Origin of the sequence: Lunatimonas sp. (assembly GCF_020832325.1) — a bacterium.
Taxonomy (GTDB): domain Bacteria; phylum Bacteroidota; class Bacteroidia; order Cytophagales; family Cyclobacteriaceae; genus Lunatimonas.
In genome coordinates this window covers 57,672-115,342 of the sequence record NZ_JAFIEU010000047.1, presented here as the reverse complement: position 1 = coordinate 115,342, position 57,671 = coordinate 57,672, and the positions used below count along the sequence as shown (strand labels likewise).

The following is a 57,671-nucleotide window of genomic DNA, read 5'->3' as shown; positions in this document are numbered from 1 at the left end:
AGCTTTCCAGACATGCAGACAGACCTTATGCGTTGGACTATATCTATGAGATTACCAACGATTTTATCGAATTGCATGGTGATCGTAGTGTCAAGGATGACAAAGCGATGATCGGGGGCTTGGGAGATATTGATGGACGCTCCGTCATGTTTATCGGACAGCAAAAGGGTAGAAATACGAAACAGCGCCAAGAACGCAATTTTGGCATGGCTAACCCAGAAGGCTACCGCAAGGCTTTACGCTTAATGAAAATGGCGGAGAAATTTAACAAGCCAATCGTAACACTGATAGACACTCCAGGCGCATTTCCAGGGCTGGAAGCCGAGGAGCGTGGTCAGGGCGAGGCAATCGCACGAAACCTTCGGGAAATGTTCAAACTCAAGGTGCCCGTAATCTGTCTGATTATCGGAGAGGGTGCGTCGGGCGGAGCACTTGGGATCGCCATCGGTGATCGGGTGTTTATGCTTGAAAATACCTGGTATTCGGTGATTTCACCAGAATCTTGTTCTTCCATTCTTTGGAGAAGTTGGGATTATAAGGAGCAGGCTGCCGAAGCCCTAAAGCTGACCGCATCTGATATGTTTAGCAATAAATTGATCGATGGCATCATTGAGGAGCCACTGGGAGGTGCGCACCGGGATATGAAGGTGATGGCCGCCAAGATCAAAGACACCATCAAACTGGCACTGGCGGAGCTTGATAAGATGAAGCCGGAAAAGCGGATCGAAAAGCGGATCGAGAAATTCTGCTCAATGGGTGTCGTAAACGAATAATTGGAATCCGGACCACGGTACCGACGGACCTTCAATGCGTATTGGAGGTTTTTTATTTGCCGCTGATTGGTCTGTAAAAAAAAAATACATTTGGACAAAAAACCGAGTCTTGCAGTTACTTTGTCAGGCGGGGGAGTTCGTGGAATCGCCCACCTGGGCGTGCTGAAGGCGCTGAATGAGCAGGGGATCTACCCTGACCGGCTGTCTGGCAGCAGCGCGGGCGCCATCGTGGCAGTCATGTATGCGAAGGGGTTTTCCCCCGAGGAAATATTAGACATCATTATCAAAACAAACTACTTTCGTTTTTTGCGACCGGCGATTAGTTGGCGCGGACTGCTAAAGATGGAGTCAGTTTATTCTTTGTATAAGGAATACTTGAGGGAGGATGATTTCGGATCACTCGAAGTTCCGGTAACCATCGCTGCCACCGATGTGCATTTGGCAAAGACGGTTTTCTTTTCGGAGGGGGAAATCATCCGCCCACTAATGGCATCTTCCTGTATACCTGGGATGTTTGACCCGATTTTAATCGAAGGGCACCATTACGTAGATGGCGGCGTCTTAAATAACCTGCCGATTGAGCCACTTTTAGGCAAATGCGATCGGCTGATGGGTGTAAACTGCAATCATCTGCCAGATCAGCACAATATCAGTAACATCAAAAGTTTGATCGAGCGAACGGTAATTATGTCTATGAATTACAACGTCTACAGTCGTATGGATAAATGTGATTACTTTGTGGAACCCAAGGGGCTGGCATCCTATGGGGTGCTTGAGATAAAAAAAGCGGAGGAAATATTTAAGCGAGGATACGAATACATGATGGCTTTTTACGAACAGCATCCGAAATTATCGATGTTTCAAACCAAGACAAATTACCAAGATGATGAAGTTATTGGCTAGATTGGTCTTTTGGATTACTGGCTGGAAAGTTTCCGGCGGCATGCCTCCAGGGGTTCGAAAAGCCGTGTTGATTGCGATTCCGCACACCAGTAATTGGGATTTGCTGTATGCTCGGGCAGCTTTTTATCTGATGGATGTGCCAGTGCGCTTCACGATAAAAAAGGAAATTATGGTGGGTCCTTTAGGCTGGCTGATCAAATCTTTGGGCGGCATTGCGATTGACCGCAAAAAAGTTTCGGGTAAGCGCAAGCAAACCTACACGGAGGCCATGGTGCAGATGTTAAAAGAACGGGATGAATTGGTCGTAATGGTCACACCGGAAGGAACTAGAAGCTACGCGCCCAAATGGAAGTCGGGTTTTTATCACGTAGCCTTGGGAGCGGAAGTACCTATTTTGGTAGGGTTTTTGGACTATAAGACTAAAACCGCCGGCATAGGCCCCATGATCATGCCTAATGGGCAAATGGACGAACAGATTGAGGAATTAAAAGCTTTTGGTCGCACGATTACCGGCAAGCATCCCAAACAGGGTATACGTTGAGTCCTCACAAACGGTGGGTTTTACGACAATCGCAATCACTAACGAAAACACGCCATGATTAAACGGAAACTGAATCAGTTAAGGAAACTCACTTTTTTTCAAATTTTAAAGGATAGTGTGAAGGATTTTGCGAGTAGTGACTCCATGACTTTTGCGGCGTCTACTGCCTTTTATACGATATTCAGTTTGCCTGCCCTGCTTATCATCGTCCTGCATATTGCGTCGACTTTTTACAGCAAGACAGAGGTACGGGAAGAGTTGCTGGATCAAATGGGAAACTTGATCGGCGAGGACAGCATACAAACCCTGGATCAGATCATGCAAAATGTAACGATTGAAAACCAAGTGTTTTGGTCTCAGGTGATAGGTATCGGTATTTTGCTATTCAGTGCCACCACGGTATTTGTAAGTTTACAAAATAGTATCAATCATATTTGGCATATTAAGCCCAAGCCCGAAAAAGGGTTGTTGAAATTTCTTATCAACCGGGTTTTGAGCTTCTCGATGGTTGCTACTATCGGCTTCCTATTATTGGTTTCCTTGGTGATGGATGCGATTATCGTCGTGGTGTTCAATTATTTCTCGTACCTGATCGAAGGCAATATGCTCCTGTTTGCCAGCATTGCCAACTTTGTCCTAGCCCAAGCCTTGATGGTGTTGATTTTTGGCTTGATGTATAAGATACTGCCCGACGCTAAGGTACGCTGGCGGGATGTATGGCTAGGAGCCTTTGTAACCATGGTGCTATTTGCGTTGGGTAAGTACCTCATCGGTGTGTATTTGGGGAATGCCGAGGTGGGTAGCTATTACGGGACAGCAGGATCCCTGGTTGTGATCCTAGTTTGGGTGTATTACTCGGTGGTGATTTTTCTGTTTGGAGCACAGATCACCTATTACATTGCCGAAAATGTGGGTGGAAGTGTAATTCCACTGTCTCAAGCGGTCAAAGTAGAACTGGTCGAACTGGACGATAATGGAAAATACGTTAAGGGCGAAAACTAAAGGACAAATACCTGAAAAACCTCTAAATGGAGTACCCTCCATCGGAGGTAAAAACGGCTCCTGTAGTATATGAGGAGGCTTCTGAAGCCAAGAAAAGAGCCATTGCGGCAATTTCTTCTTCGTTTCCCAAGCGTTGAAGAGGCAGGTTTTTCATGATATGCTCGTGAATTTTTTCATCGGACCACAATCCTTTACTGAATTCGGTTTTAATTACCCCAGGGCAAATAGCATTCACACGGATGTTAAAATCACCCCATTCCTTGGCAAATACCTTGGTCATAGAAATTAATGCTGCTTTGCTGATGCTGTATAATCCGAGGCCTCTCTCCGGCGAAATGGCTCCTATGGAACTGATATTGATAATCGCAGAGGTAGTGGATTTTTTTAGGTGAGGGAAGCAAAGCTGGGACAGCTCGTAGGGTGCCTTTAAATTTACATCGATAATTTTATCCATCACACCCATCTCATATTCGTGTATAGGGGCAAAGATCGGGCTTACAGCTGCATTGTTTACCAGGATATCAATCTGACCATACTTCTTCACAGTCCCCTCTATCAAAAGCTTACGCTGCTCTTGGTATCCAATATGATGGGCAAAGCCCGTCACCTCGTAACCTCTGTTTCGGAGTGTCGCAACTGCTTCATTCAAGTGTTCTTGGTTCCTACTATTTAAGACAACCTTTGCGCCCGCGGCTGCAAAAAAATGTGCGATGGAAAAACCGATCCCTTTGCTGCTACCTGTGATAATGGCTACCTTATCCTGGAGGGAAAACAACGTATTTAAATCCATAATTGATTCTTTTGATACGCTTCTCAACCAAAAATCTGATTGGCAAAAACGCGATTAAATATACCGCCAAAATAATGTATTTCACGGAAAAATGTCCCAAAAGATACCCACATGTGAATTTTTTTTCCCACGAAGGCTAGTGGGCCGCGACACCCTTACTCATGCCTCCTTTTTTTCTTCTCCAGTTTTTGGGTCAAATTCTGAAACCTCTTTTTTGATCACTTCCTTGGAGGAAATCTCTTGTCGTGTGGATACTTCATCTGAGTTTCGGTTGAATACCTTCTTGAAAATCAATACCAATGCGACAACAATCGCCAAAATAATCAATGCACCGATGTATAAAGACATACCTTATATTTGTTAAGTGAAACTACTAATTACGGGGTAATAAATGCAAGAATAATGCCTTTTTTCAAATGGGTAGTGTTTTGGTTCGTGCGCAAAGCCTACCATCAAAGCGGGAGTGATCAAAAAAGCCTACCCTGAACAGCCGCTTGCTTGGGCGTGTATTGGGGGCCTTTCAGGATTTCAATAAGCACTTTCACAAAGCTATTTTTCCAGACCTCTGCATGTATCTTTAGGTCCTTGGGTTCGTACTCGATGGAACCTTTGAGGCGCTCGTAGCCAGTAAGCATGGACCATACCAAATAAAAGGTGGTTTCTGGATGGAGCTCTGGCCGTATACTGTTATCCCGTATGCCTTTGGAGATGATTTTTACGCCTATGGTCGGGATGTCATGCTGCATGATCAGCAACTTGTGGAAATACTGGCTTTCCAAGATGGAGGAATGGATTAGCTTGCGGGTTTCGGGATCATTGTACATGTTTACCAATCCCATTAGGTGAAGCACCGACTCATAAAAAAACCGCTTTTCTACCGAAAATTCCAAAACATTATCCACCAAATAAATCACATTATCAAATCCGGTTTGATCTTTCCCTTTGCTGAGTGTTTTATTAAACACATCCCGGAATTCTTCGAAGGCCTTTTTTACCACAGCCATGTAAAGATCTTCCTTGCTCTTGAAGTAAAAATAGGTGAGACCTTTGCTCATCTTGGCCTGTGTAGCCACCTCGTCTATGCGGGTGTATTGCATGCCTTTTTCGGAAAAGATCTTAATCGCAGCTTCCAGAATCTTTTTCTCCCTTTGTTGCCTTTCGTATACGCCCATAAGCCGTTCGTGCTGTTTTTTAAGACGGGGTTACTTTAACAATGAAGTAGTTCTTTTTTCCTTTTTGGATCAGGAGGTATTTGCCCTGCAATAGCGAAAAGGAAACCGATGCAGAGGGATCGCTGAGTTTTTCTTTGTTGATACTTAATCCTCCTCCCTGTATCATTTTCCGTGCTTCGCCTTTGGAGGGTAATACGAATTTATCAAACGCCAATAGGTCGGTTACCTGATCCAGTCCGTCGTAGGTTTCCTGGCTGATTTCGAGGACTGGGACCCCTTCAAATACCTGAAGGAAAGTGCGTTCGTCTAGCCCGGATAAGTCTTCCAAGGATGTCTTGCCAAACAATATGTCAGAGGCTTTCACCGCAGTTTCCAATTCCTTCTCTCCATGCACCAGCAGGGTAACCTGTTTGGCAAGTTCCTTTTGCAGTGCCCGTAGGTGAGGGGCGGCACGGTGCTCCTCCTCCAAGGCTAAGATGCTTTCCCTGTCCAAGGTGGTAAAGATGCGTAGGTATTTGGCTGCATCGTCGTCCGAAACGTTTAGCCAAAACTGGTAAAAGGCGTAGGGCGAAGTTTTTTCCGGATCCAACCACACGTTTCCTCCCTCGGTTTTACCGAATTTACTGCCGTCCGCTTTGGTGATCAATGGAACAGTAAGTGCAAAGGCCTCACCACCGGCCATCTTTCGGATGAGTTCGGTGCCTGTTACAATATTTCCCCACTGATCCGATCCGCCTAGCTGAATGCTACAGTTTCGGTTTTTCCATAGGTGAAAAAAGTCATAGCCTTGGATCAGCTGATACGAAAACTCCGTAAAGGAGAGCCCGCTCCCTTCTTCCAGTCTTCGCTTCACACTATCCTTGGCCATCATGTAATTGACCGTGATGTATTTGCCTACATCCCGGATAAAGTCCAGAAATGAAAAACCGGACATCCAGTCGAAATTGTTTACCAGTTCGGCTTTATTGGGGCTTTCTGCCCCGAAGTTCAGGAATTTAGCCAATTGATTTTGAATGGAGGCTACGTTGTGGTCCAGGGTCTCCTTATCCAGCAGGTTTCTTTCGGCAGACTTGAACGAGGGATCACCTATCATTCCCGTAGCTCCTCCTACCAACGCAAAGGGTTTGTGGCCGGCCCGCTGAAAATGCACCAAGGTCATCACGCCCACCATGTGTCCTATATGAAGAGAATCTGCCGTGGGATCAAATCCCAGATAGGCTGCTGCCATTCCTTTTTTGAGGTGCTCTTCCAGTCCGGGGGTCATGTCTTGTAACATGCCCCGCCATTTCAATTCTTCAATGAAGTCCGCCATGGTATCTTACGCGCTTTTTTGCCTGCAAATATAGGGTTTGTCGCTTAGTTGTGGAAGGTTTACGGCGTTTTCGCTCGTATGATGCCAAAATAGACATAATCCTCCCTGTTTTAAGGTTTCTTCTTTATCTTGTGGCCAAAACGGACCTATGAAGAAGCTTGTATTGGCCTTGGCAGCTTTCTTGCCGCTAGCTCCATCGCTAGCCCAAAATTTTATTCCGAACTACGACGAGGAGAAGGTGCCGGATTATGTTCTACCTGATCCGCTTCGGTTTGCCAATGGACAGCGGGTAGAGTCCGCTGCAGATTGGGAAAACCGGAAACTAGAGACCCTTCGCCTATTTGAAGAGGAAATGTTTGGGATCAGTCCGGCATGGGACGGTCAGATGCGTGTTCAGGAACTTTCTCGCAACGAAGAGGCCCTGGGAGGCAAGGCCGTACAGCGGGAAGTGAAACTTACTCTGGAGCGAAAAGGGCAGACCGTAGATTTGGTACTTTTGACCTTCCTGCCAAAAGGAGTTGACAAAGCACCCATGTTTGTAGGACTGAATTTTTACGGCAATCACACGATTTCAATGGACGAAGCAATTCAGGTCACAAAGAGCTGGATCAGAAACAATGCCGACATGGGATATACCAATAATCAGGCCTCAGACAGGAATCGTGGCAGCAGGGTTACCAATTGGCCCGTACAGGACATGGTAGATCGTGGATATGGATTGGCGACTCTGTATTATGGAGACATAGACCCGGACTTTGATGATGGCTTTGCCAACGGCGTGCATGCGCTATTTCTAGATGAGGTGCGAAACGAGAATTCTTGGGGCAGCGTGGCAGCTTGGGCTTGGGGGATTTCACGGGTAGTGGATTATTTGGAAGATGTGCCCGGCGTAGATCGAGGTCGCTTGGCAGTTGTGGGTCATTCGAGGCTGGGAAAAGCTGCGTTATGGGCCGCTGCCGTAGACCCCCGTTTTTCGATGGCGATCTCCAATAACTCCGGCTGTGGGGGAGCGGCCCTGTCCCGGAGAAGGTTTGGAGAAACGGTGGAGCGCATCAATACTTCCTTTCCGCATTGGTTTAATCAGCGTTTTCGGTATTACAACAAGGAAGAAGATTCACTCCCCATGGATCAGCACCAGCTCATCGCCCTTTTGGCACCTAATCCGGTGTATATCGCAAGTGCAGCAGATGACCTATGGGCAGATCCGAAGGGAGAGTTTCTATCTGCAGTGGCGGCTACTCCGGTTTACCAATTTTTAGGAAAAGAGGGTATGCCGGTGTCTGAATGGCCCAGTATAGAGGTGCCGGTGATGGGCACCTTGGGGTATCATGTCCGAACGGGTGGCCACGGCATGTTATACTATGATTGGATGCAGTATTTGGATTTCGCAGACAAGCATTGGAAATAGGTGGTTTAGTTTTCCGCTTCATTCAGCATGTGTCGGATGGCGGTCATCAATACCTTCTCCGCATGTTCATCAAATGGACTGACCCGCACTTCATAGCCGCCCTGACTGTAGCTTTCCGCAGTGCCGATGTATCCCAGTCCATAGTCGGCATAGGCTGCCATGGTCACTTTCCGGGTTGGCTGCATCTGTATGGCAGCCAGCTGGTATTCAACAAACAACTCCGCAGGCATGTGGAGGATTCGGATATCGTTGATCGCTAAGCAGCTTAATAGCGTGCGGTGGCCTGCTTTGTACCTGTTTAACCAGGCTAATTTGGAGGCATTTTCTGCCAGCCAAACTGCGTTGTTTTCAGGGTTTTCCAGCTTGAGGCGTATTTCGCTATTGGGGGCCAATCTTACGGACTCGGTGATCCACCGGATACTGTTTGGGTACAGGCGTGATTTTTCGGTTTTTTCGTAAGCCCGTTGCATGCCATCTGCCAGACGCTGCGCGAGAGCCAGTCGGTTTTCCGGCGATCCGTCATTGTACTTTCCAGCGGTGACATTGCCCGCTGCACCTGTAAAATGGATATGCAAAGCCGAAGGAACCTCCGCTTGACGTATAAAACGTGCTAATCCCGGGAAATCGGGATTGGCGATTCCGGTTCGGTAATAACTTTGCGGATGGACGGCGTAGTAGCTGAGCACTGCGATCGGATTGTCCTCTTGCCAAAAACTCAGCACTGCCACCTTGGGGTCGATGGTTCCTTCTGGGGCTGCGATGGCTGTCGGATCTTTGGTGGCTGAATACCGGACAAACTGAACCATGCCATCCTCGCCCAGCACCCTCCGATTGCTGGCTACCTGATGGACTTCTGCTTCTCCAAACCCCACATGGGTTACTGCTACGCTCCGTGCTGCAGCTTTGGATACTTCAAGTGAAAGCCTTTCCAGAAGTTCCCGTTGGTAGGTTCCTTCAAAGTTGCCCGGATCAAACCCCGCATCCAGCAGGAGTTTTTCCGCTCCAAAATCGGATCGGGGGGCATCGTGCTGATGCACCGCGTGGACGGTTACACGCTCGGAACTGGTTCCTGCGGCTTTTGCCAGCTTTTCCCGGAAGAGGTCGTGGCTTTCATTGGCAATGCCTATCCAGTCTACGGCGCAAAGCACTATCGGGTCCCCTTGGCCAAGGATCACAATCCCCTTTGCTCGGAGCCCCAAGTCCCATGCTCCTGCCATGGTATCATAGGCCAGTAGGCTGCCTACAGGTGGAGTCGCATCCACGTCAAATACACCTACCCGAACGCTGGAGGGATTTGTAGGCTGTTGGGCGTGGGTCGAGAATAGACTAAAAACGAAAATGATACCAATACCAGCAGTTAGACAAAGTTTGGAAAGATAAATGGAACGTGTGTTCATAGAATAAGTGGATGGAGGTCATTCAAGTTGCTTAAGATAACGAATTCATGGTAAATAGTCGACATTTGACTTTTAGAATTCACGCCAAATGCCTATATTTCCTTACTATTTTTATCTTTATTCAAACCTATGCCACATCATGTTCCAAAAATAAAAACAGCCCCGCCGCCTGATATTGAGCGGGAACTTGAGGAATTGGAAGGCCTGCTGGACGAGTTGTTGCCGTTTAAGAAACTCGATCACAACGTGCTCATTGCTACTTGGAATATACGCGCGTTCGGGGGCCTGACAGAGAGGTGGGAGGCCAGGGATCAGGATTCCCCCAAAAGGGATTTACACTCACTACTTTGCATTGCGAAGATCATCTCTCGATTTGATATCATTGCCGTACAGGAGATCAAAGGCAACCTAAAGGCTTTTCGTCACATGCTAAAGGTCTTGGGTCCACACTGGAGTTTTATTCTGACGGATGTAAGTGGGGGAAATGAGGGAAACGACGAGCGGCTGGGTTTTCTGTTTGATTCCCGCAAAGTCAAATTGTCCGGCCTGGCCTGTGAACTGGTGGTGCCAAACGAAAAAATAGAGCGCATACAGGATGGGGCTTTTTCCCGGCAATTTGCCCGTACTCCTTACGCCGTCGGGTTCAAAGTAGAAGATAAGACCTTCGTGTTGGTGACCCTGCACGTAATTTACGGAAAACGTGCCTCTGACAGGACCGGTGAACTGGAAGGAATCGCCCAATGGCTGAGGCGCTGGGCAATGAACATGCATTCATTTGATCAAAGCCTGATTGTATTGGGGGATTTTAACATAGACAGAAGGGGAGACCCCCGCTACCAAGCCTTTGTATCTACGGGATTACGGGTACCAGATGACCTAACCGAGGTGGGTAGAACTGTGTATGACCACCGAACCAGTTACTATACCCAGATAGCCTGGTTTCACGATCAGCAAAATATCCCGCAACTATCGATCAAGTACCTGAGAGGAGGGGTGTTTAATTTTGGCCCCCACGTCTTGAAAAACAGGAATTTGACACCTTTTCAATTATCTTGGAGAATCTCTGACCATTTACCTCTTTGGGCGGAGTTTTCTACCAAGTGCTAGATTTCGTGAAAGATTGCCTATTTTAGGAGGTGTAGACTACGAGAAACTGCACTTGAGTGGTTTGTAGGTAATTTAAGAAGCTATTTTGTACTTCAAAAAGTAACTTTTGTGAAAGACGACAATTATTTAGCCATAATAAAGGAAGATCCTTGGTTGGTATCCTACAAGGAGGAGATACTACAGCGTTATGTCCGGTTTCAACGGGCGCTGTTGGAAATTGAACTTGCAGAGGGAAGCTTAACGGAATTTGCCCAAGGATATACCTTCTTTGGAATTAATTTTGATGAGGAGCGGGACGGTTGGTATTACCGCGAATGGGCACCAAAAGCTCAGGCACTGTTTTTAATTGGTGATTTCAACGGGTGGAATAGGGAAAGCCACCCTTTGCAACGAAAGGAATGGGGGAGTTGGGAGATTTTTCTGCCTAGGGATCACTATGAAGAGACCTTTGTGCACGGGGGGCTTGTGAAGGTGCACGTAGTCTCCGAAAAGGGGGCGATAGACCGGATTCCTGCCTATATCAAACGGGTGGTTCAGGACGAAGACTCCAAGGATTTCGCCGGGCAGCTATGGTTTCCCGAAAAAGACTTTGTATGGACTGATGTCAACTTTTCTGCTAAGAAATCCTTTACAGGGCCGTTGATTTACGAAAGCCATGTGGGCATGGGGCAGGAAAAAGAGGGGGTGGGAACTTACAGGGAGTTTGCGGACAAGATTCTTCCAAAAGTAAAGGCAAACGGCTACACCGTGGTGCAGCTGATGGCCGTAATGGAACACCCCTATTACGGGTCATTCGGTTATCACGTGTCCAATTTCTATGCTCCTTCCTCCCGTTTTGGTACGCCGGAGGATCTGAAATACTTGGTGAATAAGGCCCATGAACTAGGGCTCGCTGTGGTCATGGACATTGTGCACTCCCACGCGGTTCAAAATGTGGCAGAAGGTTTGAACGAGTTTGATGGATCCGATCATCAGTACTTTCATCCGGGTCCTAGAGGGTATCACGAGGTTTGGGATTCCAAGTTGTTCGATTACGGAAAGTATGAAGTGAAGCGCTTCCTTCTTTCCAATATACGCTATTGGATGGAGGAGTTTCACTTTGACGGGTTCCGATTTGATGGGGTCACCTCCATGCTGTACTTCCATCATGGGTTAATTACCTTTGGCCATTACGACAATTATTTTTTAAAGGATGTGGACTGGGATGCGATCATTTACATGCAACTGGCAAACCGCCTGATCCATGAACTGAATCCCGATGCCATTTCCATTGCTGAGGAAGTTAGTGGTATGCCAGGGCTTTGCCGTGAACCCCTGGAGGGCGGTATTGGATTTGACTATCGCATGGCAATGGGTATTCCCGATTTCTTTATCCGCATCCTCAAGGAACAACGGGATGAGGAATGGGATATGTTTGAGTTTTGGAAGGCCCTGAGTGACCGAAGGTATAAGGAGAAAACCATCGCCTACGCCGAATCGCACGATCAGGCCTTGGTCGGTGACAAATCCATCGCTTTTTGGCTGATGGATAAGGAGATGTACTTTCACATGGGTGTAGACGATAGTCACTTGGTAGTGGATAGGGGCATTGCTTACCACAAGCTATTCCGCATGTTTACCATTGCCTTGGGCGGTGAGGGTTATTTAAACTTTATGGGTAATGAGTTTGGGCATCCGGAATGGATAGATTTTCCGAGGGAAGGAAACGATTGGAGTTATCAGTACGCCCGTCGTCAGTGGAGTTTGGCAGAAGATGAATCCCTGAAATACCAGTATTTATTAAAATGGGACCGCGCCATGGTGCAGTTGATCAAGCGGCATAAGGTGTTGTTGGCTCCCTTTGCAGAACAGATCCATCTGGATCCGGGAAATAAGGTCATTGTGTTTCAGCGAGCCGAGCTGCTTTTTGTTTTTAACTTCAATACCAGTCGCTCGATCTTCGACTATCAATTCAGGGCCCCCACGATGGGCAAATACCGGCTGCTTCTAAACTCCGATAACAAGAAATTCGGTGGGTTTCACCGAATCGATGAGAAACTGGATTACTACACCGATCAAAATCAGCGGGTGAGCGTATACCTGACAAACCGAACGGTCTTGATATTGTCTCGGGTAGATGGATGAGGCAGAGGGCAATGCGCATGGCTACCTGTTCTGAGTAATAGGTAGCCATGACCTCAATTTTGGAGAGTTTCGTGCCACCCCTGTCGGGGTTTACAATGGTTTATTCGATGACTTTTTGAGTCTGCAAGTAGGCGACTAAGTCTACCACTTCCTGTTGGGAAAGGTTTTCAAAGAGACCGGAGGGCATCATGGATACTTCGGTCGTTTCCTTGGACTGAATGCTGGATTTGTTGATGATCACAGGGTCTTGACCCACTACTCGCAGGGTCAGTTGACGCTGGTTTTCCCCAATCACGTTGCCCGTGTAGGTCCTTCCATCCCTGGTGGTGATGACTACCATCTTATAGGCATCCTGGATTTCCGCAGAGGGCTCCAGCACATTTAGTAAAATGTAATTCACATCGGTACGGTTGGATCCGGTGAGGTCAGGTCCCAGTTCACCTCCCTGCCCAAACATTTTGTGGCAGGCCCCACAGCTTTCTTGAAAAAGCGTCTTCCCTGTTTTCAGGTCAGCTTGCCCCAAGGCCTCTGCCGTCAGTATGTTGCGGTACTTGGCATAGGCGGCTTCGTCGTAGGGTACCTCCTCTATGGGACCCCATACTTCGATAAAGCCGCTGCCTACCACCCTGAGCATTTGCCTGGCCACGGTAGCAGGTATTTCCCGTTTGGCGACCCGGCCGGATTGGATTTCCCGCAGGAGCATGTTTCCGTACCGTGGCCTGGATGAAAGCGTCTGAAGGGCCAGGGCTTTTTCATCGGAATCCATTTGGGGATATTCCCGGATCAGGTGCCTGCCAAATGCCTCCTGGTCAAAGGCGGCCATGGATCGTATAACTTCTTGCCGCAGTGTCGCGTCTGCATACAGCCTAACCAACCGGTTTGCCAGTGCAGGATTTTGTTGTGCGGTAAGGGATTTTAGGGATTGTATCCGGTTTCCCGCTGCTGCGTTGGGATTTTCCAAGGTGGCCAATGCACGCTGGGTGGCTTCGGCATCTCCAAAGAGCTCGGAAATATACGCCGCCATTTCTCGGGATTTTTCGTCATCCTGTAGCTTTCGGGCCAGGTCGGGCCACTTTTTGGGCATGACCAGATCGGTTCGGCCTTCTATACCTGACAGCATGCCCTCCAGCATCCAAACCCGGTGTTTCGGGTTTTTGTCCATGGCAGCCACTAGCTTATCGGTCAGGTCGGCATCTACCGTGCGCCTGGCCATAAACCTAGTGACCATCGAAAGCTCGGATTGGGCAGCCAATGCGAGAAATCGGTCAGCATCCTCTTCGATCAAATGGGCCGTACCATACCAAATCATCTTAGGCAGGTTGTGGTCCTTTTCGTCCTCGTGGTGCCGGATGAGTTCGGCTGCGATATCCCATTGGGCAGCCACTGGGATTCGCTGTAGGCTTTGGGCCAGGTACAGGCGAACTACTGGAGAAGGATCCGATTTTGCCAAACGCTTGAATACCTCCAAGGCGGCTTTTGGTGGGTTTTTGTCCTCACAAAGTAACTGGATGGCCCAGCTACGTATATGAGCATCCTTGTCGCTTAATGCGCTGATGAGGTCTTTATCGGCAAACCCACCGATTAGGTGAAGCGACCACATGGCCTTTAGGCGGTGATCCGGCTCCGTTGATTTTTCGAACAGTTCCTTCAACACTATCCGCGTTTTCGGATCTAGTTTTCCCTGAGATGCACGTTTTTGTAGGATGCCGCGCGCACGTCGCGTATGCCAATCGCTGGGACTGGATTGCAGCTTAACTAACTCGGAGTCCGAAAGCAGGTTGAGGTCGGAGTACCGCTTGTCCCAGTTGGTAGAGGCAGGCTTTTCCGGCATGATCCGAAAAATTCTGCCCGTTTCGCCCAGCAGGACCTCTTGTCCGCAAATATCGGCATCGTGCCAGTCCAATACATACATGCCTCCTTCAGGTCCGATCTCCAGACTGAACCCAACCCATTGTGCGTTATTTGCGGCTAACAAGTCATCACCGTCTTGCCCGATAAATCCGGACCCGTTGGGAACCAGGATGTCTGAAAGGACTGCATGCTCGTGAATATTGGCCATGAAAATACGACCCCGGTCTTCCTCCGGAAAGGCATCCGACTGATAAATACGGGCACCCCCGTGGGCGGAACGGTGGCGGTGGTCGGCGATTGTCTGTATGTCCTCGTATACGTAGGGGTTAAAATGCTGCCCTCCCTGCCTATGGTAAATGCCCCCTTGAATCACATGCCACAGATGGGGTATCACGCAGGCTGTGATGAAAAGATTCCCTTTGGTGTCGTAATCGATGCCCCAAGGATTGCTGAACCCGTGCGCGACCACTTCAAATACATCCTTCGTGGGGTGGTACCTCCATACCCCGCCGTTGATATCCACTCCGTCTGCTTCCAACAGGTCTTCGGGAAAGGGGTCCTTGTGATAGTATAGTTTCGTATTACCATTCGGCTTGCGGATCTTCGAGGGAGTGGCAAATCCCTGCAGTCCGTATAGCCAGCCGTCGGGGCCCCAATGCAGACTGTTAAGCGTCTCGTGTCTATCCCGAATGCCCCAGCCAGTCAGCAGGATTTCAATATCCTCTAGGTCTGCTTGGTCATCGCCATCTTTATCAGGCACAAAGAGCAGGTTAGGTGGTGCGCCTAGGTAAAGGCCGTCAAACCCCACCGCAATAGCCGCAGGAAAGGCAATGCCTTCCATAAATACCTTTCGGGAATCTGCCTGCCCATCCCCATTGGTGTCTTCCAATATCAGAATGCGGCTATCTCCTGCATTGGAAAATCCATGGCCTCTCGACTCGTAATCCCGGTTTTCCGCCACCCATAGCCTGCCCTTATCGTCCCAGCAAAAGGCCATGGGTTGGGTGATCATTGGTTCTGCGGCGTAGACGTTTGCTACATAGCCCTTTTTCAGGCTCATTTCTGCAACGGCTTCTTCGGGGTTCAGAAATTTTGCCGCTCGGCCCTCTGCCTGCGCAATTTCCCAAAGCTCGGTGGTGCTGTACATACCTGATTTGCCCGAAAATGCCGACCAGGACTCTCCGATTTCCATGTCGCTTTTCTCCCCCGTAAATACCAACAGGCGGTGTTTTAGCGTCAAACTTTCGCCCGCGGGAATCAGCCAATCATCTGTGCGGGTATAGGAGGGCCCTATACCCAGTTGGCCATCTACCCGCCATCGCTGAGGGTATCCCTTGTTACTGGGGTGGTCAAATACCGCGATCTGGGCATAGTCTTCTCGGCCCTCTAGCTTCATGCCTACCTTTACCCACATCGCGGGCTGTCCTTCTGCGCGCTCATTACGTTGCCTCGCTGCATTGATGACCTCCCCGTCAATACCCTCTTTCCAGGGCATTCGGATAAACAATCCCCCATAGTCGTATTTGCCGAGGGTGGTGGTTGCTATTGCCTCTCCTTTCCATTCCAGATCCATCAGATACTCCCCGTTTTCCTCCCGCATGGTCCAGGTTTGGGTCTCTCGCATTACCGGTGCTCCACCTTCGTCCAATAGCTCGTATACGGTCTGCCAAGATACGGCTTCCCCTTCCCGTTCGATGGGGTTTAATGCGACACGTCGCCAGTAATCACCCTGGGGATTGTGGAAGTAATCTCTTCCATTCACCCTGGTAAATCCCCAATAGATTCCGGTTTGGTGTTTATGGTGTCCGGGACTGAACTCCGTCAGTTCACTCTTTCCGTCCGGCGATACCATGGGGTGGAGGTAGGGACGGAAATCTTCCAAAGCGACCTGGGTTACCAGTGGATCTGATTCGTTGCTACGAAATACCTGCAACCTATCGCCGGTGTCGTCCAGGCGGAGAATAAGTTGGGAAGTGTCAGATCGAGACTCCGCTTCGGATCCTGCCTGTCTGCCACAGGCAAAGAAAACAGCGCAGATACAAAGTGTTGCAAAAAATGAATTCATGGTGAATTTTGGGTTTATTGGATTTTGATGGACGTTTGTTGGTGATTTTTGTAAAGTGAAGGCGATAGCGGGTCGTGAAAACATCGGTTGAATAGGCGGTATCAGTAATTACTTTTTGGTGTAAGGACGCCGTATTGGATCTTGATTCGCTTGAGGCGATCCTTCATCGATGCCACGAGCTCTGTATATTCCACCTGGCCATATAGGTTATTCATTTCTAGGGGGTCCGTTTCCAAGTCATAAAACTCCCATTCGTCGAGTTCGTAGAAATGCATCAACTTATACCGCTGGGAGGTGACGCCCTCATGCTTCTGCACGCTGTGTACGCCGGGGAATTCGTAGTAATGGTAGTATAGGTAACTTCGCCAATCCGCTGGAGTGTTTCCTAACATTACGGGCACCAAGCTTCTTCCTTGCATGACATCCGGTGCGTCTACTCCTGCTACCTCTAGAAAGGTTTGGGCGAAGTCCAAGTTGGACACCAGATCTTTATTGACCGTTCCTGGCGTGATTTTTCCTTTCCAGCTCATCAGCAATGGGGTTCGGAAGGATTCTTCGTACATAAACCGTTTGTCAAACCAACCATGTTCTCCAAGGTAAAACCCCTGATCCGAGGCATACACAATCAGCGTATTTTCATCCAAACCGGACTGCTCTAGGTAGTCTAATACCCTCCCTACGTTGTCGTCTACGGAGCGAATGACGGCGAGGTAGTCACGCATATACCGCTGGTATTTCCATCTTACGAGGTCATCACCTTGTAGGTTTGCCTGCTGAAACTCCTCGATGATGGGGTTGTACACAGCATCCCAGGCGGCTCGTTGTTCAGGGTTCATGCGTCCGTAGGTGCGACGGTACGGGCCGGATCCAATGGTTTCTGCGGTCCAGATTTTTAGGTCCGACGCCAATTGCATGGTTTCGGAAATGGTCATATCCTGCTCTTTCGCGGCAGTACCCCTAGTCCTGTAATCGTCGAACAGGTTGGGAGGCTCGGGGAAGACCACATCTTCGTAAAGGCTTAAATGGTCGGGCCCTTTTTCCCATTCCCGGTGAGGTGCTTTGTGCTGTAGCATCAGCATAAAGGGTTTCCCCGATTTTTCTTGTTGCTTTAGCCAGGCTAGGGATTTGTCGGTAATGATGTCTGTAACATAACCTTCTTCGATGAGCGTATCCCCCGGAACGATAAATGTCGGGTTGTAGTAATGGCCCTGATCCGGTAGGATTTCCCAGTGGTCAAACCCCGTGGGTTCGGATCGAAGGTGCCACTTTCCGATAAGCGCTGTGGCGTATCCTTCTTGCCGTAATAGCTTGGGAAAAGTAGGTTGTGTTCCGTCAAAGGTATCCGCGTTGGTACGGTGTCCGTTTACATGGCTGTGTGCGCCGGTTAGGATGGATGCACGGGAGGGTGCGCAGATGGAGTTTGTAACGTAGCATTTGTCAAACCGAATGCCTCGTTGGGCTATGCGGTCCAAGTTGGGGGTAGGGGCCAATTCGGCCAATCGGTCCTGGTAGGCACTCAATGCCTGAAAAGCGTGGTCATCTGTGAAAATAAAGAGGATATTGGGTTGCTTGGGAGGCTGCTTGGATGCTTCCTCTTTCCCGCATCCAAAAAGCGAGAGCGTACCAATTGCCAGAAAAATGGAGGAATGTAAAGCAAGCTGGGTTAGGCCAGCTGTAGAGAAATAACGAGATGCCTTCATGGAAAAGATTTTGCTTGTTTTTGTAACTGTCTAAAATATTCAATCCCAATGACTATTCAAATAAATATTTAAAAGTAATTTTTTCATTAAGAATGGACTCCAAGTCCTATATTTGGTTTATCAAATCCTCACTTCCTTAAAAAAAGGGCTGTTGTTATCCCTTAGAAGATTGGCAGGCACTTGATATGCAGCCTATTCGTCTTTTAAGACTATAGCCCGGTTAACCTAACGGATGAAATGAACATGTATCGCATACCTTTGATTGCATTATTAGCCCTTCAACTTAGTTCCTGCAATAGTGATAGGCAACCGGCTCCTGAACCCGTGTATCCCATACCTTCCGAACGGCAACTGGCTTGGCAGGACCTGGAATATTACGGGTTTGTGCATTTTAACATGAATACATTTACGAACATGGAGTGGGGTACCGGTGCAGAGGACCCGTCCCTGTTTAATCCTACCGAGTTTGATGCCGGGCAATGGGCACGTGTGGTTAAAGATGCGGGGATGAAAGGTATCATCATCACCGCAAAACACCACGATGGGTTCTGTCTTTGGCCCACCACTACCACTGAGCATTCTATTAAGGCTTCTCCCTACAAAGGAGGGAAGGGTGATATCATCCAAGAGATTGCCGAGGCCTGCAGGGCAGCCGGCCTAAAGTTTGGCGTGTACCTGTCTCCTTGGGACCGGAATAACGAGCATTATGGCACGGCCGCATATATAGACGTTTTTCGGGAGCAGCTTCGGGAATTGCTGACCAACTATGGAGAGGTATTTGAAGTATGGTTTGACGGAGCAAATGGCGGCACAGGCTACTATGGCGGCGCCAATGAGGAGAGAAGGGTTGACAAGAAGTCCTATTACGACTGGGAAAACACTTTTAAAATTATTCGCGAGCTGCAGCCAAACGCCGTGATTTTTGGAGATGCAGGACCGGATGTCCGCTGGGTGGGCAACGAACACGGTTTTGCCTACGAGACTACCTGGTCCAATCTAATGCGGGATTCGGTTTACGGCGGGATGCCGGAGTATTCCGAAATGTATTCCCCAGGACAGGAGAATGGCACCCACTGGGTACCGGCAGAAGCAGATGTATCCATCCGGCCGGGATGGTATTACCACGAATACGAGGACCACAAAGTCAAAACCCTGCCACAGCTTTTGGATATCTACTACAACAGTATTGGCCGCAATGCCTCCTTGTTGTTGAATTTTCCGGTGGATAAGCGAGGGCTGATCCACGAAAACGATGTGGCGCAGCTTCAGAAATTAACCGCTAAAATCAACGAGGACTTTGCCAATAACCTCGTCGGTAAGCAGGTCTTGGTGAGTACGTCGGTTGATCGGGGTAGATCCTATTCGGGAAGCAAAGCCATCGATGGGAAATCTGATACTTTTTGGTCCACACCTGACGGGGAGGTCTCTGGATCCCTCACGTTGGAGTTTAAGGAAGAGATCAGTTTCAACCGCTTTATGGCACAAGAGTATATTCCTTTGGGCCAGCGGGTGAAGGCCTTTGTGCTGGAGGCGCAGGTGGATGGCGAATGGCAAGAAGTAGCGCGGGGTACCACGGTGGGGTATAAGCGTATTTTAAGATTGCCCTCGGTAAAAACCAAAGCGTTACGTTTTACCGTGTTGGATGCCAAGGCCAGCCCTACGATTTCAAACCTTGCCCTTTTTGACGCACCCAAGCTGTTGATTGAACCCGTAATGCAGCGTGAAAAATCGGGTCTTGTGAGTTTTTCCTCACCTGACGACGAGGTAGTGATTTACTATACCCTGGACGGAAGTCAGCCCACCGCCGAAAGCCTTAAGTATCAAGAGCCCATTATGGTATCAGAGCCAAGTGAACTGCGGGTAGTCAGCTTAGATCCTCAGAGTGGGCAATCCAGCGAGGTAGCGGTGTTTGCACTGGACATCCCCAAAGCAAATTGGAAGGTGGTGGGAGGCAGTGAAAATGCCATCCAGGCAATTGACGAAAACGATCGGACAAACTACACAGCCGATTCGAATCGGTTGATGGTGGATATGGGAAGTACCTATCCCCTTAGCGGATTCACGTATATGCCGGTACAAAACCGATACATGTCCGGTGTGATCAAAACCTTTGTGTTTGAAGTCAGTCGGGATGGGGTTTCTTGGCAACAGGTAGCTGAAGGGGAGTTCGGGAACATCGCCAACAGTCCCATCTTGCAGCGAGTTTCCTTTAGTCCCACCGATGCGAGGTTTTTCAGGTTTTCAGCTACTGAAACGCTTGATGGAAATCCGGCAAGCTTTGCGGAGGTCGGTGTGATTACGGTTAAATAGAATAGAATCTTACCGATTAGGGGTTGGTTGACCTTGACATCCTGGACCCCAAAAAATAACTTGAGACGTTCTTCCGCATTAGGACGTTCATTGTCTTTATTTGGTTCTCGGTTCGATGATTTCGTTAACTAGGACTTGGATTTATTATATTTTCCAATTCGTGGTTAAAACCGAGATCGGGAAACTTAAGATAGCATTGTCAAGAATTACCGTAATTTAGAGTGATTTCAAACGGCATCTGAAAGTGAAACTTGTTCCAACCCTAGTTTTGACCGTTAGTTTTGCAGACACTAAATTAGAATGGTAGGACAGAAGGTCAACTACTGGAAGCTAGAAAAATAGCGATAAACTATTCAAACGCGGGAAGGTTGTAGGTTTGTACAGTCCTTGGTATGGGAAGTCTTGCACTTTAAAGTATCTTGTGAGACTCGTACTTTACCAATACACTGCCTTCCACATCTATGAAGACCATACAATACAGCATCCAACACCTTCGTTTTCACTTTTCAGTTTTTCTGCTGCCTGTTTTTCTATTTGCAATGTCTCGAGCTGCAGACCCTTTTCATTGGAAAACGGCCATCCTGTTTGTGTTACTTCATTTGCTGGTTTACCCGTCTAGCAATGCGTATAATAGTATTCAAGATCGAGACACGGGCAGCATTGGCGGATTGAAACATCCCCCCCCAATTCCTACTACACTCTCGGGTGTAACCATTTTTTTGGACAGCCTGGCACTTGTTAGTAGTGCATGGTTTTTTGGATTGGAGGTATTCCTGCTTCTCGGAAGCTATATTCTAGCTTCTCGCGCATATAGCTACCGGGGTATTCGTATCAAGAGATTTCCCCTTGGAGGCTTTGCGTTGGTTGCATCTCTCCAAGGTGGGCTTATTTATTTTATCACGAGCATGGTAGCGTCACAGCAAAGCTTTTTCGAGCTTGGAACCGATACGTTTTTGGGTGCGCTGGCAGCAACGGTGATGATAGGTGCGGGCTACCCTATCACGCAAATATACCAGCATGAACAAGATAGACTGGATGGAGTAAACACGTTGAGTATGAGGCTGGGGGAAAAAGGAACACTGCTATTTTCCGCATCCTTGTTCGCACTGTTTACTGCGTTTATTTTTCTTTTACGATGGGAAACGAGCTTTGTTGGGTTGCTTTTTCTTTTGGTTACCACTCCGACCGTCTTTTTCTTCTTATATTGGATGAGGCTGATTAGCCGCGATCTGAGAGCTGCAAATTACGATAACACGATGCGGATGAATGTCATTTCAACCATTACATTGAATGTTTTTTTTACCACCCTATTAATCATCCAAAAATGGAGCCAATGAGTAGCGCTATAACCGCCATCGGTACGGCAATCCCGGAAAACCGGTATCCGCTGAGTGATTTTGTCGCTTGGGCGGGCCAAACGCACGACTCTCCGGCTGCTCGTCGAAAGTTGCAGTTTATCGCCAAAGATGCAGGAATAGCCGTCAAGCATATGGCTATCAATGACTTTTCCTCTAATGGAAATGGCGTGCTTTATCGGTGGAATGGTGCCGGTTACCAGGACCCCGACACTGCCCAGCGCCTAGGCCATTTTTTGCCTTTGGCTACCGAACTTGGAACCGCCGCTGCTACTACGTGCTTAAAACGAAGAGGGGTAGTTCCCGAACAGATCACCCATCTTATTGCCGTTAGTTGTACGGGGGTTCAGGCGCCAGGTCTTGAAATTGCCCTATACCGAGCACTTCACCTATCGGCATCGTCAGAACGAAGCGCAATCAACTTCATGGGCTGTTATGCAGTTTTTCATGCCTTGAAGCAAGCGGATTATATATGCCGAGCCAATCCCAGTAGCAAGGTATTGATTGTTAGTGTGGAGCTCTGTTCATTGCATTTTCGAAATAGTGAAGAACACGACAACCTGTTGTCTACGGTACTATTCTCAGATGGTGCCGCAGCAGCGCTGATAGAAAGAGGATCTAGGGATCAAGGTTCTCAGTTACACTTGAACGCGTTCGCATCTACTCTGATTTCAGACGGAGAGGATGCCATGGGTTGGCATATCGGTAGTAGGGGCTTTGAGATGATCCTAAGCAGCGCAGTACCGAAATACATCGGCTCCCACATGCGGGAAGCCTATCGGCAGTTACTGATCAAGTGCGGGTTGACGCCCGATGATATCGTTGGTTTTGCCATTCATCCGGGGGGAAAAAACATATTGATGGCATTTGCTGACGCCATCGGCTGTGAGGTATCCGATCTTCAGAAATCCTTCGATGTAATGCGTGAACATGGCAACATGTCATCCGCCACAATCCTTTTTGTACTGGAACGTATCTTATACGGACCCGCGAAACAGGGGCCGATTTACGCGGCAGCTTTTGGCCCAGGGCTCACTGTGGAGAGTGGTTTATTTTCGCGCTTATGAATTTCCAGCACCGCTCTTACGAAAAAGAACTGATGGATGCTCCCTATCTGAGCAAGGAGGATTTTCATACCAACCTGAGAGAAATCGTTCTGATCAACCGGTATTTGGGGGGTGCATCGGTTACCTTCAAGGGTGTTAGCCAGCTCGTTCGACTTGTAGGACTCAGCCGGGTGCATGTTACCGATATCGGGTCGGGGGCCGGAGATTTGTTTGACTACCTCAGCAGGCGATTTGGGGAGTTTCCCGTGGAGTTTACCGCGGTGGATATTCAGCCCGAGGCACAGGCCTTCGCCTTGGAGGCTTTTCCTGATGTACAGTCAAAGGTTGCGTGGAATATTTCAGACTACCGGCATGTATTCGCAGAAGAAAATGGCACAGACATCGTTTCGGCTAGTTTGTTTTGCCATCACCTAGATGATTCGGCGGTGGTAGAATTTTTGCAGGGCGCCCTTCGGCATGCCCGAGTGGGGGTAGTGATCAATGACTTGCATCGCCATCCCTTTGCTTTTCACAGCATTCGTTTACTCACGAGGTGGTTTTCGCGCTCTCATTTTACCCGCCACGATGCCCCGCTTTCGGTGCTTCGAGGGTTTTCCAGATCTGAGTGGCAGGATTACCTTCGGTCTGCAGGTATTTCGACCTATTCCCTTAGCTGGTGCTGGGCGTTTCGGCATTTGTTGGTAATTCCAAAAAATCAATAGTTATGAAGCAACCGGTGGTCATTGTAGGGGCAGGTTTGGCTGGTTTAAGCCTATCCATCGAGCTGGCTAGACTGGGGGTTCCAGTGATAGTTTTGGAAAAAGATCAGTTTCCTAGGCAAAAGGTGTGTGGAGAATATATTTCTCGGGAATCTGAATCTTACCTCAATTGGCTTGGAGTGGAAACGCAGTCACTTCCACATATTGACACACTAGTACTTACCTCAATGGGAGGAAGGCAAGCCCGCCTATCCCTTCCCCGAGGAGGTTTCGGCCTAAGTCGATGGACGATGGACCATCGTTTGGCCCAGATTGCTCAAGAGAAGGGAGTAGACATACGATTTGGGACAACCGTTCGTGCGATTGAAGGGAATGTGGTGCATACGCTTCGGTCGGGAGCCGTACAGGCTTCGTTTGTGATAGCTGCCTATGGCAGAAGCAATCGACTGAGCGGAATACGGATACCTACGGGTTCTGGAGCATTTGTCGGCGTCAAATATCACGTATCAAGTGCTGCGCCATCTGACACCATTGAAATGCATGTGTTCCGTGGTGGGTATTGTGGGTTTTCCAAAGTGGAGGGAGAAAAGTACTGTCTTTGTTACCTAGCCAATGCGGCCCCATTAAAAGCTCTTGGTGGCAACTTGGACGACTTTGAGCGGATGCATTTGTTTCAAAACCCCCATTTAAAGGAGCGTTTCTCCGAAGTGAAGTTGTTGGGTGATCGGGTGACAACGTCTCAGTTTCACTTTTCCACCTATGGAGGTGTATACCAAGATCAATTGTTATTGGGGGATGCATCCGGGTTTATTCCCCCGATCACCGGAAATGGTATGAGTCTGGCGTTACGTTCCGGAGCACAGCTAGCGCCGATATTGGCCGAAGCTTGGTTGGGGAAACGAAGCCGGGAATCACTGTACCGTGCTCAGGGCGAGTACGTAAATCTGTACCTTCGTAGCAGAATTCGCAAAGGTGTTTTTTTGCAAAAGCTTCTTCTTCGTCAAAACGTTTTCAGCGATGCCCTGCTGTTTGGTGCCTTGCGTCTCATTCCGGCGGTAGGGCGCCACCTGGCGATGTCCGCAGTGGGAGATGATATTTCTGCCAAAAATTAGCATCAATGCAGAACGCATGAGTTCCCATGCAGTCTGAGTATTTACCCGCGATGGCATTCGTCTGCAATGACGATTTTTTAGTAGAGAGATTTTGACGATATTGACCGCTGAAACCAGTTAACGGTTCCAAGGAGTTACGTCGTTTATTCCATTGGAAAGAATTCTAGGCTGGAATAATCCCCTTTTTATGCAAAAAATAATTTATTTGGTTGGGCTTGTGACCATTTGTTGGAACACTGCATATTCCCAGCAGGAGATCCTTTACAAGCAGGTCGACACGACTTCTCTGTATCTAAAAGTGTATCAATCGGTGCAGACTGAGGGAAGTGAAAAAAAACCTGCGATGGTATTTTTTTTCGGTGGGGGATGGACCAGTGGTAGCATCGATCAGTTCGAGCCGCATGCCAAGTATTTTTCAAAACGCGGGATAACTTGTTTTCTGGCCGACTACAGGGTAAGCTCTAGGCAGCAGACGACGCCTTTTGAGTCCCTGAAGGATGCAAAATCAGCCATTCGGTACATTAGGGCCCATGCAGAAGAATGGGGAATCGATACCGCCCGATTGGTTGCAGCGGGTGGATCGGCTGGCGGTCAATTGGCCGCTGCGGCAGCAATGGTAGATGCCTATCAGGAGGATACGGATGATAGGGAAATTAGCTGTAGACCGAATGCGTTGGTACTTTTTAATCCGGTCATAGACAATGGACCTGGAGGTTATGGGTACGAGCGGATCGGAGAAGCTTTTCCGGATTTTTCTCCGCTTCATAATATCAGGTCGGGGGCACCTCCCGCAGTGATGTTTCTAGGGACGAATGACCGACTTATTCCGGTGGAAACTGCCCGGTATTATCAGAAAGTGATGGAGCGGGTGGGCAGCCGATGTGAATTGTTTTTATACGAGGGTGCGGACCATGGGTTTTTCAACTACCGGAACTTTGACTACTATACACAGACCGTCTTGGAAAGCGACCGTTTTTTGCAGTCCATCGGCTATTTGGGAGCAGAGCCCATTGTGGCGATCGAATAAATTTTTGTGGTCCTTGTAGCGTTTTTAACAAAGATTCCGTCCTAACTGTAGTACTGCTTCAATCCAACAATATGGTGGCATTCCGCTGCAACCTTGTAGGATCCATTTGAAGTGCCCTCCACGTTAACTGAAATGACTATGAAGAGCTACATCGTTTTTCTTTTGATTGCAATTATTAGTAATAGCCTATTTTCCTGTGTTCCGAAAGAAGATATGCTGGTCGGTCCTGTTACTGCCAATATCAGGGAGCTAGCGATAAAGGAACAGCAATTGTCTGATGCAAATACCAGGTTTGCGCTGAAGCTTTTCGAACAAATTATCAAAGACAATGCAGGTAAAAACCTGTTTATTAGTCCTTATAGCATACATCAGGCACTTTCTATGACCATGAACGGAAACGAAGGCGCAGTTTTGGAGCAATTTCAAAATTTGTTGGAAGTAGAGCATCTTACCTTGGAGGAAGCCAATCAGGCGGCTAGGGACCTAACGGCTTTTCTTTTGCAATTGGATCCAAAAGTCAAGCTCGCGATTGCCAATGCGATCTGGTATCGGGAAGGGTACCAAGTCCAGCCTCCGCTAAGGCAGACAGCGCAGGAATACTACAAAGCGGAAATCGCTTCCTTAGATATGCTTAACCCGAACTCTGTCAATATCATCAATAATTGGATTGCGAAGCAGACAAATAATCTGATTAAGGACATGCTAGATCATATTCCTGCCAATGCGGTCATGTATTTGGTAAACGCGATTTATTTTAAAGGAGACTGGACCTATAACTTCCCCAGAGCGAATACAAAAAAAGAAAAATTCTTTCCCAAGGCAGGTCAGGAAGTGGTGGTAGATATGATGGATTTGGGTGAGCCGGCCGCCTTTAAAGTTTTCAATACAGCGGACTATGGCTATATCGAGATTCCCTACAGTTCCGGGCAATTCACGATGGGTATTCTTTACGGCGAGAATGGAAACACAGAGGCGTTGGCGGAGAAACTTACCATGGAAAACCTACTACAGTGGAGGGAACAGGCTAGGGAAGGTAATTTGATCCTGAAAATGCCGAAATTCAAATTCAGCCACAAAATCCCCAATATGGCAGATGATCTGATGGCCTTGGGTTTGGTGCAGCCATTTGGTTTTCATCCGGATAACTTCACCAAGCTTTTTTCCAACCCGACCGAGCAGCTCAAAATCAGTAGGGTGATCCATGAGGCGCTGATTGAAGTAGACGAGAAAGGAACCGAGGCCGCAGCAGCTACCATTGTAGAAGTTATTGAACGCGTCAATTTACCACCCAGTACACCGCCGACATTGGTTTTGGATAAGCCTTTCGTGTTTTTTATCCAGGAGAAGCACAGTGGTGCCATACTCTTTATGGGCAAGTTGGAAAATCCGCTCTAAGAGGTTGCCGAACTGGTGTGCTTGCGATGCATGGGTTCGTAGGTTTTGTTATCAACCACAGGCTGGAACACCAATTTTATTTTAGGGTTGTCTGTGTATTTTAGGACTATAGTGGGGATGATCGATGAACCGTGGAGATCTGAACCACGTTGTGCCTGGATGCCTGTACGATCGTGCAAAAGGTTTTCTGATCTTAGTAAGTAATACTTACATTAAAAATGTATAACAAATTTTTAATTTTAAATACATTCTAATGAAACAATAATGCTTCTGTTTTCGTATTTTTTACTATAACCAACTATGTTTAACTACCTAACTGCTTTGAATCATGAAAACGTTATTTGAAAAGTTCGCTTCCTTATTTGTTGCACTACTGATGATTTTCGCCTTTTCTACCGTTGCACATGCAAGTACCGCCAATCCTGAAGATATGCTTTTGCTTCCTGCTGAGAAGGAGGGCAAATATGCAAAGCTGGATGTTCGCTCACTTCCCATGGATAAGGAGGTTACTATACGGGTAAGGGATGAGATTGATCGGTTGGTGTATACCTTTAAAGTAAAAAACACAGGCCAAAAACATGTGCTGGTAGATTTCAATCGCCTTATGCCGGGTACTTACTCTTTGAATGTTCTTCGGGGAGATGACGATGTCGTTAGAAAATACTTGGATATTCGCTGGAACGAAGTCGCCGTGAGGGAAGTAATATCGCTCAAAAAAGATATTGGGCAAGAAGATCGTTTCCCTCTCAATTGGCTCAGATCTATTAATTAATAAGTCGATTATCCGTGATAAGTCCATGTGGTATTTCCATATGGACTTTTTTGTTTTACATTGGTTGATCTGATTCGAATCTAACTACCCCGCGAGGGTGATGTTTTTTGTTTTAACCTAAATATTCCATTCTATTTTCAAAGTTGGTTTCAAACCTGTTAGCATCTCCTATAATACTCTAACTGGTAAAATAGGGGATTTGCAATATCATTTACAAAACATTTATTTTGCTAGGAGAGATGAAAAAATCACCTAGAAATATTGCTAAGTGACATTAAATTTGATTTCCGGTAATATGAACAAAACCTGTTACCCGCTTTTCGGCATCGTGACCGTGCTTAACACTCCCTTTACCCCAGTGGGAATGATTGATTATACCGCTGTAAGGAAAAATGTACGGGAGGCATTGCAGGCTGGTGTAGCCGGTTTTTTGGTACCTGCCATGGCTGCGGAGGTACATAGACTTTCCCATCAAGAACGTTTAAGTATGGTCCAAACCGTGCTGGAGGAGGTAAATCAGCAGGTTCCTGTCATTGCCGGCGCAGCCGAAAACGATCTTGCTAGGAGTAAATTGCTACTAAAATCCTACATGGATCTTGGTTGCAGACAGGTGCTTTTCCAGATACCTTATCAAAATGAGGAGCAGTTTAAGGCAGATTTTTACAGCTTGGTGGAGTTCGATGTGGATATGATCATGTTGCAGGATTGGGATGCCTCCGGCTTTGGGTTGCCGGAAGACCTTATTTGTACCTTGTTTGAAACGGTGCCGGCGTTTAGGTGTCTCAAGATCGAAACGGTCATGGCTGGCTACAAGTATTCTCGTATGCTAGCCCTTACGGAGGGGCGGCTGCATGTGAGTGGAGGCTGGGCAGTAACCCAACTGATAGATGGCCTGGAGCGGGGAGTGCATGCCTTTATGCCTACCGGTATGAACTGGATCTATACCGAGATATACAATCGTTGGATGCAGGGCAACAGAACCGAAGCCGAGACGCTTTTCTATGAAATTCTGCCCGTGTTGGCCTTTTCCAATCAGCACCTGGAGGTTTCCATTCATTTTTTTAAGCGGCTGCTGTTTCGACAAGGAATCTATCCTTCCGACCTGGTCCGACATGCTTCGATTCCTTTTGATGCCCAACACCAAAAGACGACGGATACGTTGGTCCAACGGGTTATTGATTTGGAGAACCTCCTGAAGAAAGTGAGAGTGACCCGGTAAAGCAGGTACTTCGAGTGCCGCGCAGTGGGTTGTTTGCGTCTCGTTCAATTGGGTTAAAATACTACACTTTTTCGTTAACATGATGGAAGCATAAGGACGGCGTTCGGGCTACCTTTACCAGTCCTAGTAAAATACAGTTTGCTTCAAACCTTTGTATGGGAAGAAATGTACCCTTTTGTAGAATCATGCCGTCAGCAACTCAGTTTTTTGCTGTAGTCTTAGGGCTATTTTTTCTATACTTAGCCGCATGCAGCCCGGCCAAAAATGACCACGAACTAGCTTCAATGCTCTCAGAGGAGGAGTTTTTGAACCCTTCAACCGAAAACCGTCCCATGGCCCTTTGGACTTGGATGAACGGGTACATAGATACCGTGAAGTTGGTATATGAGCTGGAACAGATGAAGGAAAAGGGGATGCGGGGGGCCATTGTCTGGGATCTGGGTGCGTTGATCAATCCGGACGGCATGATTCCCGCCGGGCCGTCCTTTTTAGGTACTGAATCGCTTCGCTACCTGTCCCTGGCCTTGGATACCAGTCACGAGTTGGGGCTGGATTTGGGGATCAGTGCAGCAAGTAGCTGGAATTCCGGAGGAGATTGGACGCCGCTGGAAGACGGAAGCAAGGAATTGCTACACAGCAACTTGTTGACGGAAGGTCCAGCTCGTATTCAGCGAACATTGCAAAATCCTGAATCACCCAGGGGAATGGCCGAGCATTGTGAATTAATCACGGTATTGGCTATTCCCCAAACACAAGACAAGTCCTATGAACCTACAGATATCATTGACTTGAAGGACAAGGTTACTGCCGGAAATGTCTTGGACTGGGAGGTGCCCGAGGGGCAATGGAAAGTCCTATCCTTTTTCACCTGCAATACGATGCAGCCCTTGGTGGTGCCCAGCCCAAATTCATCGGGTTTGATCATTGATCATTTGAGCCAACAAGCAACGGACCGGCATCTTGGTGAGATGATCTCCCGATTGGATCAAATCAGTACGGCCGAGAAGCAATTGAAATTTATCTTTTTAGACAGCTATGAGGTGTGGGAGATGGTGGACTGGACTCCTGTTTTCATCAAGGAGTTTGAAAACCGCTACGGTTACGATCCTCTTCCATTTCTGCCGATCTTACAGGGATATCAGGTAAAGGATCTCACTATTCAGAAGCGGTTTGAGGGAGATTACAGGCGCTTGGTAAGTGACCTGTTGATTGAAAATCACTACGCCCAAGCGGTGGAGATTGGCGATAAACACGGCATCCAAATGATCACCGAAGCCGGCCATGGCGGTCACCCCCGGGTGGAACCCTTAAAGGCACTGGGAAGCTCTCACATGCCGATGGGTGAATTTTGGAACCGGCAGCGGCATTGGGTCACCAAGGAAGCTGCCAGTGCGGCCCACATCTACGGGAAGCAGGTTGTGGCTTCCGAGTCCCTCACCGGGTGGAATCATTGGCAGCATGGGCCCACCGATTTTAAGCAGTTGGTGGATGTGGCTTTTTGTGAAGGGTTAAACCAGGTGGTTTTTCATACCTTTTCCCATAATCCGGAGATCGCCGGGAAGCCAGGATTTGTCTACCATGCAGGCGAGCATATCAATGTAAACGCCACTTGGTGGGAATACTCCCGTCCTTTTATGGACTATATCGCACGTGCTTCCTACTTATTGCGGCAGGGTAATTTTGTGGCAGATGTGCTGCTTTATTACGGGGACGATGCGCCCAACCTGGTACCGCCCAAGCGCATGGATCCCAACTATACACCGGATATGCCGGGACTCTTTCCTTCCTATTTTTACGATGAAACCAAGTGCCCGCATTGTGGTATGGACAGACCCATTATTACAGGGGAGCTGCCTGGGTACGAGTACGACTACGTAAACGAAGAGGTAATCACCACGAGGCTGGAAGCACAGGATGGCAGACTAATGTTGCCTCACGGATCCTCCTACAGACTGTTGGTGTTGCCGGATAGGGAGGATATATCCCTTGCGGTGCTGAAAAAATTGGAGCAGTTGATAGCCGAAGGAGCCGTGGTGCTGGGACGGAAGCCTACGCGGTCCACGTCCCTGAAAGGATACCCTGCGGTTGATCAGGAGATAAAGGAGTTGGCAGCTAAGATCTGGGGAGATTGTGATGGCAAAACCGTCTTTTCGCATACCTACGGAAAAGGAGCCGTATACTGGGGAAGATCCATACAGGAAGTCCTGAAGGAGTTGGGTGTGGGGCCGGATGTAGAGGTGAAGGGTGTCGACAACAAGGACAGGCATATAGATTTCGTGCACAGACGTACCGATTCGGAGGAGATCTACTTCATTTCCAACAGCAGTGAGCGGCAGGAGAGGGTGAGCTTGGTTTTTCGGGTAGACACTGACATGGAACCGGAGATTTGGGATGCCGAGTCAGGGCTGGTTCAACGGAAGGTAGCCTACACCAAGGTAGCCAACGGGATACAAATAGACTTTGTACTGGAGCCCATTGCTTCTCGCTTTGTCGTTTTTCGGCCTATGAGCTCTGGCAAGAACGATAAAAGGCTGCACCACGACTTGCAGTTTGGGTTTTCCGGAAATTCATCCGATATTAAACCTGCAAGGGTAGTCGATATTTCCACGGACTGGACGCTTTCATTTGACAGTACGATGGGTGGCCCCAGTGCAGCAAAGTTAGACAAGCTTATCAGCTGGTCGGAAATGGAAGAGGAGGGAGCGAAGTACTATTCCGGTACGGCTACTTATACGCGGGATTTGACACTGGAAAGCAGTCAGTTGGAGTCTGGTATGGAGGTCTACGTGCAGTTTGAGGACATTCAGGAGATGGCGCAGGTGTTTGTAAATGGTGTTGACTGTGGTATCGTGTGGTTGCCACCTTTCGTAGCCCGCATCACACCCCACCTCAGGGAAGGGGATAATACCCTTACGGTAAAGGCGGTAAATACCTGGAACAACCGCATTGTTGGGGACTTGAGAAACCCCGAGCAAACTCCTTTTACCCGGACAAATGCCAAGCCTCGATTTACCAAAAATACCCCCTTGCTGCGTGCAGGTCTGTTGGGAAAATCGCAGGTGTTGTTTGTCCAATAGGAATGAATACACCAAAACCAAAGCCTATAATACGCAGATGTCACGTAACTAGTATCCCATTGGTTGAGTGGTACCTTTACATAGGTTTCCGCCTTTGAGCCTCTGGTGTAGATATTGGGTCTGGCAGTAACTATACATTCATAAAAAATAATTATCGTATGCGACAGCGTTTATCTTTCTTATATACAGGTATTTTCCTGATGCTTTTTGCAATGGGTTGCGCACCGGAACCTGAGGAGAAACTCCCAAACATCGTGTATATTTTGGCAGATCAGTGGCGGGCATCGGCACTTGGCTATGCGGGAGATCCAAATGTAAAAACGCCTCATTTGGACAGATTGGCATCGGAGAGCTTCAACTTCCGAAATGCCGTTTCGGTGATTCCGGTTTGTACACCCTACCGTGCCTCGTTGATTACGGGTAGGTATCCCACGACCACGGGCATGTTTTTGAACGACGCCCACCTGCCCCAATCCGAATACGGTCTGGGCCAAGTATTGTCTGACCGAGGATATAGTACGGCGTATATAGGCAAGTGGCACTTGGATGGTCATGGCAGGCATGCCTTTATTCCTCCGGCTAGGCGTCAAGGGTTTTTGGATTATTGGAAGGTGGGAAATTGCGACCACAACTACAACCATTCCCATTATTATGCGGGCGAATCGGATGAAAAGCTGCATTGGGAAGGATACGACGTTTTTGCGCAGACCAAGGATGCGCAGCAATATATCCAGGATCAGCAAGGGTCGGATAAGCCGTTTGCTTTGATCATTTCTTACGGCACACCTCATTTTCCACATCATACCGCCCCGGAGGAATTCAAAGAGCGATATCCCTTGGACCAAATTATTCTTCCCGCCAATGTGCCGGAATCCATGGCAGAGGAAGTAAAGCTGGAGGCTCAGGGTTATTATGCCCATTGCGAGGCCTTGGATCAAAGCATCGGAGACTTGCTCGCTACTTTGGAGGAACTGGGAATCAGTGACAACACCCTCTTTGTGTTTACTTCTGATCACGGAGAAATGCTCGGGTCTCATGGCGTGAGACCTAAGGCCAAGCAAGTGGCTTTGGCTGAGTCTGCAAGGATACCCATGCTGATTCGTTACCCCGCTCTGCACGGTACATCCGGTAGGGTGGTTGAAACGCCCATCACCACGCCGGATATTTTCCCCACCATCTTTGGCTTGCTGGGTTTGTCTGTCCCCGATACCTACGAGGGAGATGACCTGTCTCAGGTGCTTACAGACGACATTGAGGTGGAAGACCATGCGGTACTTTATATGCATCCTTCTCCATGGGGAGTGGGAGGCGAATACGAAAGAGCATATAGGGCAGTCAAAACCTCGCAATACACCTATGTGCGGTCGTTGGACGGTCCTTGGTTATTGTTTGATGACAACCAAGATCCGCTTCAAATGAAAAACTTGGTGTCAGATCCCGAGTATGCAGCGGTAGTAGATAGGCTGGATGGCAGGCTATGGCGGCTGCTGGGTAAGATTGGGGACGAGTTTCACCCTGCACAATGGTACCTGGATCGGTGGAACTTGAAACCGGGAAGTCACGGAAGCATACCGTATGACAACGAGGGGACGCTTCCTCCTCAAATACCAACTTTGACAAAAGGGGCTTCCTGAGTTTTCCTTTTGGCAACAATCTATAGGGGATCGCTAAAACGTTTGTTAAATTGAGCGCTTCGAAAAAAAACCAAATGCTATGAGAAATATTGTTTTAAGTACATTGATGTTAAGCTGGCTTTTTGCTTCTTGTCAAAGCGAGGAAACAGAACAGCGGCCGAATATTTTATATATCATGACCGATGACCATACCCAGCAAGCGATTTATGCTTACGGTCACGGTCTGCTGGACAGTACCTATTTTCCCAATATGGACCGACTGGCAAAAGAGGGGGCGCTGTTCCGAAATAGTTTTGTGACCAATTCGATCTGCGCACCTAGTCGAGCGGTGTTGCTTACCGGCAAATACAGCCATATCAACGGAAAGATTGATAATGTGGTGCCCTTTAATTGGGATCAGCAGAATTACCCTAAGCTTTTGCAGGCAGGGGGATACGAGACTGCCCTAATCGGTAAAATTCACCTCGGGGGGAAACCTCAGGGCTATAATTTTTCGCTCACACTTCCCGGACAGGGGAATTATTACAACCCGGAGTTTATCCGAAATGGAGAAGTGGAGGAAAAATTCGAGGGCCACTGTGAGGCATTGATTCCGCAGTTTGTGATCGATTGGCTCGAAAACGACTGGGATCGAAGCAAGCCTTTTGCGGTAAACTATCATCCGAAGGCCCCTCACCGCAACTGGATGCCCGAGGAGAAGTATTTGGATCTGTACGAGGACCGAGAGTTTGATTTCCCGGATACTTTCTTTGACGACCATCAAGGTAGAGGTACAGCTGCCAAAGATCAAGCCATGTCCATTGTGGATGATATGTATTGGGGTTGGGATATGAAGTTTGAAAAGAACCCTTTCACCGGAGAAGACAGCCGTTTGCCAGCTCCCTTTGGACGAATGAGTGAGGAACAATTGGATGCTTGGAGAGCGGTGTACGAACCAGCCAACGAGCAGCTATTTGGGGATGGAACCCCGGGGGAGCGACCTCTCAGAGAGGCACCGGACCGGGAACGACTGGCCAGATTCATGTACAATCGCTACCTGAGAGATTACCTCAAAGTGGTCAAATCGGTAGACGATGGCATAGGTAGGGTTTTGGACTACCTGGAGAAAGAAGGCCTCTTGGAAAATACGGTTATCATCTATACCTCTGATCAGGGATTTTACCTTGGGGAGCACGGTTGGTACGACAAGCGGTTTATGTACGAACCTTCCCTTAGCACCCCCCTGCTGGTTCGGTATCCGAAAGAAATCAAGCCAGGTACGGAAGTGCAACAAATGGTACTGAACCTCGATCATGCCCCTACCATCCTCGATTATGCAGGTTTGCCAATCCCTGAAGATATGCAGGGAATGTCCTGGCGTCAGCCCGCGGCCGGAAAAAAGGTTCCCTGGAGAGATGCGATCTATTACCATTACTACGAATATCCCGGACCGCACGACGTGAAGAGGCACTATGGGGTACGGACCGACCGGTATAAACTGATCCATTTTTACCACGATATCGACGAGTGGGAGATGTATGACCTACAGAACGACCCGCAAGAAGTAAACAATCTTTACGGCAATCCCAACTATGCTCAGGTTCAGGAGACAATGCACCAAAAACTGACAGAGATACGTGCGCAGTACGGGGATTCGGATGAGCTGACAATGCAGTTCATGAATCAATAGCCCAATCTAACAAAACGAAATTCCTAACTTAATGCGGTTCCAATTGAAAATCTGCCAAGCGAAGAAGGCGCTTACCGGATACCTGCTGCTTGTACTGATTGCAATCCAGGCATGTGAGGCTCCGAAGGAGGAGATTCCGGTATCTAAGCCCAATATCATTTTCATTCTGACAGACGATCAGCGTTGGGATGCATTGGGGTATGCGGGTAATGAGATCATCCACACACCCCACATGGATCAGCTGGCGAGGGAGGGGCTTTATTTTGAAAATGCCTTCGTTACCACGGCGATTTGTGCCGCTAGCCGAGCGTCTCTATTTACCGGTCTGTACGAGCGCACGCACGATTTCACCTTTGGTAAGCCTGCTTTGCGGGATGAGTACATGAACCTAAGTTATCCCAAGCTGCTAAAGGACGCCGGGTATCGCACCGGGTTTGTCGGCAAGTTTGGGGTAAAGGTGAATGAAGGAATCGAAGATTCCATGTTTCACGATTCCAAAAAGACGTTCTGGCCCTACCTGAGGGAAATAGATGGGAAGCAGGTCCACTTGGCGGATATCAACGGTGATCTGGCCATTGATTTTATCCAAGCCAACAAAGACGAGCCTTTTTGCCTTTCCCTTTCGTTTTGGTCGCCTCATGCCGATGATGGGGCGGTAGAGCAGTATTTTTGGCCGGATTACGTGGATCATTTATACCGCGACGTAGACATACCGGTACATAGGACGGCAGACCCCGCCTTTTTTGACACCTTGCCGGAATTTCTGCAAACTTCCATGAATCGGGAGCGCTGGTATTGGCGTTTTGATACTCCTCAAAAATACCAGGAAATGGTCAAGGGGCATTACCGGATGATCAGTGCCGTAGACAGCGTCTTGGCCAGAATCAGACATTCCTTAGAAGAAACCGGTCTTGCAGATAATACAGTGATCGTATTGATGGGGGACAACGGGTACTTCTTAGGTGAACGGGGCTATGCCGGTAAGTGGTTGCTGCATGAGCCTTCTATTCGGGTGCCATTGATCGTGTACGATCCGAGGCTGTCGGAAACCCAACGGGGAAAGACCTTCTCCGAAATGGTGTTGAATGTGGATATTACACCCACGCTGTTGGATTTGGCGGGAGTTACTATTCCCTCAGAGTATCAAGGGGAGAGCCTAACCGCTTTCTATCGGGGTAAGCCTCAAGCATGGCGATCAGGTATTTATTTGGAGCACCGGCTGGAGAATAACCCCTCTTTGCTCAAAACGGCGGGGTATAGGGATGATGCCTATAAGTTTATCCGCTACGACGACTACGACTACTTGGAACTATACCATCACAAGACGGATACCGATGAGGTACATAACTTGGCATTGGATCCTGGCTTTGCGGATAAAGTCAGCTTTTATGCGCAGGTGGTTGATTCCATTACCCACCGTTTGCTGGATGCACGTGTAGGTAACTAATGACTTGGCAGACTGGTAGTTAGTAATGGTGTTGCTTGTCAAGTAGTGGAGTTAGTTTGGAGTTTCAATTTAAAATTAGTTACTAATGATATGTTTTCTATGAATTTGAAGCGTTTTCTTGTCCCCATAGCTTTTTTGCTAGGCGGGTCCCTTTGTGCGCAGGAAGTGAAGGTAATCAGCGATTGGAAGGAGTTTGGCCCCATTCCCAAAACCTGGAAGCAGGTAGGCGGTGTGCAGGGTCATTGGGAGCAGAATGACTTTCTGTCCACTGCACGTGGCACCGGAATATTGGTGAATCCTCCCAAACCGAAAAACGGGCCTCATCTGGTCTCGGGTTTCGAACACGGTGATATCGAATTGGAACTGGAGTTTATGGTGCCAAAGGGTTCTAATTCCGGAGTGTATTTGATGGGAAGGTACGAGATTCAGATCTTGGATAGCTGGGGCAAGGCTATCGTCAATTCGGGTGATGCAGGTGGAATCTACCAGCGCTTTGATATGGAAACCCGTCGGGGATTCGAGGGAAAGGCACCCAGAATGAATGTAAGTAAGGCGCCGGGCCTGTGGCAGCACTTTAAGATAGTGTTTGAAGCTCCGCAATTTAATACGCAAGGGGAAAAGGTGAAAAACGCCAAATTTGTGCAGGTGTTTCACAACGACGTGCTTATACACGAAAACGTGGAAGTAACGGGACCTACCACTTCGGCCATGTTTGAAGACGAGAAGCCCATGGGACCTATAATGATACAGGGTGACCACGGTCCGGTGGCGATAAGAAACCTTCGATATAAGCTATACGGCAATCCCGCTCCTGAGATTACCGGTCTGACCTACCGCTATTTCAAGGGTAAGTTTCAGTCCTTGGAGGAGTTTCAGGATAGCGGCGCCACGGAGGTTGGCGAGTTAGGCAAAATCAATTGGGACTTAGGACATGGTATATGGGATTTTGCCTACGAATATGCGGGCAACCTACAGATTTTGGAGGCAGGCGATTACACCTTTTCGCTCAGTGCCTTTGGGAAGGCCAGTCTATACATTGATGGACAAACCTTGCTAGAAGATTCAGCCCAGTTTCCAACCGAAGCACCCCGAACTGCCACGGTCCGCTTAGAGAAGGGTTCGGTGCCCTTGAAGTTGATTTTTTACAAAAACAATTATCCCGGTAGAAGACCACAGTTGGGGTTATTTGTGGAAGGGCCGGGAATAAAGGCCAGTCCCTTGCACGATCCGAACTCTTACGTTCAGCATGTGATTCAGAAGCCTTTGTATGTAGAGGCGGTGCAGGAACCGGTGGTTTTACGGGGTTTTTTGAACCACGGTGAAACGAAGCGTACGCATACCGCCGCTTTAGGCGAGCCAGTGGGTGTAAATTTTGCCTATGATCTGCAGCTAGGTACGCCATTGAGTATTTGGCGAGGTGGATTTTTGGACACCGCTCCCATGTGGCGCCAACGGGGAGAATCCCAGTTGATGGTGCCTACTGGTGCAATGGTAGCCCTAGCCGGTGGACCTACCATCGCGAAACTTCCCAGTCAGCAAAGTGCGTGGCCCGATTCCCTGAGTGCTGATTTGCTTCAGATACAGGGATATGTGTTAAACCGCACGCGGCGCCCCACCTTCAAGTATGTATTTGACCAAGTGGCCGTTGAGGATTACTTTGAGCCGGATATGGACGGCAGGGCACTTACCCGTACTCTTACCTACAAAAACCAAGGCCGGGCTTCCGACTTTTGGGTGAGAATTCTCTGTGCGGAAAGCATTGACCCGATGGGGGAGGGGACTTACCTGGTGAACAAGGGAGCCTATTACTTAAAACTGGTCCATCCAGAGCTGCCGGGTATGGTGATCCGGAATACGGACGCTGGGCAGGAGCTGATGGTGCCGCTGTCTACTTCCGAGGAGGGCCAAACGATCCAATATAGCCTGATTTATTGATTACAAATGATATATAAAATGACAAGAGGGTTTAAAGGTTCTATCCATATTGCATGGCCAACGCTGTCAGAGGTGACGTGCAGACGCATTGGTTTTTTGTCAAACGTACTGTTCGCTGTGTGTCTCCTGGGTTCCGGCACCTTGCTAGCGCAGTCTGCTGAACAGCAGGCAATGACCGCCAAGGAACAGGACTATTATACGATTGTGGATGTACCTATTCCAGATGGGATTGAGCTGGAAGTTGGAGGCCTGGCTTTTACGCCCGATGGCCGGTTAGGTGTTTCTACCCGCAGGGGGGAGGTTTGGGTGATTGAAAATCCATACATGGAAGGCACTCGGATCCCGAGATTCAGCCGTTTTGCCTATGGGTTGCATGAACCGCTGGGGTTGGCCTATCACCGGGGTAGTTTTTACGCCACCCAGCGGTCAGAGATCACTAAGCTGACGGATTTAAACGCCGATGGCAAGGCAGATGCCTACGAGACCATCGTCTCCTGGCCGCTTGCCGGCAATTACCACGAGTATTCCTATGGACCGCTTTTTACTCCGGAGGGCGATATGCTGGTGACGCTGAACCTAGGCTGGATAGGACACGGGGCGAGTCAGTCCAAGTGGAGAGGATGGATGATGAAGGTTTCTCCAGATGGGAAGATGGTTCCGATAGCTACCGGAATGCGTTCACCGGCAGGTTTTGGGTACAATGCCGAGGGAGACGTGTTTTATGGAGAAAACCAAGGCGATTGGGTAGGATCCGGCCGGATTACCCATGTAGAAACCGGCGATTTTGTGGGCAATCCCGAGGGGCTGCGATGGAGTCACTTGGAGGGCTCGCCGGTGAAATTGACCATGGAGGACATTCCGGACACCGGTGAACCCATGCACAAGGTGGCAGCGGATATTCCCGGGTTTAAGACCCCGTCCGTATGGCTGCCACATGGACTGATGGGCATTTCTACCTCCGATATCTTAGTGGATAAATCAGGTGGTGACTTCGGACCCTTCAGCGGTCAACTCTTTGTGGGTGATCAGGGGCACAGCAAGATCTTTCGGGTAGCCTTGGAAAAGGTCAATGGAGTGTATCAGGGGGCTGCTTTTCCCTTTAGAGAGGGTTTTTCTTCAGGCATACTCCGGATGGTATGGGGCAACGACGCATCGATGTTTGTCGGCATGACCAGCAGGGGCTGGGGATCTACCGGTTCGGCACCGTTTGGATTGCAGCGGCTGATTTGGACAGGTAAAACACCTTTTGAGATCAAGACGATGAACGCCCAGCCGGATGGCTTTGAACTCGAGTTTACGCTCCCCGTTGCCAAAACCAGCGCGGAACAACTGACTTCCTACAAAGCCTCCTCGTTCACCTACAAATACCACCACAACTACGGAAGTCCCGTTATAGAGCTGGAGGAACTGGACATTAAGGGCGTCTTGGTATCTGAGGATGGCCTAAAGGTAAGGCTGGTGGTAGATGGCCTTAAGGAAGGGTATATTCACGAGATCAATGCCGAAGGGATCAAATCCGAAGGAGGGAAAGACCTACTGCATTCGGTTGGATACTATACCCTCAATCAGCTTCCCGACGGGGAAAAAATAGACCTTTCCACCTTGGTAAAGCCACCGGCCATGGATCACTCTGCCCATCAACAGCACGCAGCGGCCCCAACTACTGCCCCCCCCGGCAGAGTTACTGCCTCCGTTTCTTCCGATGCAGGTTCGGCTAAGCGGGTGACGACGATGCCTTCTTCCTGGTCGGGAAGCGCGGATAAGACCATTATTATAAGTACCAAGCCGGGTTTAAAGTTTGATGTGGAGACGATAGAGGTAAAGGCCGGCAGCAAGGTAAAGCTCACCTTTAACAACGACGATGACATGCTCCATAACCTGGTGATTGTAAAGCCGGGGATGGCCGTGCAGGTAGGAGAGGCAGCATTGAAAATGGGCTTGGAAGGGTCGCAGAAAAACTACATTCCAGATTCGGGAGAGGTCTTGTTTCACACCAATATCCTATCGCCCGAAAGTACGGAGACCATCTACTTTGAAGCCCCCGCTGTACCTGGGGACTACATGTACGTATGCACCTTTCCGGGCCATGCCTATGTGATGCAGGGGGTGATGAAAGTGGTCAGATAGCGTTTTCTTTGAGTTTTCCGGAAATAGAGACCTTGATCAGGCTTTGATAATTTATCTGTTTTCAGGTAAGGGGTTAGGTCCTCCCCGGTTTCAAATTTTGTATATTGCTTAATCATGTTTAAGAAATAAATTAATGGTTTATAAAGACCCTCTGTCTAAGTTTTTCCTATTGATGGTCATGGTCGCTAGCATCGCGTCCTGCGATAAAAAGCCAAGGGAAAGACCACCCAACATCGTCATTATCTACGCCGATGATATGGGCTACGGGGATCTCCATATACAAAACCCCGATTCCAAGATTCCGACTCCCCACTTGGATCAGCTGGCAAGGGAGGGTATGCGCTTTACCGATGCGCATAGTTCTTCGGGAGTTTGTTCACCGAGTCGTTATGCCCTGCTTACGGGCACCTACCACTGGAGGAGACAGCATGGGATCGTCGATTCATTTGGAAAGCCCTTTTTCAATGAGTCGGATATTACGCTTCCCCAAGTTTTACGAGATGGGGGCTATCGCACGGCATGTATCGGTAAATGGCATTTGGGTTGGGACTGGGTCTTTGAAAATCCGCCTTCCGGCAAAACCAATCAATGGGGTAGGGAGATGTCCGTATATCATCCGGAAGACATTAACTGGGATCTGCCGGTGCGCGGCGGGCCGGTAGATCGGGGGTTTGATTATTATTTTGGAGATGGAACCATCAATTTCCCTCCCTATGCATGGATGGAAAACGATCGGTTTCTAGAAGCCCCAACCGAGGTAATGTACCTGGACAGCGTTGGGTTTGAAGTAAAGGAAGGGCAGTGGGAGTTTAGACCGGGTCCAAAAGTAAAAGGTTGGAATCCTTACGAGGTATTGCCCACGTTGGCCGAAAAGGCCGTGGAATGGATCAAAGGACAGGACTTCGATGAGCCCTTTTTTCTCTATTTTCCGTTAACCTCCCCCCATGCCCCCATTATTCCAAACGAGGAATTTGACGGGAAATCGCAGGCCGGAGCCTATGGGGATTTCGTATATCAATCTGACTGGATTGTAGGGCAGGTGTTGCATGCGCTTCGTGAGAATGGGTTGGACGAAAATACGCTTGTCCTATTTACCTCAGACAATGGGCCTGAGCACTATGCCTTTCCACGTGCCGAAGCATATGGTCACTTCAGTATGGGGGAGTTGAGGGGCCTGAAGCGGGATATCTGGGAAGGAGGGCACCGGGTTCCTTTTATTGTCAAGTGGCCGGGTCGGATTGCCCCCGGGGAGGTTTCTGACAAGCTCGTATCTCAGATTGATATCATGGCAACCCTCTTGGATTTGGCGGGGATAGCGCTTCCTACAGGTGCCGCCCCAGACAGTTATCATTTTTTAACGGAGCTCAGTGTCGGTGCCAGACCATTGCCTCAGCGTACCAGCCTAATCCACAATACCAATGAGGTGAGGTGGGCTGTTCGTGAAGGCGATTGGCTGTACATTACTGATAGTACGGGTCAGCATACCAATATGCCGGTGTCCTTTTTCGAACGTAGGGGATACACCCATTTTGGAACTCCTGAACTGCTGTTTAACCTTAGCGATGACCCCGGGCAATTCAATAACCTGTCTTCGATGTATCCGGAGCGTTTAAAGGAGATGCAAAGCTTGATATCGGAAAGTAAGGCGAAGGGCTATTTTTCCAACAGGAAATAGTTGCGGAAAACGTAGCCAACTAGCGTTGATTTATCCTATGGATTGCCTCCATTTAAACAACGAAATCCAGTTATCAGATTTTTATTTAATTATGTACCAAAACACTTTGTAATCTTAAAATAAAGATTTAAATTTTGATATGGTTTATTAACAAGTGAATTCTTTTGTTTTGAACTTCATTTTTTTTAGGCATTTGAATCACAGAGTTTTTAATTCATCGATTAAAAGTAGTTTCCTGATTTCTGTATTACTAATACCTTTAACCACCTTGAAAGCCATAGACACGTACTCCGATACCGAACTGCTTTTCCTTTTACAGGATGAGACAGATTCACGAGCATTTGAGGTTATTTATGATCGGTATTTCTCGATCATTTTTAGGTATACCTATAAGATTATGCAGGACAGAAGCGCGTCTGAGGATTTGGTGCAAAATATATTTATCGGGTTTTGGAAGAATCAGGAGAAGGCTTCCATAGAAAATTTGAGGGCATACTTTTTTGGAGCGGCTAGAAATCAAATTGCCAAACATTTTCGACGTAACAGGTTTAATAATGTTCAATTGGAATTTTCTAAAGAGTGGGAGGTGAGTCATAACACAGAGGAGTATTTGGCAGCCTTGGACACACGCAATTCGATTGAAGCTGTTGTATCAAGACTTCCGTCAAAATGTAGGAAGGTTTTTGAATTAAGTCGTTTTGGTTTCCTTTCAAACAAAGAAATCGCCGTTAAAATGGGGATTTCGGTTTTTACGGTAGAGAATCACATCAAAAAGGCACTTTTTTATTTGCGGCAGTCCCTACAATTGGGGATATTCTTTCTTTTTCTACGGTAATTTTTTTTGTTTTTTTTCTTGTTGAGTAGCTGATCATATTACTTTCTGGTACTACTACAATATAACCATTAAGGGATTGATGAAAAGTCAACATATTTTTGAATTAGCAAAACGATTTCTATCTGCCAAGGAAGACTCTTTAGACAAGGAAGCCTTCGAACAATTATTAGCTGAGTTCGAAAAGCGCGGCGAAGAGCCAGATCCTTCGTATATCGAGCAGGCGAAAAGTAAGGTCTTAGCTGAAATTTATTCGAGAAATAAAGCCAGAATGAGAAATCGTCGTCTTTTCATTGGTTCGTTGAAATTTGCAGCCTCTTTTATTCTGACTGTTGGAGTTTCTTATTTTATTTATTTAAATCTCCTGTCAAATTCGGACGAACCGAATTGGGTGACCAAAAAAACCGAAATTGGAATGAGGTCCACGATTTCATTGAGTGATGGAAGTGTTGTTCGGTTGAACGAAAATAGCAGGTTGGAATTTCCGGAGGTGTTTGCTTCTAATGAACGAGTGGTTAGGCTATACGGGGAGGCCTACTTTGATGTGGTTTCCAATAAGGAAAGACCTTTCAAGGTGATTTCAGATAATACAGAAGTAACTGTACTTGGAACCACCTTTAATATCAACACATTTCAAATCCCTGAAATAACTGTGGCTTCCGGGTCCGTTAAGGTCGCAGATACGCTGTTAAAAGAGCATGTTGTTTTGTCCCCAGGTCAACAAGCTGTAATTGGTAATGAAGAAATAGCTGTGCGTGAAGTAAACCCTGCATTTGTCATCGGATGGCATACTAGGAAGCTGCAATTCAACGAACTTCCGGTTCTGGAAGTCTTTCGTGTATTGGAACGGGCCTACGGAGTGACGATAAACTTTGGCAGTGGTTCCAAACATATAAATTGTCAAATAACCGGGAAGTACGAGGGGGAGAGGATTGAAACGATCATGAAAGGACTAACGAATATCTTAGATTTTACCTACGAGACAGATGTTTCTACCAAAACAATCACATTAACGATCCAACAATGTAAACAGTAATGCCTATGAAAATATAACGTCTAAAAAAAGATCCAGAGTCTGCGGCAACAGCTCTGGATCAACGCCTGAATCCAATTAATTATCTACTTCACTAAGAAGATTAAAGCAAACAAAATTATGAAAATTAATCTACTAAAACTATTGATCATGGCATCAAAAAGGCTCTTCTATGCCTTCTTTGTTCAAATAATGGCAATGCAACTATTAACTGCAACGCCTTCTAACAGCCAAAACCTAGAGGATGTTGCAATCAACATTAAAGTTGAGGCGAGGTCATTTAAAGAGGTACTAGATCAAATAGAACAGAAAACATCCTTCCGTTTCACCTACAATCAGAGTATTTCGAGTGTAAGAAAGTCGTTCAGCTTAGATTTTGCGAATAGCAACCTAAGGGAAGTATTGGAATATCTTTCAGAGACGGCGGGTTTCGAGTTTAAACGCGTAAATAATACAATTTACGTTACTACAAACTCATCGGTATCAAGTTCAAAGCAAGTTACTGAGTCAGGGGGAAATGATTTAACTAGTGAATCAGCGCCTCAGGTATCAGGTATTATTCAAGACGGAAATGGCGAGCCCATTCCCGGTGCGTCAGTATTGGTAAAAGGAACAACTACCGGGACCGTTACGGATCTATCTGGCAGTTTTGTCCTAGATGTGTCTGAAGGGGCGGTTTTAGTAGTCTCGTTTATCGGGTACGCAACCAAAGAAGTAGTTGTAGGAAGTCAAACTTCGTTTATAATCACTTTGGACGATGAATCTCAGGCTTTGGGTGAAGTAGTCGTAACCGCCTTCGGATTAGAAAGAAAAAAGGAGTCATTGGTTTATTCAGTGACCGAAGTTAGAGGTGAGGAGTTCACTCAGGCAAGAGAAACCAACATTGCAAATGCCTTAACCGGAAAAATTGCTGGAGTGAATGCTACAAGTATGGCAAGTGGTCCAGGTAGTTCTAGTCGTGTAGTAATTCGCGGAAACGGTTCATTGAACGGTAATAACCAACCACTGTACGTTGTAAACGGTATGCCTATTTCAAATAATCCAACTACCATTTTGGATCAGGCAGATGGGGCAACCACTGATTTGGGGGACGGAATTCAAAGTATTAATCCGGATGATATTGAGTCCATTTCTGTGTTAAAGGGTGGTGCTGCCGCTGCACTTTACGGAAGCCAGGCCGCAAACGGAGTTATTTTGATTACCACAAAACAAGGTACACGCGGAAAAAAGGGTATGGGGGTTGAGATCAATACCAACCTGACGGTCGGAACCATCAATATTTTCCCGGATTATCAATACGAATACGGTCAGGGGAGTTTAGGGGTTCGGCCCCAAAACCAAGGACAAGCCATAAGTACAGGGCGGTTATCTTTTGGAGAGCGGATGGACGGACAGCCCTATGTTCAATTTGATGGAGTCATGCGACCGTATTCACCTGTTTACGTAAAAGATAACATCAAGAATTTCTATCGATCTAGTACCAATTTGGTAAATACGGTAGCAATTTCGGGTGGTAATGAAGGGGTTATTTACCGCTTTTCTATGTCTGATCTTCGTTCTCAGGCCATTGTGCATGGATCGAGCTTTAGTAGGCAAACCGCTAACCTAAATTTAAAGACATTTTTAAGTGATAAACTGAGCTTCGACACCCAAATTCAATACAACTACGAATCGGGAGTAAACCGTCCCGGTGTAGGATATGTTGGTACGAATTCAGCATGGGGCGTTTATCTTTTGGCAAATACGGTAGATGTAAGGAGTCTTGCTCCTGGATATGATCCAGAAACCGGTCAGGAAACTGAATGGCAACACGTGAACCAGGCAACGAACCCATACTTTGCGCGAGATAGAATGAGAAATTCCGATTATAGGAACCGTGTAATTTCACAGGCTGCCTTGACTTATGATATTCTCCCAAATCTTTTCTTAAAAGCCGACTTCATGAGAGATTTCAGTAGCTGGAATGGAGAAGATTATTACCCAAAAGGAACTGCATTTCGACCTCTAGGTACATACAGATCCGTTAGTGATGAGCAATCCAGGACGAACGCCAGGGTGATTGCTAATTATAGCACGGATTTTTTGGAGCATTTTAATTTTGCCGCTATGGGCGGTGCTAATCTAGAGAGAGACAACGCATTTTCGACCTCACTGATTGGATCGGAATTCATTATTCCTGATTGGATCAGCCATGCTAATTTGGCTATCTTGGTCCCAGATAAGGCATTGGTACGGTCTGGCACTAATTCTCTTTTTGCATCGACAGACTTTAATTACAAAGAGGCAATCTATTTGAGCTTAACTGCTAGACAAGACTGGTTTTCTACGTTAAGTACGGGTAATAACCGGATTTTCTATCCATCCATAGGAGGAAATGTTATTTTATCCAGCTTGTTTAAAATGCCGCGAGGTATTGAGTTTGCCAAATTTCGCAGTTCTTGGGCAGAGGTCGGTAGTGCCACCGTAGCTCCTTATGCCATAAACCAACTGTTTGGATTTCGGCAAGGGGGGCATATGGGAGTACCTGTACAGACTTCGTCCACAGCGATTTCAAACCCTGATTTGCGTCCGTTAACTTCGACAACATTTGAAGTAGGGTTGGATGCAAATTTTTTAGAAGGCAGGTTGGGCATTGACCTTACCTACTATCGTAGGATGAACACCGATGATATTGTCCCTACAGGAATCGCTCCTTCATCTGGGGCTACTTCTATTCTATTAAATGTTGGCAAAATCAGAAACAGAGGAATTGAACTCCTAATTACTGGTGTACCCGTTAGGTCAGGTGATTTTACATGGAATACCAGTTATAACCTCGGTTACAATGAAAATAGAGTAATTACGCTAGCCGAAGGTCAAGCGACCGGTGCCAGCAGCTTGTTGGGCAAGGATTTGAGTACCCGCTTTGGAAGAAGCTACATGTATAACGAGGAAGGGGTGAAAGTTTACAATAGCCGAAGTCGTTATGCGATGTTGGGTCCAATTCAAGCACTTGGCGTCGGAGTTCCTCCATATACCATGGGTTTTGAAAATACATTTTCGTATAAAAGGGTCTCCTTAAATATCCTATTGGATGGAAAATTTGGGAATCACTTCTTTTCTCAAAACAAACAATATATGTGGCGTTTTGGGCTGCTTAAGGAAACCCTACCGGGTAGAGAAAACGGGCTTACATATTCTGGTGTTAATGAGAATGGGGATGAATTTACTCAAACATGGCCTGCTAGCTTTATGTCGACTTATTATAATAACGATGGTCAGTATGCAGAGAACTTTATGATTGACGGAAGCTTTGTAAAACTGAGGAACCTAATTCTCAACTATAACTTCGCACCAAGTGCGGTTCAAGCATTGGGCTTAAATTCGGCTCAAATATCGCTAGTAGCCAGAAATCTCGCAATTCTATATAGGAATTCTGATCATTTTGACCCAGAACAGGGATTTGACCCGAATAGCAATAACCAGAATTTTGCAGGTGTGATGCTTCCTAGAACCAGAGAGATTGGTGTAAATATAAAGGTTAGTTTCTAAGACAGCCTATAAGCCTACTTGTCATAACCAAATAAGAAAAAAATCATGAAAATCATATATAAATTTAGTGTCATTCTGATACTATCATCTAATATCTGCTTCATTGGATGTAGCGATTTGACCGACCTCGCAGAGTTAAATAGGAATCCAGATGCTTTCGAAGAAGTAGTTCCAGAGTTCTTGTTTACGAATTCACAGCTAATAGGAGCAGCATTTAATTTTACGAACGGAGCAGACGGACAACATTTTATTTTGGCACAGGCGATGCAACATTTCGCCACCCATAGTGAGGTCCGAGGTACAGGGGACAAGTACTTTAATGAGAGTATGGCGCGAAGCCATTGGGCGATCTATAGTACTTCGCTTATGGACAATGAAAGGGTCATAGAGACAGTAAAGGATGATCCAAATAAAGTTAATATGCTATCTGCCGCGAGAATCTGGAAGACTTATATGTTTCATATCGTAACCGATGTGCATGGAGATGTTCCTTATTCGCAAGCTCTGAAAGTTCTCGACGGTAACATACGACCCGTTTATGATACGCAGGAGGATATTTACCTGAATATGCTGCAAGAACTCGAGGAGGCAGCACTAGCCTTTAATCCAGCGTTGCCAACGTTTGGTAATTCCGACTTGTTCTATGCAGGTGATATTGTTAAGTGGAGGAAGTTTTCGTACTCTTTGATGCTAAGACTTGCTATGCGATTAACAGAGGTAAGACCTGATATTGCTGAAGCCTGGGTCAAGAAAGCCATCACTGGAGGTGTAATCCTAGCGGATAATGAGATCGCAAAGCTTTCTTTTGAGGATGGCCCAATCCCCCACAGCCGAAATCCAAAGGCTGCCGTATTATTGCAGCAGGACTACCAAAACCCACAGGCCGGAATTAGCAACACCCAAGGTGGAAAGTATGCAGAAACGCTCATTGACCACCTTAAAAATACTGGAGATCCAAGGTTAAACGTTATTGCAGTTGTTTGGCTTGATGCCCCAGGAGGTACCGGGTATGTGTATGATACAACCACAGTTTTGCAGAGAGGTATGAAAAACGGAGCTTTCTTTGGAGAGCCTGATGATTTTCAAACTTATTCAGAACCCCATCCCAATACAATTTTAAATTTTGCCAGCCCCATTTTGACGATGACTAATGCTGAAACCCATTTACTTCTTGCGGAGGCATCCTTAAGAGGATGGTATTCGGGGGATGCAAAGGCGGCATACGAGGATGCTGTCCGAGCTGGAATGAGGCAATGGGCCTTATTTGGTGATGAGGGATTTATCTCCGGTGATAAGATCGAGTCTTATGTTAGACGAAACCCCTACTTATCAAACGGAACCTTTGAAGAGAAACTGGAACAAATAAGCACTCAAAAATGGGTATCTTTATTGTTAGATAATTACGAGATATTCGCCAACTGGAGGAGAACAAACTACCCCAGGCTTATTCCCACCAATTATCCTGGTAATATAACCGGAGGTACTATTCCCCGTCGACTTATCATCCCAGATTCTGAAATCGAACTCAACCAGGACGCTTTTTACGCTGCATATAATCGCCAAAATGTAGGGAATCTATTAACAAGTACTGTTTGGTGGGATCCCCAATATCAAAAATAGTCCCTGCATTTAATTTAAACTCAATTGAACATGCTAAAGTCAAAGAATATCAACCTGTGGGGAAACCACGCCAATACCAATCTAATCCTAATAGTTATTTTCTTCTTCTATTCGGCTGGGCTAAATGGGAGTACTCCAACTTATGTACCTGATCCAGGAACGGTTCTCAATGAGATACGGATTACCCGTCAGGTAGCTATACCTATGCGAGACGGCACCATTCTTTATGCGGATATCTACAGACCAGCCAAGCCAGGAAAATATCCTGTGATAGTAACACGGACCCCTTACGGCCTACAACGTGAAAACGTCCATCATGAAAGAATGACAAAGTTTGCTCAGCGAGGATATATCGGAATCGTACAGGATGTTAGGGGCCGCTACGAAAGTGATGGAAAGTGGGAGCCTTTTCGTGACGAAGCGAATGATGGATTTGACACGATTGAGTGGATTGCAAAGCAAGACTTCTCTAACGGAAAAATTGCCACGCAGGGTGGGTCCTATTTAGGACACAATCAATGGGCGGCGGCAACTCAAAGTCCTCCTAGCTTGGATGCAATCTTTCCATCTGTTGCCTCTACAAATTTGTATGCAAACTGGATTACCATGGGAGGTGCATTCAGGTTGAGTTTTAATTATGGCTGGGGGGTAGTGCGCATGCCAAATAGAATCATGCTGCCGCAGTATTGGCACACAGCTACCTATACCCCTGAAGAGCTGACTTATGACAATATCTTGATGCACCTTCCACTGCATAATGGGGATTTGGAGAGTGGAAATTACGCCGTTCAACATTACCGGGATTGGGTGCAGCATGAGAGCTATGATGAATACTGGAGGTCGATAAGTGATGAGGAGCGATTTGAAAAGGTATTGGTCCCTGCGTATAATACTGGAGGCTGGTTTGATATTTTCCTTATGGGAACTTTAAACGGGTATGTTGGTATGAAAAACCGAGGTGGTACAGCGGTAGCCCGGCAGGGCACCAAACTGCTCGTAGGGCCTTGGGGCCATGGACCGGGGACTAAGTTTGGAGATCTTGAATTTGGAGACCATGCCTTTATAGACCTTTTTGAGGAGGAGCTGCGTTATTATGATTTTCATCTTAAAGGAGTGAAAAACGGACTAGATACCGAAAAGCCAGTGAAGATTTTTTACATGGGAGAAAATCAGTGGCGCCAAGAGGACAATTGGCCGATTCCAGGTACCGAGTATAAAGAGATGTATCTTTCAGCAGACGGTCCCGCCAATACCTTGCGTGGTGGCGGCAAACTGTCTTTTGAAAAACCGTCCCAAACTGGTAGTGATACGTACATGTACGATCCAAATCAACCTGTTATGACCTATGGAGGTAATAACTGTTGCGGTACACCCACAGTAGCCGGACCAAAAGATCAACGAACAATTGAACGGAGACACGATGTCTTGGTATACACTTCGGAATATTTGACGGAACCTATTACCGTCGCGGGACCTATAACCATGAAGCTACATGCAGCAACGGACGGTCCAGATACCGATTGGATGATTAAGCTGATAGATGTGTATCCGGATGGTAAATCGTATCCGGTTTCTGAGGGAATTCTTCGCGCACGCTTCAAAGATGGATTAGACAAAATCAATTTTCTAGTCCCCAATCAAGTCTATGAATTTGAGATTGAAATGATGGGTACAGCAAATGTCTTTCTGCCCGGACATCGAATTCGAATAGATATTACATCCAGTAATTTTCCGCAGTTTGATCGCAATCCTAACACCGGAAAACCTTTGGGAAGTGATGCCGAAATAAGAATTGCCAAACAAACCGTCAGGCATGGTGGAGCCACTCCGAGTCATATCGTACTTCCTATTGTCAAAGGTTTTTAAATCTACATCCAATGATTTCAAGAAGAAAACTGTTAAAGAAAATCTCGGCCCTTCCCTTATTGGGAGGGGTATTTGGAGGTAGCTTTTTGCTGCCGGAAAAAGCAACAGCCTCTGTCATCCCGGCCCGAAACCTTATTAAAGAGTTGGGACTACGAACGTTTATCAATGCAGCAGGGAATTATACCACCATGACTGCGTCGCTGATGCCCGCCGAGGTAATGGAAACCATCAATGAATCCTCCAAATATTACGTCATGTTAGATGATGTGCAGGATGCGGTAGGTGAAAAAATAGCTTCTTTATGCCGGTCGGAAGCAGCGATGGTCACCGCAGGCTGTTGGTCTGCGTTGGTTTTGGGAACTGCCGGTGTTTTAACTGGAAAGGATTCTAAAAAAGCTGCGTTGCTTCCTTTTTTGCAAGGAAGCGGCATGAAGTCTGAGATCATTCTCCAAAAATCTCATGCAAATGGGTATCATCACGCACTTACCAATACTGGAGCCACGTTGGTCCTGATCGAAACACGAGAACAATTGGAGGAATCAATAAATGATCAAACGGCTATGATGTGGTTTCTAAATAGAGAAGAACCTCAAGGTTTGATAAAGCACTCAGAGTGGTTAGAGGTAGCAAAAAAACACCACATACCTACCATGAACGATATTGCAGCAGATGTTCCTCCAGTGGAGAATTTATGGAAGTACAACGAAATGGGATATGACCTAGTGGCAATTTCCGGAGGAAAAGCACTCTGTGGACCACAGAGTGCAGGGATACTCATGGGAAAAAAGGATCTAATAGATGCAGCCAGGCTAAATGCACCACCTAGGGGAGGAAATATTGGTAGAGGCAATAAGGTGAATAAGGAGGAAATTCTGGGAATGTATGTGGCCTTAGAGACATTTATAAATCGGGACCATTCTAAAACTTGGGCTACCTGGGAAAAAAAGGTTTCCCATATCGCCAACGCCGTCGGAGACATTCCTGGAATTGTGACGGAGACTTTCGTGCCCGAGATTGCGAACGAAAACCCCACACTCAAAATTTCTTGGGAAAAGGATAAATTCAACCTTACAGGTAAACTTTTGGGAGAAAAAATGCGAATTGGCACTCCCTCTATAGAGACCATTTCATGGGAAAGTGAAGATTATATCCGGATTGGAGTCTTTATGTTGCAGAACGGTGAAGAAAAGATAGTCGCCAAAAAGCTTAGAGATACCCTACTCAAAGCAGTTATTTAGGATGATTTTCTGTAAAATTGAAGAAGGAACATATTCCAACGAATACAGACTGCTACTCATAAAGTAAAAAACTTAAGGGAAACAAAGTCATATTGATTTGGCAATCCAGGTCCCTACCTTGTGCAGGTATGAAACTCTAAATCTATTTGAGACAGGGTTTTATGTATCCACTAATTCCTAGGACCAAAAAAGAATTTAAATAGATGAGTCACCCGATCACAACCTTTTTACCCAAAAGGACTTTCCTTATATCTCTTACGATAGTGAGTGTTTTGCTGATTTCAAAGGTAAACGCCCAAGTTGCCAAAGAAAACCTCCGCCCCGCCGCTATGGGTAAGCGGGGAATGGTTGCGACCGCCAATCCGTTGGCTACTTTGGCCGGACAGGAGATGTTGATCCATGGAGGCAACGCCATGGATGCCATAGTAGCTGCGGCTGCTGCCCTAAATGCCGTGGAGCCGTACATGTCAGGGGTAGCGGGTGTTGGGTATTTGTTGTACTACGACGCAAGGGAAAATAGAACCCGATCCTTGGTGTTTGGGGGGTGGGTTCCGGAGACCTTTGATCCAGAAAGACTTCGGGAAGCGAAGATGGCCGATGACGGAGCGGGACATGGCGCGCTGGAAACGGTGGGTCCAAAAATCGTTGCGGTGCCGGGTAACCTAGCAGGCTGGGATCGCGCATTGACGGACTATGGAACCATGACGTTGGGTCAGGTCTTCGCCCCAGCGATCAAGTACCTGGAAGAAGGGGTCCCTATCACGGAATTTGACCAGGCCATGTGGGAAGGCACCCTACAGCGCGTGCTTCCTCATCGGGAATCGGTGAAAATCTTACTAAAGGACGATCAGTCCCCGTATCGGATAGGGGACTTCTTCACCAACAAACCTCTTGCAAAAACAATGGGTCAGATTGCCGAAAAAGGCGCTGATTACTTTTACAAAGGTGAACTGGCAAAGGAGATTGAAGCTGCCTTCCTAGCAGACGGTGGATTTTTGACCGCAGAGGACTTGGCTAAGGTTCCGGAAAAGGTCAACTGGGTAGATCCTATTCGTATTACTTACAAAGGCTATACCGTGTATAACAATCCCCCACCTGGGATGGGCATCCAACAGCTTCAGACGCTCAAGATCATGGAGGGCTTTGATGTACAGAAAATGGGGCATAACAGCAGCGAGTACCTTGCGCATCTATTGGAAACTATCTTTCTATGCCGAATGGATACGGACAAATACATCGGAGATCCAGATTTCGTGGACGTGCCGGTGGACTTCCTGTTATCGGATGGCTATTTGGATATGCAACGGGAGCTGGTCCGGCAGCGGGTGAAGCAACGCATAAAAGCCGCAGAAACTGCATCCGAGGAGACACTTCCTAGAACTACCTTTGACGGCCAAATTTCTGCGTCCTATCAATATGCCACCACCAGCCTGTCCGTAGTTGATCAATGGGGGAATGCAGCGGTAATCATACAGACTCACGGGGGAGGCTTTGGGTCCGGCTACATCGCCGGAAAGACGGGACTAATCTTTAACAGTGCATTGGATTGGATGTCCAAGGAACCGGGATTGGCCAATAGCGTAGCGCCGGGCAAGGCCGTAGGCTGGTGTGTAGGAGGAATGATGCAGTTTCACAAGAATGGACGACCGGAGTTGATCGTGGGATCACCGGGCAGTTTCGGCATCCTGCAGTCCGTGCCACAGGTCGCCATGAACCACATTGACTTCGGCATGAATATCCAAGATGCCATTAGCGCACCTCGTTTTCGTTGGAAGGATGAACTAGGTTCGGTTCCAGCCACCGAAGCGATCGTTGAGACCCGTGTGGGCGAGCAGGCGCTAAGCGATTTGCGAAAAATGGGCTTTCAGTTGGATACGAGTTTGGGTCCTTGGTCCATGACAGTCGGTGGTGCCCAGGGAATCACCCTAGACCCGGTGACGGGATGGCTAATGGGAGGTGCTGATCCCAGAAGGAATGGATATGCGGTGGGCTGGTAGGTGTATCAGCAGACGGAGTATAATTTGAAGACCATGGATCGCTTTGCGTACATGGCAATGAATGACCACAAAAAACAACACATTTAACATGCGAAAACCCAATCCGTACCAACGAAGAAATTTCATCAAAAAGTCCGCACTTGGAACATCCTTTTTAGCCCTATCAGGGAGCGGCTTCGCTTTATCCCTGGAATCATGGATGCAGCAGCCCAATCAGGCCAAGAAAAAGATCGCGCTAATCGCTAATATTTATCGAAACAGTGCACATGCTGACGTGATTGCTACGAAGATATTTGCAGGAATACCCATGGATGAAGGTATGGTCACTCCGGAGATTCAGATTGTTTCGGTTTGGATTGATCAGATGGGAGAAAACGACACCGGTGTCCGCATTGCGGCGATGAACGGGGCGACCGTCTTCCCTACAATTGCAGAAGCGTTAACCCTCGGCGGGAATACGTTGGCGGTGGATGCCGTGATATACATTGGGGAACACGGAGAGTACCCGAATAGCCGATTAGGGGTGAAGATGTACCCGCGCATGAATTACCTGGATCAGATATTCCGGGTATTCGATGCGTCCAATCGATCGGTGCCTTTATTTACCGACAAGCACTTGGCGTATAGCTGGCTGGATAGCAAGTGGATATATGATCGTGGACGGGAGCTGAACGTTCCGATGATGGCTGGTTCTTCGTTGCCCTTCGCCTGGAGGGATCCAGCCCTGGAGCATCCATTGGGCGCACGCATAACGGAGGCGGTTGCCATTGGCTATGCCTCTTTGGATGCTTATGGATTTCATGTGGCAGAGATACTTCAATGCATGGTAGAGCGTAGAAGGGGAGGAGAGACCGGGGTTCAGAGTGTCCGGGGTATTCGTGGGGCCGAAGTGTGGAATGCGGTAGATTCGGGTGAGATATCCCTTGATTTGGTAGAAGCGGGATGCAATGCGATCCGGAATAAGCACGAGGGAAATATGCGGGAACTCGAAAAAGATCCCCATGCAGTGATCATTCGGTACAAGGATGGGACGAAAGGAGCCATTATGATGCTCACGGGGTATGTGAATTCCGGTTGGGGCTATGCAGCTTTGGAAAATGGCAAGACGGTTGCCACGGAGTTTGTTCTGGACCACAGCATGAGCTATTCTCATTTCAGCTACTTGACACTGAATATTCAGAAGTTTTTTCTGAGTGGCAAGCCCACCGCACCCGTAGAACGTACCTTGATGACAAGTGGGATAATGGATGCAGCCATTCGGTCGCTCGTACTGGATGACGGAAAGACAAGAGACACACCGCACCTGGCCATCACCTATTCGGTAGCGGATCACGAGCCAATACGCCCCACGGCACCGAGGCCCACTGGACAGAGCATCGGTCCTTGGCCGCCAAAGGGCTACGAATTTATCATTCCGGATAGGTTTAAATAGGAAAGTTTTACACGAGTTAGAATGAAAATTAGGTGCCGGCCGGACTGTTTTAAACCGTCTGACTGGTACGTACACCTAAAAACAAAAATCGCTACATGACTTATACCATTGAAGAAATCTCTACCCAATTATATGCTGCGGTTATTTCGGACGCACTTGATAGTCTTGGCTATAGAAATCAGTCTCCCAATGTCCACTTACCGATCACTACGGTGTCCGGAAATATCGTGGGAAGGTGCAAGACCACACTTTGGGCGGACATCTTTCACGAGGACCCCGCGCCGTATGAGTTGGAACTTCAGGCGGTGGATACCTGTATGCCCGGGGATGTCTTGATTGCCGCAGCAGGTGGTTCCCAGCGGTCGGGCATTTGGGGAGAGCTACTATCTACGGCAGCACTGAATAGAGGTTGTGTAGGAGCCATTGTGGACGGACAGGTGAGAGACCTGGCTAAGATGAGAGACCTTGGATTTCCCGTAAGGGCTAAGGGAACCAATATCTATGACAGCAAGAACCGGCAGATGGTAATTAAGATTGATGTGCAGGTAAAGATTGGGACGGTAGTGTTTTCACCGGGTGACTTGGTGTTTTGCGACGAAGACGGTATCGTGGTCGTGCCGCAGGAAATCGAGCAGGAAGCCATTCAGATGGCGATGGAAAAAGTAAACGCAGAAAATGTAAGCAGAGACGAAATCAAAAAAGGCGCGAAAGCGGGCGATGTATACAAAAAATACGGCGTTCTATAGGAGATACCTTATTTTGCAAAAAAATTCCATCCGTTTTTTAGCGAAAAGACCACGATAAGAATATGATATTTCGAATTGGGATTTTGGGTATTTACCACGAGTCAAATACCTTTTTGCAAACTGCTACGGAATGGGAAGATTTCGAAAAGGGGCATCTATTACTAGGTAAAGAAATCGTTGATGAGTACCGAACCGCCTATCATGAGATTGGAGGGGTGGTAGAGGTATTGTCCAACCAAGCGGATGTGGATATGATTCCCATTTTTTATGCAGAGGCCACGCCTGGCGGGAAGATATCCAGTTTGGCTTCCGGCAAATTACTCGGAAATTTGAAGGAGCTTTTGGCAAAAGCCGGTCCGTTGGATGGGCTCATGGTGTTGCCCCATGGGGCAGCGGTAAGTGAGGATTATCCGGATTTCGATGGAAAATGGCTGCGCATGGTGCGGGAGCTGCTCGGTGAGGATATACCTATTGTGGGAACGCTGGATCCTCACTGTAATTTGAGTGAAGAAATGGCAGCTTCGGCAAATGCTTGGATTGCTTATAAAACAAACCCTCATATCGACCAACGAAAAACGGGTAGGGACGCCGCTTTACTTTTACTGGGTATGCTACGTGGCGAAATCAGGCCTGTGATGACTGCGTTGCAAACTCAAGTAGCTATTAGCATCGAAATGCAACATACAGCCTCAGAGCCCTGTTTGGGGCTATA

General features: G+C 47.5%; 40 protein-coding genes (2 of these 40 cut by a window edge). 33 read left to right on the top strand and 7 right to left on the bottom strand.

From position 1 onward, the window contains the following. From JJU34_RS18360 to JJU34_RS18345, 4 genes are all read left to right on the top strand, one after another. Window positions 1–773, top strand: the 3' portion of a protein-coding gene (locus JJU34_RS18360) for an acetyl-CoA carboxylase carboxyltransferase subunit alpha (RefSeq protein ID WP_228693876.1). It extends 175 nt beyond the left edge of the window; the window shows 773 of its 948 coding nt (coding positions 176–948); its start codon lies beyond the left edge, outside the window; the stop codon is at window positions 771–773. 90 nt (window positions 774–863) lie between these two features. Next, window positions 864–1,676 (top strand): patatin-like phospholipase family protein, encoded by an 813-nt coding sequence (locus tag JJU34_RS18355; RefSeq protein ID WP_228693875.1) that lies wholly within the window; start codon window positions 864–866, stop codon window positions 1,674–1,676. Then, a complete protein-coding gene (locus tag JJU34_RS18350; protein ID WP_228693874.1) occupies window positions 1,657–2,217 on the top strand; it encodes a 1-acyl-sn-glycerol-3-phosphate acyltransferase in 561 nt (186 codons plus the stop codon). Before JJU34_RS18355 ends, JJU34_RS18350 begins: the two co-directional genes overlap by 20 nt. 54 nt (window positions 2,218–2,271) lie before the next feature. Continuing rightward, entirely contained in the window at window positions 2,272–3,219 is a 948-nt protein-coding gene (locus JJU34_RS18345; RefSeq protein WP_228693873.1) for a YihY/virulence factor BrkB family protein, read from the top strand. Between the two features lie 22 nt (window positions 3,220–3,241). Here the strand turns inward: JJU34_RS18345 and JJU34_RS18340 are convergent, their stop codons facing one another. The 4 genes from JJU34_RS18340 to tyrS all read right to left on the bottom strand — a co-directional run bounded on the left by JJU34_RS18340 (window position 3,242) and on the right by tyrS (window position 6,493). Further along, on the bottom strand, window positions 3,242–4,009 hold the full coding sequence (locus JJU34_RS18340) for a glucose 1-dehydrogenase (RefSeq protein ID WP_228693872.1): 768 nt from the start codon (window positions 4,007–4,009) through the stop codon (window positions 3,242–3,244). Between the two features lie 159 nt (window positions 4,010–4,168). Further along, complete coding sequence (locus JJU34_RS18335) at window positions 4,169–4,357, bottom strand: hypothetical protein (RefSeq protein WP_228693871.1); 189 nt, start codon at window positions 4,355–4,357, stop codon at window positions 4,169–4,171. Between the two features lie 119 nt (window positions 4,358–4,476). Next, on the bottom strand, window positions 4,477–5,181 hold the full coding sequence (locus JJU34_RS18330; RefSeq protein ID WP_228693870.1) for a TetR/AcrR family transcriptional regulator: 705 nt from the start codon (window positions 5,179–5,181) through the stop codon (window positions 4,477–4,479). A 19-nt stretch (window positions 5,182–5,200) separates the two neighbouring features. Further along, window positions 5,201–6,493, bottom strand: a complete 1,293-nt coding sequence (gene tyrS, locus JJU34_RS18325) for a tyrosine--tRNA ligase (protein WP_228693869.1) — start codon at window positions 6,491–6,493, stop codon at window positions 5,201–5,203. 148 nt (window positions 6,494–6,641) lie between these two features. Between tyrS and JJU34_RS18320 the strand changes: the two genes are divergently transcribed. Next, complete coding sequence (locus tag JJU34_RS18320) at window positions 6,642–7,901, top strand: acetylxylan esterase (RefSeq protein ID WP_228693868.1); 1,260 nt, start codon at window positions 6,642–6,644, stop codon at window positions 7,899–7,901. Window positions 7,902–7,906: 5 nt separating this feature from the next. Here JJU34_RS18320 and JJU34_RS18315 read toward each other — a convergent pair whose 3' ends face one another. Beyond that, on the bottom strand, window positions 7,907–9,298 hold the full coding sequence (locus JJU34_RS18315; RefSeq protein WP_228693867.1) for a hypothetical protein: 1,392 nt from the start codon (window positions 9,296–9,298) through the stop codon (window positions 7,907–7,909). 129 nt (window positions 9,299–9,427) lie between these two features. Here JJU34_RS18315 and JJU34_RS18310 point away from each other — a divergent pair, with 129 nt between their 5' ends. Both JJU34_RS18310 and JJU34_RS18305 read left to right on the top strand, forming a co-directional pair. Then, window positions 9,428–10,405, top strand: coding sequence for an endonuclease/exonuclease/phosphatase family protein (locus tag JJU34_RS18310; RefSeq protein WP_228693866.1), 978 nt, complete (start codon window positions 9,428–9,430; stop codon window positions 10,403–10,405). 108 nt (window positions 10,406–10,513) lie between these two features. Further along, a complete protein-coding gene (locus JJU34_RS18305; RefSeq protein ID WP_228693865.1) occupies window positions 10,514–12,529 on the top strand; it encodes an alpha-amylase family glycosyl hydrolase in 2,016 nt (671 codons plus the stop codon). 100 nt (window positions 12,530–12,629) lie between these two features. Here JJU34_RS18305 and JJU34_RS18300 read toward each other — a convergent pair whose 3' ends face one another. Further along, the gene (locus tag JJU34_RS18300) at window positions 12,630–16,445 is read right to left on the bottom strand and encodes a PVC-type heme-binding CxxCH protein (protein WP_228693864.1); all 3,816 of its coding nucleotides are present in this window, start codon (window positions 16,443–16,445) and stop codon (window positions 12,630–12,632) included. Between the two features lie 101 nt (window positions 16,446–16,546). Next, window positions 16,547–18,145: a sulfatase gene (locus JJU34_RS18295; protein WP_228693863.1), complete on the bottom strand. Its 1,599-nt coding sequence runs from the start codon at window positions 18,143–18,145 to the stop codon at window positions 16,547–16,549. A 243-nt stretch (window positions 18,146–18,388) separates the two neighbouring features. On the opposite strand from JJU34_RS18295, the gene JJU34_RS18290 reads away from it, so the two are divergent. The 26 genes from JJU34_RS18290 to JJU34_RS18165 all read left to right on the top strand — a co-directional run. Beyond that, entirely contained in the window at window positions 18,389–20,455 is a 2,067-nt protein-coding gene (locus tag JJU34_RS18290) for an alpha-L-fucosidase (protein ID WP_228693988.1), read from the top strand. Window positions 20,456–20,916: 461 nt separating this feature from the next. Next, complete coding sequence (locus JJU34_RS18285; RefSeq protein ID WP_228693862.1) at window positions 20,917–21,792, top strand: UbiA family prenyltransferase; 876 nt, start codon at window positions 20,917–20,919, stop codon at window positions 21,790–21,792. Beyond that, on the top strand, window positions 21,789–22,877 hold the full coding sequence (locus JJU34_RS18280; protein WP_228693861.1) for a type III polyketide synthase: 1,089 nt from the start codon (window positions 21,789–21,791) through the stop codon (window positions 22,875–22,877). The genes JJU34_RS18285 and JJU34_RS18280 overlap by 4 nt, the downstream gene beginning before the upstream one ends. After that, window positions 22,874–23,578, top strand: a complete 705-nt coding sequence (locus JJU34_RS18275; RefSeq protein ID WP_228693860.1) for a methyltransferase domain-containing protein — start codon at window positions 22,874–22,876, stop codon at window positions 23,576–23,578. The genes JJU34_RS18280 and JJU34_RS18275 overlap by 4 nt, the downstream gene beginning before the upstream one ends. Before the next feature lie 2 nt (window positions 23,579–23,580). Further along, the gene (locus JJU34_RS18270; RefSeq protein ID WP_228693859.1) at window positions 23,581–24,687 is read left to right on the top strand and encodes an NAD(P)/FAD-dependent oxidoreductase; all 1,107 of its coding nucleotides are present in this window, start codon (window positions 23,581–23,583) and stop codon (window positions 24,685–24,687) included. Between the two features lie 187 nt (window positions 24,688–24,874). Then, window positions 24,875–25,714, top strand: a complete 840-nt coding sequence (locus tag JJU34_RS18265; protein ID WP_228693858.1) for an alpha/beta hydrolase — start codon at window positions 24,875–24,877, stop codon at window positions 25,712–25,714. 138 nt (window positions 25,715–25,852) lie between these two features. Then, window positions 25,853–27,109 carry a serpin family protein gene (locus JJU34_RS18260; protein ID WP_228693857.1) on the top strand — a complete coding sequence of 419 codons (1,257 nt, stop codon included), beginning with the start codon at window positions 25,853–25,855 and terminating at the stop codon, window positions 27,107–27,109. A gap of 328 nt (window positions 27,110–27,437) precedes the next feature. Further along, window positions 27,438–27,881, top strand: a complete 444-nt coding sequence (locus JJU34_RS18255; protein ID WP_228693856.1) for a hypothetical protein — start codon at window positions 27,438–27,440, stop codon at window positions 27,879–27,881. A gap of 295 nt (window positions 27,882–28,176) precedes the next feature. Then, window positions 28,177–29,100, top strand: a complete 924-nt coding sequence (locus tag JJU34_RS18250) for a dihydrodipicolinate synthase family protein (RefSeq protein WP_228693855.1) — start codon at window positions 28,177–28,179, stop codon at window positions 29,098–29,100. 155 nt (window positions 29,101–29,255) lie between these two features. Then, the gene (locus JJU34_RS18245; protein ID WP_228693854.1) at window positions 29,256–32,177 is read left to right on the top strand and encodes a glycosyl hydrolase; all 2,922 of its coding nucleotides are present in this window, start codon (window positions 29,256–29,258) and stop codon (window positions 32,175–32,177) included. A 158-nt stretch (window positions 32,178–32,335) separates the two neighbouring features. Continuing rightward, the gene (locus tag JJU34_RS18240; protein ID WP_228693853.1) at window positions 32,336–33,811 is read left to right on the top strand and encodes a sulfatase; all 1,476 of its coding nucleotides are present in this window, start codon (window positions 32,336–32,338) and stop codon (window positions 33,809–33,811) included. 79 nt (window positions 33,812–33,890) lie between these two features. Then, window positions 33,891–35,480 (top strand): sulfatase, encoded by a 1,590-nt coding sequence (locus JJU34_RS18235; RefSeq protein WP_228693852.1) that lies wholly within the window; start codon window positions 33,891–33,893, stop codon window positions 35,478–35,480. Between the two features lie 31 nt (window positions 35,481–35,511). Next, window positions 35,512–36,927 carry a sulfatase gene (locus JJU34_RS18230; protein ID WP_228693851.1) on the top strand — a complete coding sequence of 472 codons (1,416 nt, stop codon included), beginning with the start codon at window positions 35,512–35,514 and terminating at the stop codon, window positions 36,925–36,927. A 99-nt stretch (window positions 36,928–37,026) separates the two neighbouring features. After that, window positions 37,027–38,862: a family 16 glycoside hydrolase gene (locus JJU34_RS18225; protein WP_228693850.1), complete on the top strand. Its 1,836-nt coding sequence runs from the start codon at window positions 37,027–37,029 to the stop codon at window positions 38,860–38,862. A 171-nt stretch (window positions 38,863–39,033) separates the two neighbouring features. After that, the gene (locus JJU34_RS18220; RefSeq protein ID WP_228693987.1) at window positions 39,034–40,989 is read left to right on the top strand and encodes a plastocyanin/azurin family copper-binding protein; all 1,956 of its coding nucleotides are present in this window, start codon (window positions 39,034–39,036) and stop codon (window positions 40,987–40,989) included. 133 nt (window positions 40,990–41,122) lie between these two features. Further along, window positions 41,123–42,664, top strand: coding sequence for an arylsulfatase (locus JJU34_RS18215; RefSeq protein WP_228693849.1), 1,542 nt, complete (start codon window positions 41,123–41,125; stop codon window positions 42,662–42,664). Window positions 42,665–42,932: 268 nt separating this feature from the next. Next, window positions 42,933–43,499: an RNA polymerase sigma-70 factor gene (locus JJU34_RS18210; protein ID WP_228693848.1), complete on the top strand. Its 567-nt coding sequence runs from the start codon at window positions 42,933–42,935 to the stop codon at window positions 43,497–43,499. A 79-nt stretch (window positions 43,500–43,578) separates the two neighbouring features. Next, window positions 43,579–44,532 (top strand): FecR family protein, encoded by a 954-nt coding sequence (locus tag JJU34_RS18205; RefSeq protein ID WP_228693847.1) that lies wholly within the window; start codon window positions 43,579–43,581, stop codon window positions 44,530–44,532. A gap of 117 nt (window positions 44,533–44,649) precedes the next feature. Then, complete coding sequence (locus JJU34_RS18200) at window positions 44,650–48,060, top strand: SusC/RagA family TonB-linked outer membrane protein (RefSeq protein WP_228693846.1); 3,411 nt, start codon at window positions 44,650–44,652, stop codon at window positions 48,058–48,060. A gap of 45 nt (window positions 48,061–48,105) precedes the next feature. Beyond that, window positions 48,106–49,680: a SusD/RagB family nutrient-binding outer membrane lipoprotein gene (locus JJU34_RS18195; RefSeq protein ID WP_228693845.1), complete on the top strand. Its 1,575-nt coding sequence runs from the start codon at window positions 48,106–48,108 to the stop codon at window positions 49,678–49,680. A 30-nt stretch (window positions 49,681–49,710) separates the two neighbouring features. Beyond that, a complete protein-coding gene (locus tag JJU34_RS18190; RefSeq protein ID WP_228693844.1) occupies window positions 49,711–51,546 on the top strand; it encodes a CocE/NonD family hydrolase in 1,836 nt (611 codons plus the stop codon). Window positions 51,547–51,557: 11 nt separating this feature from the next. After that, window positions 51,558–52,784 (top strand): aminotransferase class V-fold PLP-dependent enzyme, encoded by a 1,227-nt coding sequence (locus JJU34_RS18185; protein ID WP_228693843.1) that lies wholly within the window; start codon window positions 51,558–51,560, stop codon window positions 52,782–52,784. A 263-nt stretch (window positions 52,785–53,047) separates the two neighbouring features. Next, window positions 53,048–54,781, top strand: coding sequence for a gamma-glutamyltransferase (gene ggt / locus JJU34_RS18180; protein ID WP_228693842.1), 1,734 nt, complete (start codon window positions 53,048–53,050; stop codon window positions 54,779–54,781). An 88-nt stretch (window positions 54,782–54,869) separates the two neighbouring features. Further along, the gene (locus JJU34_RS18175; RefSeq protein ID WP_228693841.1) at window positions 54,870–56,213 is read left to right on the top strand and encodes a hypothetical protein; all 1,344 of its coding nucleotides are present in this window, start codon (window positions 54,870–54,872) and stop codon (window positions 56,211–56,213) included. 95 nt (window positions 56,214–56,308) lie between these two features. Next, on the top strand, window positions 56,309–56,959 hold the full coding sequence (locus JJU34_RS18170; RefSeq protein WP_228693840.1) for an RraA family protein: 651 nt from the start codon (window positions 56,309–56,311) through the stop codon (window positions 56,957–56,959). A 62-nt stretch (window positions 56,960–57,021) separates the two neighbouring features. Then, window positions 57,022–57,671: the start of a M81 family metallopeptidase gene (locus JJU34_RS18165; RefSeq protein WP_228693839.1), read on the top strand. The gene runs 829 nt beyond the window's last position; only the first 650 of its 1,479 coding nucleotides appear in the window; it begins with the start codon at window positions 57,022–57,024; the stop codon falls past the right edge of the window.

What these genes read in the sequence shown, in the direction of transcription:
- JJU34_RS18350 (WP_228693874.1), top strand. Translation starts at nt 1,657, where the DNA reads ATGATGAAGTTATTGGCTAGATTGGTCTTTTGGATTACTGGCTGGAAA.
- JJU34_RS18345 (WP_228693873.1), top strand. Translation starts at nt 2,272, where the DNA reads ATGATTAAACGGAAACTGAATCAGTTAAGGAAACTCACTTTTTTTCAA.
- JJU34_RS18340 (WP_228693872.1), bottom strand. Translation starts at nt 4,009, where the DNA reads ATGGATTTAAATACGTTGTTTTCCCTCCAGGATAAGGTAGCCATTATC.
- JJU34_RS18335 (WP_228693871.1), bottom strand. Translation starts at nt 4,357, where the DNA reads ATGTCTTTATACATCGGTGCATTGATTATTTTGGCGATTGTTGTCGCA.
- JJU34_RS18330 (WP_228693870.1), bottom strand. Translation starts at nt 5,181, where the DNA reads ATGGGCGTATACGAAAGGCAACAAAGGGAGAAAAAGATTCTGGAAGCT.
- tyrS (WP_228693869.1), bottom strand. Translation starts at nt 6,493, where the DNA reads ATGGCGGACTTCATTGAAGAATTGAAATGGCGGGGCATGTTACAAGAC.
- JJU34_RS18320 (WP_228693868.1), top strand. Translation starts at nt 6,642, where the DNA reads ATGAAGAAGCTTGTATTGGCCTTGGCAGCTTTCTTGCCGCTAGCTCCA.
- JJU34_RS18315 (WP_228693867.1), bottom strand. Translation starts at nt 9,298, where the DNA reads ATGAACACACGTTCCATTTATCTTTCCAAACTTTGTCTAACTGCTGGT.
- JJU34_RS18310 (WP_228693866.1), top strand. Translation starts at nt 9,428, where the DNA reads ATGCCACATCATGTTCCAAAAATAAAAACAGCCCCGCCGCCTGATATT.
- JJU34_RS18300 (WP_228693864.1), bottom strand. Translation starts at nt 16,445, where the DNA reads ATGAATTCATTTTTTGCAACACTTTGTATCTGCGCTGTTTTCTTTGCC.
- JJU34_RS18295 (WP_228693863.1), bottom strand. Translation starts at nt 18,145, where the DNA reads ATGAAGGCATCTCGTTATTTCTCTACAGCTGGCCTAACCCAGCTTGCT.
- JJU34_RS18290 (WP_228693988.1), top strand. Translation starts at nt 18,389, where the DNA reads ATGTATCGCATACCTTTGATTGCATTATTAGCCCTTCAACTTAGTTCC.
- JJU34_RS18285 (WP_228693862.1), top strand. Translation starts at nt 20,917, where the DNA reads ATGAAGACCATACAATACAGCATCCAACACCTTCGTTTTCACTTTTCA.
- JJU34_RS18280 (WP_228693861.1), top strand. Translation starts at nt 21,789, where the DNA reads ATGAGTAGCGCTATAACCGCCATCGGTACGGCAATCCCGGAAAACCGG.
- JJU34_RS18275 (WP_228693860.1), top strand. Translation starts at nt 22,874, where the DNA reads ATGAATTTCCAGCACCGCTCTTACGAAAAAGAACTGATGGATGCTCCC.
- JJU34_RS18270 (WP_228693859.1), top strand. Translation starts at nt 23,581, where the DNA reads ATGAAGCAACCGGTGGTCATTGTAGGGGCAGGTTTGGCTGGTTTAAGC.
- JJU34_RS18265 (WP_228693858.1), top strand. Translation starts at nt 24,875, where the DNA reads ATGCAAAAAATAATTTATTTGGTTGGGCTTGTGACCATTTGTTGGAAC.
- JJU34_RS18260 (WP_228693857.1), top strand. Translation starts at nt 25,853, where the DNA reads ATGAAGAGCTACATCGTTTTTCTTTTGATTGCAATTATTAGTAATAGC.
- JJU34_RS18255 (WP_228693856.1), top strand. Translation starts at nt 27,438, where the DNA reads ATGAAAACGTTATTTGAAAAGTTCGCTTCCTTATTTGTTGCACTACTG.
- JJU34_RS18250 (WP_228693855.1), top strand. Translation starts at nt 28,177, where the DNA reads ATGAACAAAACCTGTTACCCGCTTTTCGGCATCGTGACCGTGCTTAAC.
- JJU34_RS18245 (WP_228693854.1), top strand. Translation starts at nt 29,256, where the DNA reads ATGGGAAGAAATGTACCCTTTTGTAGAATCATGCCGTCAGCAACTCAG.
- JJU34_RS18240 (WP_228693853.1), top strand. Translation starts at nt 32,336, where the DNA reads ATGCGACAGCGTTTATCTTTCTTATATACAGGTATTTTCCTGATGCTT.
- JJU34_RS18235 (WP_228693852.1), top strand. Translation starts at nt 33,891, where the DNA reads ATGAGAAATATTGTTTTAAGTACATTGATGTTAAGCTGGCTTTTTGCT.
- JJU34_RS18230 (WP_228693851.1), top strand. Translation starts at nt 35,512, where the DNA reads ATGCGGTTCCAATTGAAAATCTGCCAAGCGAAGAAGGCGCTTACCGGA.
- JJU34_RS18225 (WP_228693850.1), top strand. Translation starts at nt 37,027, where the DNA reads ATGAATTTGAAGCGTTTTCTTGTCCCCATAGCTTTTTTGCTAGGCGGG.
- JJU34_RS18220 (WP_228693987.1), top strand. Translation starts at nt 39,034, where the DNA reads ATGACCGCCAAGGAACAGGACTATTATACGATTGTGGATGTACCTATT.
- JJU34_RS18215 (WP_228693849.1), top strand. Translation starts at nt 41,123, where the DNA reads ATGGTTTATAAAGACCCTCTGTCTAAGTTTTTCCTATTGATGGTCATG.
- JJU34_RS18205 (WP_228693847.1), top strand. Translation starts at nt 43,579, where the DNA reads ATGAAAAGTCAACATATTTTTGAATTAGCAAAACGATTTCTATCTGCC.
- JJU34_RS18200 (WP_228693846.1), top strand. Translation starts at nt 44,650, where the DNA reads ATGAAAATTAATCTACTAAAACTATTGATCATGGCATCAAAAAGGCTC.
- JJU34_RS18195 (WP_228693845.1), top strand. Translation starts at nt 48,106, where the DNA reads ATGAAAATCATATATAAATTTAGTGTCATTCTGATACTATCATCTAAT.
- JJU34_RS18190 (WP_228693844.1), top strand. Translation starts at nt 49,711, where the DNA reads ATGCTAAAGTCAAAGAATATCAACCTGTGGGGAAACCACGCCAATACC.
- JJU34_RS18185 (WP_228693843.1), top strand. Translation starts at nt 51,558, where the DNA reads ATGATTTCAAGAAGAAAACTGTTAAAGAAAATCTCGGCCCTTCCCTTA.
- JJU34_RS18175 (WP_228693841.1), top strand. Translation starts at nt 54,870, where the DNA reads ATGCGAAAACCCAATCCGTACCAACGAAGAAATTTCATCAAAAAGTCC.
- JJU34_RS18170 (WP_228693840.1), top strand. Translation starts at nt 56,309, where the DNA reads ATGACTTATACCATTGAAGAAATCTCTACCCAATTATATGCTGCGGTT.